The sequence below is a fragment of the Exilibacterium tricleocarpae genome (assembly GCF_007004655.1).
Lineage (GTDB): Bacteria > Pseudomonadota > Gammaproteobacteria > Pseudomonadales > Cellvibrionaceae > Exilibacterium > Exilibacterium tricleocarpae.
On record NZ_ML660094.1, the window covers coordinates 230686 to 287493 of the forward strand.

Below are 56808 nucleotides of genomic sequence, written 5' to 3' on the forward strand. Positions count from 1 at the left end.
GAATTTGCACCCGCACGCCGGGAATAGCGGCTGTCAATGCGCGCACATCGGCGAGGATTTGCGCCGCTTTGCGCCGTTGCTCCCAGTGACCGAACTCCAGGGTTATCTGTCCGATCACATCTTCGGCCACGTCGGTACCGGCGCCCACCACGCCGGCGCCGCTGCGGGTGTAAACACCCTTCATTTCGTCACTGAGCGTCAGAATCTGCCTTTCCACTTTACCCACCAGGGCGTCCTGCTCGTCCACAGCCAGATTGCCCCGGGCGTGCACCAGCACCGCGGCAAAATCCGGTTCCACCGTGGGAAAATACTCGACGCCGCGGCCGTAGTGACCGTAGGCGCTCCACGCCAAAATCAAGATCAGCAGCGCGCCCAGCAGTAATTTACCCGGATGTGCCAGCGCCGCCCGCAGCCCTTTCAGGTAAAGGCCGGCGAAACCGGTGATCACCTCGAGCCGGCCGTCTTCGGCCGCCGCCAGGGTGCGCATCTGAGCCTGAGAGACGGCGCCGGTCTTGCCGATAAACGCACCCAGTGTAGGCACAAACAACAATGCCATAAACAGCGAGGCGGTCATCGCCGCCAGCACGGTAATGGGAAAATACCGCATAAATTCACCCACCACACCAGGCCAGAACAGCATCGGGAGAAATGCCGCCAGGGTGGTGGCGGTGGCGGCGATAACCGGCCAGGCCATGCGCTTGGCCGCCTCGATATAGGCCGCGCGGCTATCGCGTCCCTCCGCCATGCGCCGATCGGCGTACTCCACGACGATGATCGCCGCATCCACCAGCACGCCGATAGCGAGGATCAAGGCGAACAACACCACCATGTTGACGGTCAGATCGAGCAGCGACAACACCAGAATCGCGGTGAGAAACGAACCGGGAATGGAGATACCCACCAATACCGCCGAGCGCAAACCCAGTACCCCGACGATCACCATCATAACCAGCAACACGGCGGCGAGAACATGGTTCTCCAGGTCTTTGAGCATGTCTTTGACAAACGTCGAGCTGTCCTGGTGATAGGAAACGCGAATCGGCCCGCGCCACTCGGCGCTGGCGGCATCCACCACTGCGCGCACCCGATCCACCGTATCGATAATATTCTCGCCGGTGCGTTTCGACACTTCCAGCACCACCGCCGGTTCGCCGTCGAGGCGCGCATAGCCGTCGCGGTCTTTGAAGGTGCGGTACACGCGGGCGATATCGCGAAAGCGCACCGCCGCATCGCCGCGCACCTGCACCGGCATATTCAGGATATCCTCGAGATTTTCAAACACACCCGGCACTTTTACCGAAAAACGCCCGAGCCCGGTATCGATATTACCGGCGGCCACCAGCCGGTTGGAGCGGCCCAGCAGCGTCGCCACCTCGCCGCCGTTGAGTCCGTAGCTTTCCACCAGCAGCGGATCGATAATGATTTCCACGGTTTCTTCCCGGTCGCCGCCGATATCCACGTTCAACACACTGGGAATCGCTTCAATATCGTCCTGCAGCTCGCGGGCCAGGCGCACCAGGGTGCGCTCCGGCACCGGGCCGGACAGGGTTACGGCGAGAATGGGAAACAGGCTGGTGTTGATTTCGTGAACGGTGGGCTTGTCCACCGCCGGCGGTAAATCCGGCTCCACTTTATCCACCGCCTCGCGCACATCCTCGAGCGCCTGGTCGGCGTCGAAGCCGGCGTCAAACTCCAGCACCACATGGCCGCCGCCCTCGTAAGCGGCCGCGGTCATTTCCTTTACGCCCTCGACCCGCTGTAATTCTTCTTCCATCGGGCGCACCAGCAGGCGCTCGGCATCCTCCGGGGAAATACCGTCCAACCGCATCAGCACGTAGTTAATCGGTATATCTACATCCGGCGCCGCCTCCTTGGGAATAGTGATGTAGGACAGCGTGCCGGTAACCAGTAATAACAACAGGACGGCCAATACCGTGCGCGAGCGAATCAGTGCGTTTTCGATCAGCCGCATCAGTTCAGGTCCGCCGCAGCCACAGTCACCGGCTGGCCGTTGCGCACAAACGCCTGCCCGGCGGTAATCACCTGCAAACGCGCGGGCAGACCCGCCAGCCAGACGCCACTATTGCTGTTGCCGACGATCTCCACAGGGTGAAAGCGCACGGCGCCGTCGCTGACCGCCTTGATCCCCAACACGCCATCGTCGGCCAGGGTCAGCACCGACGGCGGCAGGTAATGGGCGTAAACCTGCTCCACCGGTAACAGCAGTTCCGCAGTGATGCCCTGAATCAGTCGTCCGTCATCGTTGGCAACCTCCAACTCCACCGGAAAGGTGCGGGTCACTTCATCGGCAATACGCCCGACGTAGCGCACCTCGCCGCTGCGCTGCTCGCCGTCCAGCAAGCGTGCCTCACCGGCAATGCCGACGGCAATTTGTCCCAGATAGCGCTCCGATACCTGCCCCACTACCCGCATCGGGTCCAGGTCCACAATCACCGCCAGCGGGTCGCCGCGCTCGACAAAATCCCCCACTTCCACCAATCGCTCATTCACCACCCCGGCAATGGGCGCACTGACTTCGGCGCGCGCCAGCTCCAGTTCCGCCGCCCGCACCGCCGCCTTGGCGGCATCCAGCGCGGCGAGTTGGCGGGCCAGTGCCGTCTCTGCCTCATAACCCTGCTGCTTTAACGCTTTGGCTGCACTGTGATTGGCTTCGGCCTCCGCCAGCCCGGAGCGCGCCTGCAACAACCGCACCTGCCGGTCTTCAATCGCAAAGCGCACCAGCGCATCGCCGGCCGCCACCGCCACACCCCGCTCCACCAACAGTGCCTGCACGGGCCCGGCCGTTTCCGCTCTGACAGTCACCGTGCGGTCGGCCAGGGTTCTGCCGGCCAACGACAGTTGGTTGGTCATCGGTTGCGCCACCGATTCGCGGACCTCCACTAACGGCGCGGTGGCTGCAGCAGGCAGAGACTCGGCCGCATCCGACCCGGACTGATCGCTGTGGTCGGCCGGACCCGACACCATCCACAACACCACTGCCAACAGGATACCGATGGCAATCAACCAACCTTTGGATAGGGAAAACTTCGAAGACAATGGGGCAACCTCTTGCAAGATGCGGCTATTATTACAGCATTCACCGGTTGAGGTTTGACATGGATCAACGCTACAGCAACGCTCGTATTGCGCCTGTGCTCGCCTTTCGACGTGTTTTTACCGACAATTTTTTCGCAGTACTTTTTGACAAAATCACCGCCGGCATGCAGCGCACAAATTGAAGCGGCCGGCGAACACTCGGCGCCTGCCTCGGACGCAGCAACAGCCGAGTTCTTGAGCCGGGCTCTTCTCGCGTGTGCCTTGTTGCGGGGTCTGAGCCCCCAGTCAGCACAGCCGCCGTTAGAGACAGCACTCCGTGCAATCTGACTGCCCTCCGCCGGGCACGGCGGCGGCAGAAAACGGTTGGTGTGTAATGCGAAGGCGAAAACCAGCCAACGAATGTGACCAAACTAGGCTCAACGGTCGTTTTGTCCTCGGCAAACCATCGATTTTCCACCGCCCAGACGCGCCAGCAGAGGCCGATATCAACGCCTGCCGAAATGTAGCAATTTTATTTTATTTGCAATTATAATTTTTTTTGTTATATATTCTACATCAAAACTACGACCTGCCCTGCACAGTCATTCAGACGACCTGGAGAGATCATGCCACTAGTAAGCCTAGAGCCGGTCCTCAAAACGGCGTTACGGGAGAAGTTTGCCGTCGCCGCGTTTAACCCCGTTGACTACGGCTCGATGAAGGCCATGGTCAGGGCCGCCGAGGAAATCGACGCGCCGGTGATTATCCAGTCATCGGCCAAAACCATTCGCTATTACGGCCATACCGCTCTGGCGGGCTGGATGCGGGAGCTGGCCGCCGATTCGCCGGTGCCGGTGGTACTGCACCTGGACCACGGTAAGGATATGGATATGATCCGCCGCTGTATCGACAGCGGCTGGACCTCGGTGATGATTGACGCCTCAGACAAACCTTTCGAGGAAAACCTGGCGCTGACCCGCCAGGTGGTCGCCTGGGCCGAACAGGCCGGCATCGGCGTGGAGGCCGAGATCGGCGAGATCGGCGGCGTCGAGGAGGATTTGGTGGTGGATGAAGCGAGCGTCATGCTGACCGACCCCGAGGAGGCACAACGGTTTTGCCAGGCGCTGAATCTCTCCGCCTTCGCCGCCCAAATCGGTACCGCCCACGGCAATTACAAACGCGAACCCAAAGTCGCTTTCGAACTGATCGCAGAAATCAATCGCCGCACCCAGACACCCATGGCGCTACACGGCGGCACCGGCCTCAGCGAGGCCACCTTTAAACGCTGTATCGACCTCGGTTGCGCCAAGATTAATATCTCGACCCATTTGAAACACGTCTTTATCGACAGTTTTGTCGCCCACCAGGCTGCCCATCCCGGCAACTATGAACCGCTCAGTTACCTCACCGCTCAGTTCGAGGCGCTGAAAGAACTGTTCAAAGCGAAAATGACCTTGTTTGGCGGTGCCGGCAAAGGCGCGGCCCTGGTCGCGTCCATCAACTGACCCGGCCTTATCGGAGGCGAAACAACCCCTATGCTCAAGGCGCTGATCTTCGATTGCGACGGTGTACTGGTAGATACCGAACGGGACGGCCATCGGCCGGCGTTCAATCGGGCCTTCAAGCGCCTCGGTATAAACGCCGCCTGGAGCCCGGCGCTGTACGGCGACCTGCTCGGGGTCGCCGGCGGCAAGGAGCGCATGCAAAACTACTTTGAACAGGTTGGCTGGCCGGACCACATTGGCGATAAAACGGACTTTATAAAGACCCTGCACGCAGAGAAGACCCAACAGTTCATGCAGATCATCAACAGCGGCGAACTGGCGCTGCGGCCCGGTATCGCGCGCATCGTCGATGAGGCAATTGCGGCGGGCGTCAAACTCGGTGTCTGTTCCACCTCCAATCTCAAGGCGGTCGGCGGCTGTGTCAACCTGCTCGGCGCCGAGCGGCGCGCCAGGTTTGAATTTATTCTGGCCGGTGATGTGGTGACCCGCAAAAAACCCGATCCGGAAATTTATCGATTGGCTCGACAAAAACTGAATCTGGCCGCTGCCGAGTGCGTGGTGATCGAAGACAGTCGCAACGGCCTGCTCGCCGCCGCGGGCGCCGGCATGCACTGCCTGGTGACCACCAGCAGCTACACCCAAAACGAAGACTTTTCCGAAGCCGCACTCATCGTCCCCGAGTTGGGCGACGGCGACGATATCCGTATCGGCCTGGCGGATATACAGCGGCTTGCCGCCGGGCCCTCGGCCTCCCACCCCGCTTCCAACCAGACGGGTAGAAAAAACACATGAACACAACAACACTCGACGATGTCGCCCTCGTAGTAAAAACCATGGCAGTCACCGCCCTGGAGAACGAAAAGTACTTCAGCGAACTCGACGCCGCTGCCGGCGATGCCGATTTTGGCGTATCACTGGCCGCCGGCTTTCAAGTCGTCAACGATGACTGGGAGCAACTCGACCGCAGTTCCATTGGCAACTTCCTGCTTAAAATCAGCATGATTATCACCGGCAAGGTCGGTGGCTGCTCGGGGCCGATCTGGGGTACGGGCTTTATGAAAGCCGGTCTCTTGTCGAAGGACAAGGAGACGCTGCAAATCGCCGATCTGGTCGCTATGTTACGGGCCGGCATCGACGGCATTATGGCCCGCGGCGGCGCCAAAGCCGGCGACAAAACACTGCTCGACGCGCTGATTCCCATGACCGATAAACTGGAAGAGTTTGTCGATACACCGACTGCAGCCGCACAGATTCGACAGACACTAACCGCGGTTGCCGAACAGGCAATCGAGACCACCAGCGCCTGGGAGGCCAAACGCGGTCGCCAATCGTTTACCGGCGCGCGCAGCATCGGCACGCCCGACCCGGGCATCGTTGCCATCGCCACCATGATGCGCGCTATCAACAACACCTTCGATGGCGCCGCCAGACGCTGATTCACGCAGTACAAACAGCCTGTTGCGGCTGTCAACCAACACTGAGCAGCATCTTATTTTCCACTGCCGGGAGGAGAGGTAAATGAAAAAGTTTGTCAACGACCCCCACGATTTCGTTCCGCAAATGCTCGAAGGTCTGGTGCTGGCCAATGCCGGCAAGCTCGAATATGTGCCGCAATACAACCTGATTTGTCGCAGCGATATGCCCAGTGACGACAAAGTATCGATTATCCAGGGCTCCGGCAGCGGGCATGAGCCGGCCCACGTGATGGCCGTCGGCCGGGGCATGCTCGATGCCGCCGTGCCCGGCGGTGTCTTCTCCGCACCGCCGGTCGAATACTGCCTGGAGTGTATCAAGCTGATGAACTCGGCCAGAGGCGTTTTGTACCTGGTCAACAACTACCAGGGCGACCGCATGAACTGGGATATGGCCCGGGAGCTGGCCGAAGCCGAGGGTATCAACGTCGGCGTCGTGGTCATCGACGACGACGTGGCCGTCAAGGACAGTACTCACACAGTCGGCCGCCGTGGTGTGGCTGGTAATTTCTTCGTGATCAAGGCCTGCGCGGCGGCGGCCGAACAGGGCAAAAGCCTGGAGGAACTCGTGGCCCTCGGCGAAAAAGTCAACGCCGCGGTGCGCAGCATGGGTGTGGCCCTCAGCTCCTGCACGCCGCCGGCCAAAGGCGAACCTATTTTCGCCATCGGCGCGGACGAGATTGAAATGGGTGTCGGCATTCACGGCGAACCGGGCCGCAGCCGCGAAAAGCTCCAACCCGCCGATGCCATCATCGAACAACTTTTTCAGGCGGTGCATGACGACTTACCGTTTAACAGCGGCGATCGGGTTGCCCTGATGATCAATGGCCTCGGCGGCACCCCGGTCAGTGAACTTTATCTCTTGTACCGCAAAGCGGCCCTGTTATGCGAGGAACACGGCCTCACAGTGGTCAACAACTATGTCGGCGAATACTGTACCTCCCTGGAAATGGCCGGCGCGTCGCTGACGCTGTTAAAACTCGATCAGGAGCTGGAAGCACTGCTGGCGGCACCGGCGGAAGTGCCGATTCGGGTCTTTTAGGCAATGGCAAACCACCCGTACGAGCAGTCCGCCGGCACTCATCCCGACGGCGAAATCCGGCAGATTTCATCACCCCTGGTCCATCCGGGTTGGGCGTGCCGGACATCGGCGGCGTAAGACACCATGCGGTCGCTGTGGACAAACAGGCGCTCACCGCGGTTATTGAAAAGCGGATGAAAATCCCGTACTTTGCGCAGTCCTGCGAACCTGATGGGATAACACCGGCGCGGCTTAACCAGTGCGCGCCGCCGGTGGCCGCTGTCACCGGGTTTTCAGCCGCGACCCGCAGCATGTTGGGCTGCGTCGCCTGTCAGTTTGAACACATGAATTACTAAAAAGCCGGTTGGCAGCGCGACCGCTTTTTTAAGGTTGATTAAATGGCGGCAAGCACACTCAGGTTGGCGGCGATCGATCTGGACGGCACTCTGGCCGACACCGTTGCGGATATCGCCGACAGTGTCGATATGACCATGACGGCGCTGCAACTGCGGCCCCACGGTATCGACAAGGTGAAAAGCTGGATCGGCAACGGCATTCCCACCCTGTTGCGGCGCGCCCTGGCGGACAGCACCGGCGCCGCACCGGATGACGATTTATACCTGCCGGCACTGAGTGCCTTTAACCGCATCTACGCTGAAAATCTGGCGCGCCACAGTCGCCTGTATCCCGGCGTTGCCGGGGCCCTGGACAAGCTGCGCGGGATGGGCCTGCAGTTGAGCTGCGTCACTAACAAACACAGTCGTTTCACTTTGCCGTTACTGAAAAGTCTGGGCATCTACAGTGCGTTTGACCTGGTTGTCAGCGGCGGCGATCTGCCCAAATCCAAGCCCCATCCGATGCCGTTGCTACATGCGGCCAATACGCTTCATATCGACGCCGGGCACGCTGTGATGATCGGCGATTCCAACAATGATATCGCCGCCGGGCGCGCCGCCGGTTTTTATACCATAGGTGTCACCTATGGCTATAGTGGCGGCACCGACATTAAAGACACCGGTGCGGACCGGGTAGTTGAATCTTTCGCCGATATTCCCGCCATTCTCTCGCAGCTTTGAGCTGGGATTGTTCCAAAAGCAAGCGGGGTGTTTTTGCCATCACTTGCGGTAGCGCAGTGTGGGGTCAGAGCAGAATGACACTTATTTGAGGAAGTCTTTGCGAACCGATTCGGTCCTTGCCGGGAAGGGAGGCACGCCACCATCAGCTGGCACCCCCTCCGGTAGCACGGTGCGGGGACGTAACTTCAGTTGCGTCCCCTTCGAGGGGAGCCACTCCCAGTGAACGACAGCACCTCTATCCGTATACTGCGATTCCGTATAGTTTATCCGGCATCCATGAACGTTTTAGCGGTGCCTTAAAAAAAGGGGAGTGGCACGAATGGCACTTCCTTAAGCAAATATGTGCCAATTGACCGGTCTGGCTCTGGCTGAAGCCTTCAGAAACACGTCGTGAACCCATCCCTGGGGACTTCCCGACAGCATCCCTGCTGTCGAGAGTTTCTGAAGGCTTCAGCCAGAGCCAGACCTTCCTTCAGTACGCTGAATCGAGGTCGAGGCGACTGGGGCGGCGGATCGATAAACTGATGCAAATACGCTTAAGGAAGTGCCATTCGGGAGTGGCACCATTCTAGGGGGACGCAACTGAAGTTACGTCCCCGCACCCTGCCACCGGAAGATCGACTCTGAACAACAGCGCCGACACCGATAGTAAAGACACCGGCCCACAGCGGTGAAACAGTCTCTGATCAATAAGGCGTCACCCGCTTCTGCCGCTCGAGCGCCTCTTGCTTCAACTGTTGCAGGTCCACCTCCCCCAACCACGGATAGAGCCCCCAACGTTGACCGCGGGCAGCCATGGGCATGATATACACCCAACCCACAAACGAACCTCGAGTCTTGACAATCAAATGCCCATTGACGAACAACAGCCCGAGCACCGCGCTTTCATAGCCGGCACCGGCCTGGCCGCTGTGCCAGCCACCGCTATCAAACAACAGCCATCCGTTGCGACACTGCGGCGCGCCGGAGCCGCCGGCGTCAAAGCGGCGCTGCCCGATGATTTCACCATAGCGTATGGCCGCTACTGTCAATGCGCCCTCGCCGTCCGTTCTCAGCTCTACCAGGTCAGCCCTGTCGTCAAGCCCAAACTGGGTACTCAACGAGATAGACCGATACTTCTCGCCCGCGGCGGTGGCCGCGGCGTAAAAGCCGTCCCTGATCACACACTGCTCGGGCGCGCGCTCCGGCAGCGGCGGCCAGTGCGCCGGATAGGGATCGACGCTGCTGGTACAGGCACCGAGGACACTCACCAGTATTAACAAACCCTGCCGTATTACGCACTTTGCATACATGGACTTATTCCCCCGCCACCCGCCGCGCAGCAAGCGCTTTGACAATCCGCAATTGCTCGCCGCGATAGGCAAGATCATAAGCGGTTTCCCCCCGGCTATTGGCTTTGGTGACATCGGCACCGCGGCGCAACAACTCCGCGACTATCTCCGGGTGGCCGTATTTTGCCGCCAGTATCAATGCGGTTTCCCCGGCCCGGTTTAACGCGGCATCGATCGGCATACCGCGCGTCAGAAGGTAGTCAATGGTTTCGACCGAACCACTGCCAATGGCGCCATGAAACACTTTCGGGTCATCGGGTGTGACACTGTCCGGCCCCGCCATCGCAACGATTTTACGCAAGTAATCCACCCGCCCCGCAGCGGCCGCCGCCCGGTACAACAGACCCAGGTTGTGACGGCTCAGGCGGCCGGGCTCCAGCAGATACTCGACCAGCGCCGCGTGACCGGAATCCTGGCCGGCTTTGGGAATAACGATTTTCCGGACCAGCCGCCCGTGATCGCTATCGGCGCCTGCTCGCACCAACGCCATCGCTACCGCGGCGTTTCTCTCCATCTGATCGCGGCGGGTGTTGGCACGCACTTTCAGGTTCAACGACAGCGGACTGCCCACGCCAATATCGGCGTTGGGGTCGGCACCCGCTTCCAACAACAGCTCGACTGTCTCCAGGTGATTTTCCGCCACTGCCAGCAACAACGGCGTATAGGTTCGCGAAACCGCCGGCGTGTAGCGGGTGTCGATATCGGCCCCGCGTGCCAGCAGGATCGCCACCGCCTCGGTATTATTGGCCCGCACAGCCACATAGAGCGCCGGTCTTAAAATATCAGCGGGCGGTTGCGCGCCAAAGCGCTGCAGCAGTGGTGCAACCAGGTGGTTGTGGCCGGCGGCCAGGGCGTGGGCCAGTACATCTTTGCCCTCTTTGTCTTTGCGGGCAAGATCCGCCCCCCGGGCCATCAGTGCCTGCAACACTTCGCGATGGCCGTATTTCGCCGCCGCCATGGCGGCGGTCAAATCCATAAAGTTGAGACTCTGGTCATCGATATCGGCGCCGGCATCGAGCAGCACATTGACCGCCTCGGTGTGTCCGTAACGGGCCGCCAGGTACAGCGGCGTGACACCGTGGCGATTGCGCGGCGCCACCGGCATGCCACTTTGCAACAACAGGCTGATGACCTCGGCGCGCCCGGCCACCGCCGTATAATGCAGCACCGTATTGCCGGCGGCACCGGCGTCTGCCGTGAGTTCCCCGGCCGCCAGTTGCCGTTTCACCCCGTCTATATCGCCGAACCAGGCCGCCGCCAGCATCGGCGGCAGCTTCTTCGGCACATCGAGGTTGTCGCGACGGTCGCGCTTTGAAAGTTTGACCTTGGCTGTTGCCGCCGGCGCCTGCTGCGCCTCTTCATAACCAAAACCAACCGCGCGCCGGTAGCTGCGCTTGTGGGTCTGTCGAAAGAGTTTATCGAGTTGTTTGACGGCTTCTTTAGTGTTATCCCAACCGTCGTCGGACCGACTGTGATGCCAGGCTATCCCCCGCGCCTCCACAAACAGTGTGCGACTCAGATAGTCCGCCTCGACAACACACTCAACCACCTCGGCTGTCTGTCCGGGTTTCATCGGGGTGCGTTCATCGCGTTTGCGGGTACAGTTTTTTGGCGCCCTCAACTTGGCCAGTCCGGTGGGGGACCGGCTGCGCACAAAATCCCGGTTGTCCGACCACAACGTGACGACATCGGCTCCGTATTGCGCAGCTTTCTCCCGCGCCAGACGCGTCGCATCAAAGGTACCGGACAGGGCTTCACACTGGTCCTTTTTTTTGCAGTGGTACTCCCGCAACACCACCGAAACCACACCGATAGGCTGGTAGCCCGCAGCCAGCAACTGTCTCTCCTCCAGCACGGAGACATCCGCTAACGCCGTCTTGGGGGCAAAGACTAACTTTTTGCTGATCGGCACATACTTGAGGTGTTCGAGTTTTTTAGCAAAACCGACCGGACTGCTGACCAGGCCGATGGCAACTAGGGTTACCCGCAACAGGTGTCGCTTGAACATAAGCTTTTTCCCCTGGCCCGCGTGTATCGTCGGAGTGCGGGTAGTTTTTATTGGTTGTACTGCCAATCGCGACGATCAAAAGCAAGTATCCCCTGTTTTTCGAACTCGCGCCAGCCTCGCCTGCCCGACTCGATTTGTCTTTATCCCGTGTCAGCTCGCTAACGTCAACCAGCGATGCCATCCCGACAGCGGCTGCCAAGCCGTTGCTTCATCGGCGACCGTACATCGGGCACTGCCCTCGACAAGTTGGCGAAAACAGCCCGACTCTATTGCAATCGAGAGAATTTTCATGCTATTACTTCGCTCGCTCCGCGAGCGTTGCACGTTCGCACCACACACTCGTTTTACAACAAGACCCGATTGGCGCCACCTGCGCAGCAGCCTTGCCAGCGCCTGGAGATTTATCAAAGGTACTCGGGCTATGCAACCCTGTAAACTGCCAGATACCGGGAATTTACTGTTGCGCCATGCGCGCGTCCCCGCTGGAACACTGGCTGATGTCAAAGACGCGCCAGCGCCGGGCAGCGATGGGCTGGTCGAGACAGATATTGCCATTGACGACGGCCGCGTTGTCGGCCTCGGTCTGCCACTGCAACGCAGCAGCGCCGCCATGCCGGTGATCGATCTGGACGGTGCCCAGGTCTGGCCCTGCTATGTCGACATCCATACGCATCTGGACAAAACCCACAGCGCCGAGCGCACCCCCAACACCGACTACAGTCTGCTCGGCGCAATCCGGGCGGATCAACGCGACCAGGCCAACCACTGGAACGACGTCGATCTGCGCAAACGCATGAACTTCGCCTTGCAGTGCGCCTACGCACACGGCACAGCGGCAATGCGTACCCACCTGGTGTCGACGGCGTCGTTACGGCGCCTCACCTGGGACGTGTTTACCCACTTGCAGGAAACCTGGGCCGATCGCATAACGCTGCAGGCGGTCTCGCAAGTGGCGATGGAAGACTTGATCGGTACCGGCGGTAGAGAGTTGGCAGATTTTGTCGCCGAACGCGGCGGTGTATTGGGATGCACGATTAGCGGCAGCCCCGGCCCGGATATCGCTCCCCACCTGGATACGGTGTTTGCGCTGGCGGCGCAAAGAGAGCTCGACCTGGACTTCCATGCGGACGAGAACCTCGACCCCGACTCCCACGCCCTGCGTTATATCGCCGAGACCGCACTGCGCACGGAGTTTTCCGGCAAGGTTGCCATCGGCCACTGCTGCAGCCTCTCGGTACAACATGTCAGTGAGGTCAAAAAAACGTTGGACCTGGTGGCTAAAAGCGGCGTTGCCATTATCGGTTTGCCCGGCACCGACCTCTATCAACAGGATCGCCACCCCGGCCACACCCCTCGCTACCGCGGCATCACCCGCCTCCACGAAATGCAGCAACGGGATATTGCCATCGCCCTTGGCAGTGACGCCTGTCGCGATCTGTTTCACCCGTTTGGCGACTGCGACCTGCACGCGGTTTTCGCCCAGGCGGCCCTGTTGGGACATCTGGATTCCGATCTCAGCAACTGGCCGCTCGCCGTCAACCGCACGGCGGCCGAATTGATGGGCTTGGCCGACACCGGCACCATCGCCGTGGGCAGCCCGGCCGATCTGATTATCTTCTCAGCGCGCTCCTACGGCGAGCTGTTATCCCGTCCCCAGGCAGACCGCCTGGTATTGCGCCAGGGTAAGCCCATCGATACGACCCTACCGGACTATCGCCTGCTCGATTAAGTGTTAACGCCCTCTATCCTCGGGCGGTGCAGTGAATTGTCGATAACCAGCAGATAACCTTTGCTGCGGGTGCGTCCACCCAACTCACGCGGGCACAGGATGCAGGAAAAGTTGCGCTTGCAGTAATCGGCCAATTGCATAAAAGTCGGCCGCCCCGGATCGGCAAAAATAATTTGCTTCACCCCCGCCCGCAGAGCTGTTGTGACGAGCAGTTTGAGTTGCGTGAGCAACTCCGGCCAGAAACAGATATCCGCCCCGAGCACGATGTCCTGGCGACGAAAATCATCGTCGCCCAGTTGGTCGAAGCTGGCGTGGGCGGTTTCTACGCTGACGTTGTTAAGCTGCTCGTGGGAACTGACATAAGGGAATACGCGGCTGTCCGCATCCACCAGTAACGCCCGGCCGGCAAAGTGTTTGGCGCAATAAATACCGATCAGGCCCCAGCCGCAACCGATATCCATAATCCGCTGTCCGGGTGGCAGGGGGTGTTCCTGCAGGTAGTCCATGATCATATAACTGGATTGCCAGACCTGATGGCCGTGTAGTGTCGGCACCCGGTCTTCGCGTTTCAACTTCTTCAAAGTTGCATGCCTGTTTTTCAGGACTTTTACACCATAGACTGAGCGTACGTGGGTCGACAGCATTCAGTGCACACTCCGGGAATATAGAAAGCGGCGTTGGGTAGAGAACGATTTCGCCGGCCACGGCGACAGAACCGCACGGCTGACTTGGAAAAAACAAAACGAGAAATTGCGCAAGGTTTTGCACAAGAAACTGCCTGAAAACTCGACAGAAAACGTCGAGAGGATTTGTATCAGCGGCAGGCTTAACCTCAGACCCGGGGATTGTAAACGTTTGGGTAGTGAAGTCAACGAGTATCTGTCAGCCGGCCCGCTGCCGAAGCGACACTACACTGTGCGGATAGGCGGCAACAGTCCAAAGGACCTCTCTCGAAGGACCCCGCAAAGGACCTCGCAAAGGACCTCGCAAAGGACCCCGCAAAGAACCTCTCAATCACCTCTCAACGGACCTTCCAGTCGTTGGTCTGCGGGTCACCCGCGGCCTGCCGCACGAACACCGGCGCCGGGCGGGATTGTGACTGTCGTTGCGTTAATAAAAACTAACCCGGCATTATACGCGCAATTCGTGTAGAATAGCGGCTTGCCAAACAACAATGAAAGGTCGAGGAATGGTTGCCAAAACCCAGAAAAGCACTGCCAAAAAACAGCCAGCAGCAGTCGAAACATCATTATCCATAGCAGAGCAGACCAAAATATTTCTGCAAACCGGCGGAGAGATTCAACAGATTAAATCCGGTGTCAGCGGCAAGCAAAGTATGGGGGCCGCCAAACCCTCCGGCGCCGGTGCCAACACCGCCAAAGCCTAGACCCCGACGCGTCTTACCCGATCCTGTCGCCCCGACACCAGCCCGCGCACCGCTTCCGGGACACCACGCCGGCTCCGCTCGGGTAAAGTCCCCGCCCCGCGTTTCGAAGCGCCGCCCAGTCGGCCGCCCGCCATGCTGATGTTGCGTCATCATCCACGGCATTCGTCTTTTTATCATGTCCTGCGCAGGGAGCCCTGCCCAGAAGCCTTACAAAGGCCCGGGCCCCCGCGCAGGGGCTCCACTTGTTTCAGCGTCCCGTGTTTATCACTAAAGAGGTTGATATGAGCGATAACAACACCCCGTTCTCCCTGATTGCCTTAACGCTTGCTGCCGCATTGTTCCTCAGCGGACTCGACAGCGCCCCTGCGGCGGCGGCTGACCGTATCACCGGCAGCACCGACGCCACCCGCTCGGCGGTGATCGCCGCCCGCGGCATGGTGGCCACCAGTCAGCCTCTCGCCACCCAGGTCGGCCTGCAGGTATTGCGCGAAGGCGGCAATGCCATTGACGCAGCTATCGCCGCCAATGCCGCACTCGGGTTGATGGAACCCACCGGCTGCGGGATCGGCGGCGACCTGTATGCCATCGTCTGGAGCGCTGCCGACAAGCGGCTGTTCGGCCTCAATGCCAGCGGCCGCTCGCCGTTGGGGCTGAGTTTCAGGGCCTTGAAAAAAGAATTACGGGCTCTGCAACGGGAGGATTTACCGCCCTTCGGTCTGCTGCCCATCTCGGTGCCGGGGACGGTGGACGGCTGGTTTATGCTCCACGAGCGCTTCGGCAAACTGCCCATGTCGCGCCTGCTGGCGCCCTCCATCGATTACGCCGAGCAGGGTTTTCCGGTCACGGAGCTGATCGCCTACTACTGGGGCCGGCGCCTGGACATCTACAGCCGCCAGCCCGGTGCCTTCGTCGACACCTTTACTATTGACGGGCGGGCGCCCGCCACTGGCGAGCTGTTTCGCAACCCCGACCTCGCCAACACCTACCGCCTGCTTGCCAGCGGCGGCCGGGACGCCTTTTACCGCGGTGAAATCGCCACCAAAATCGACGCCTTCATGCGCCGCGAAGGCGGCTATATCCGCAAGCGGGACCTGGAACAACACACCTCGGAATGGGTCGAACCTATGTCGGTCAATTACCGCGGCTACGATGTGTGGGAGTTGCCGCCCAACGGCCAGGGCATCGCCGCGCTGCAGATGCTGAATATTCTGGAGGCCTATGACCTGCGGGCCATGGGCCACAACAGCCCGGAACTGCTGCACACGCTGATCGAGGCGAAGAAACTGGTATTTGAAGATCGCGCCAAGTTCTATTACGACGCCGCCTTTGCCAGCCAGCCGCTGGCGGGCCTGCTGTCCAAGGACTATGCGGCGCAGCGGCGCAAGCTGATCGGCCCCCGGGCCGCCGAACGGGTCGACGCCGGCAACCCTAATCTGTACCAGGGCGACACGATTTATCTCACCACCGCCGATGCGGCGGGTAATATGGTGTCACTGATTCAAAGCAACTACCGGGGCATGGGCTCCGGCGTGGTGGTGCCGGGACTCGGGTTCGGCTTGCAGGACCGGGGGCAGATGTTCTCCATGGACCCCAAGCACAACAATGTCTATGCCCCGGGCAAACGGCCGTTTCACACCATCATTCCGGCATTTGTCACCAAAGACGGTGAACCGGTGATGAGCTTCGGCTTGATGGGCGGCGCCATGCAGCCCCAGGGCCATGTGCAGATTCTGGTCAATATCATCGATTTCGGCATGAATCTGCAGGCCGCCGGCGACGCTCCACGCTGGCAACACTTCGGCTCGAGCGAGCCGACCCAGAGCGCCGCCGCCTATCTGAGTGACGGCGGCCGGGTGGCGCTGGAGTCCGGTATTCCCTATGACACCGTGCGCGGGCTGCTGCAGCGCGGGCATCGGGTCGAGTACGATCACGGCGGCTACGGCGGTTACCAGGCCATCTGGTACGACCGCCGGCAGCGGGTCTATTACGGCGCCTCCGAATCGCGCAAGGACGGCCAGGCGGCGGGGTTTTAACGGCAGTGCGATTGCAGGTAAAGCAATGGGGACTAAACTCTTTTTCAGCATCAGTATCGTCCTCAGCTTTGCGCTGGGATGGGTGGCCGGCAACTACTCGCCGCAACCGGGCCCCGGCGGCGGCCCGGTCGCCGGGGCGGAGCCGGTCTCCCCTGCCCTGGCGGATGGCACCCCACGCCCCCGGACCGCAGTGAACGACGGCGGCGCCGAAATCGCGGTCACCGGTTGCGATTGTTATGTCGAGGCGGAACAGCCCGCCACCACCGCCCCGTCCTTTACCGCGCTGTTGCAACAGCGCCGCTTCGGTGAAGCCCTGCAGCTCTATCGACGCGCCATGGACTACGGCGACCCGCAAAGACACGAACTGAGAAAACAACTGCTGGCGTTTATGCGCCTGAAACTGCAGCAACTCAACTACCGGGACTTTATCGATCTGGCCGGCCTGTTTCTGGAAGAGTACTACGACGATATCGATGTGCTGCTGATCGCGGCGACCTTCAACCAGCGTATGGGCTATCTGGAAGAGGCCATCGGCCTGTTCCAGCAGGCTGTGCTCTACGCTTACCAGCCGGGGCAAAAACGCCAGGTAGCGGCGGCTTACGACGATTTTGTGCGCGCCGTCGACGCCCTGCTCGCCAAACAGAGCCGCTGGCAGGACTTGTGGCGGTTTTACGCCCACACCGATACCGTAGGTTTGATTCGACCGGCCGATAAAATTCGCCTGGCGCAATTGTACTATCGCGCCGGCAACCAGGCGCTCGGGCGGGAGGTGCTGGCGAGCCTGGACGACGATCCCCACTGGCGCGAGGAGGCGGCGCAGGCCCTGCGCCAGTGGGATGCCGGGCAGGCGACGGCGCTGGCCCAGGAGCGCCCTGAACCCGACCCGGCGACAGAGACCATCGCCCTGCAAACGCGCGGGGAACACTATCTGGTACCCGTGTATTTCGACGACCAGGCTGCGCATTTGATCCTCGATACCGGCGCCTCTATGCTCACCCTTACGCGCGAGCACTTCGACACCCTCTCGCGCGGTCTCGATATCCTGCCGTTGGGCTCGCGTATGTTCCATACCGCCAACGGCGTCTCCAACGGCGAGGTGTATCGCGTAGAGGCGCTCAGTATCGGCAATTATGAATTGCGCGGGGTGAATGTCGCCGTGCTGAATATGTCCATGGGCGATGACGCCGACGGTCTGCTCGGCATGAATGTGCTCAAGCATTTCAAATTCGAGATCGACCAGGACCGCAACCGCCTCAACCTCCGCGCCCGTTGACGGCGGCCGTTGTGGCAGCTATTTGTCGCAATTCGTGCGCTGACCAATATTTTTTTCACCCAAGAACAGCTTTTGGTGTCCTTAACCGGCCCGGATCGAGACCTAAGTGCCACCGAAGTGAAAGTATTTTCTGGTCGAAGCACTAACGAGAGTTGCGGCAACCGGATGCGGCAACTATTCCGGCAACTATTCCGGCAACTATTCCGGCAACACCAGCAGCGCCCGAAAGTCATTGACGTTGGTGCGGGTCGGCCCCGTCACCAGCAGTTCGTCGAGCGCCGAGAAAAAACCATAGCCGTCGTTGTTGGCCAGCAGCCCCTCCACATCCAGCCCCGCTGCCAGCGCCCGTTCATAGGTGTGCGGCGTCAGGGTGGCGCCGGCATTGGATTCCGAGCCGTCGATACCGTCGGTATCGGCGGCAATGGCGTAGATACCGGCGCTGCCGCGCAACTCCAGCGCCAGCGCCAGCAGAAATTCCGCATTGCGCCCGCCGCGGCCGCCGCCCCTCACCGTCACCGTGGTTTCACCGCCGGAGATGATCACACAGGGCGGCGCCAGCGGCTGCCGGTAGCGACGCACCTGGCGGGCAATGGCGGCGTGCACCTTGGCAACCTCCCGCGACTCGCCTTCTATCCGATCGCTGAGAATCAGCGCTTCGAACCCCTGTTGCCTGGCGTGCTCGGCGGCGGCAACCAGCGACTGTTGCGGCGTGGCAATCAGTGTATAGCGGCTGTTTGCCAGAGCCGGATGGTCCGGCTTTAACGTTTCCGAGGCCGGACTCTGCAACCAGTCGAGCACCGCCGGCGGTCCGTCGATACCGTATTTTTGCAGCACTGCCAGCGCCTCGGCGGAGGTGGACGGATCGGCGACAGTCGGTCCCGAGGCGATCACGCTGGGATCGTCACCGGGCACATCGGAGATGGCGAAAGTGTGCAACGATGCCGGCCAGCAGGCCTGCGCCAGCCGCCCGCCCTTGATCGCCGACAGGTGCTTGCGCACGCAATTCATTGCCGCAATATCGGCGCCGGATTGCAACAGTGCACGGTTGACGGCCTGCTTGTCGGCCAGTGAAATACCCGGCGCCGGCAGCGACCAGAGCGCGGAACCACCACCGGACAGCAGGCAGAACACCCGATCACCGGCATCGAGACTGTCCACCAGTGCCAGCGTGCGCCGCGCCACCGCCTGGCCGGCATCATCCGGAACCGGGTGGGCCGCCTCGATCACTTCGATATGCCGGCATGGTGCGCCGTGGCCGTAGCGTGTCACCACCAGCCCCGACAGCGGCCCCTGCCAGTGTCGTTCCAGCGCCGCGGCCATGGCAGCGGCGGCTTTGCCGGCGCCGATAACCACCGCGCGCCCGGTGCGGTCATCGGGCAGGTGCTCGGCCAGCACCTGGTCGGGATGGGCCGCCGCCACGGCGACGGAAAACAGATTGCGCAGCAACGCTTTAGGGTTATCGTCCACGATCAGGCCTCGCATCCAAAGCGGTTTATTATAGAGAACTCCCTCAAAATCAACAGCTTGAAGAGGCTATCGGGGCTCGGTTGTTAAACCTTGGGGAAGGAGACCAGCGGAGCATAAGCGCCAGCATAGCGGGGCTTACCAGCGGGGTGAGACATTGGGGTTTAATGAACCATTGGGGTTATTGAGGCTTGAAGAGCACCTTGAAAAGAATCAGGTCGGGGTCCGCCAGATCGATGTTTTCACCCAGCTTGATATAGCCCTGGCCCGCCAGCGGGTAAAAGTTGTCCCGGATAAAGAGCCCGTCGGTGCGCCCCACCTGCACGCAGGTACCATTGGTACTGCGGTCCAACAGGCCGATCTGCCGGCCCCGGAATTCAATGGTGCAGTGGTTGCGCGAGACCAGATCATTGTTGATCACCAGATCACAGGACTGGGGGTCGCGGCCTATCTTAAAAGGCAGGTCCTGCCTTTCGATGGCGTACTGCCTGCCGCGGAAAAACAGTTCGATATGAGTGGCCTGGGCGCTCATATCGTGCTGCGAGTCGGTGTTGAGAACCGTCGTGGTGGACGAGCTTTCTGTGCTCATGGCACGGCCCCCTCTATAACCTAATGGCACTAAAAAAACCGGATTCTAGCACGAAGCCCCGGTGGGAATGTAAACCTGTTGAACGAGATGCCAATTCAACTGATCGCCGCCGACAGATTCCGCATTTTCTTTCAGCGCAACGGCCGCTCCCCGCAGAATCTGCGGTATTTGCAGCGGATAAAAAATCCCCTGCCTGCACTTTTTGCTAGGCTAACGCTTATTCAACGCCCAGACAAATCGCCCACAGGTGCTCCGATGACAACGACAACTTCGCTGGCCGGCGTAGACGCTCCGCCACACCCTTTCGCCATCAGCGCGCAGGCCAAACGCCTGCATCTGGACTCGGCCAGCGCCTGGCAGGTACACGAGCGGGCCCAGGCGCTCAAACAGCAGGGCGAAGATGTGGTGTTGCTCTCGATCGGCGACCCGGATTTTCGCACCCCGGAGCCGATTATCGACAACGCCGTCAGCCATATGCGCGTCGGCCGCACCCACTACTCCCCCGCACTGGGCGAACTCAATTTGCGCCGCGCCGTGGCCGACCAGGAAACCCGCACCTCGCCCCACCCCTGCAGCGCCGCCGAAGTGGCGGTGTTCCCCGGCGGTACCGCGGCCATATTCGGCGTGATGAGCTGCCTGCTGGACCCCGGCGACGATATCGTCATCCCCGATCCGCTCTATGTCGGCTACAGCCCCATTATGCAGGCGCTGGGCGTCAATATCGTCGCGGTGCCCACCGCACCCGAGCGGGATTTCGAACCGCAGTTCGACGCCATCGTTGCCGCCATCACGCCGCGCACCCGGGTGGTGTTTATCAATACCCCCGGCAACCCCACCGGCGCCATTATCGGTAAATCGACGTTAACCCGCCTCGCCGCTTACTGTTACGAGCAGGGCCTGTGGCTGGTCTGCGACGAAGTCTACTCGATGTTTACCTTTGAGAAGCCCCATGTATCGCTGCGGGCAGCGGCGGCCCGGCTGGACAATATCGTGATGATCGACGGTCTGTCCAAAAGCCACGCCATGAGCGGCTGGCGCATGGGTTGGGCGGTAGCACCGCCGGCACTGATCGCCCATCTGGAAAAATTTATGACCATGTCGCTGTTCGGCAGCCCGCAGTTTCTCCAGGACGCCGCGGCCTTTGCCCTCAGCAATGACGAATACTACGTGCAGGAGATGAAAAGGGAGTATCGGAAGCGCCGCGACCTGGTTTGCGATCTGCTCGAACAGGTGCCCGGTATCAGCCCCCATCGCCCGCAATCCGGAATGTTTGTTATGCTGGACGTCTCAAAGGTGCTCGAAGACGACCAGGCATTCGCCGATCAACTGCTGGACGAACAACGCGTCTCGGTAATTCCCGGCAGCGCCTTCGGCACCAGCACCCGCGGCCACGTGCGCCTGTCACTGGTACAACCGGGTCACGTGCTCAAACAGGGCTGCGAACGCATCGGCGAGTTTGTCAGCCGCCGCTGACACCTCAACCTCTATCGAGTAACTATCGGGCGACACACATGCAAACCTGTGGTGAACAACTCGTCAAACTCCTGCAAGACTACGGCATCGATACTATCTTCGGTATTCCCGGTGTGCACACCGTGGAGCTGTACCGCGGGCTCGAGCAGACCGACATCCGCCATATCACCCCGCGCCACGAACAGGGCGCCGGTTTTATGGCCGACGGCTATGCCCGCGCCACCGGTCGGGTGGCCGCCTGCTTCATCATTACCGGCCCCGGCATGACCAATATTGCCACCGCCATGGGGCAGGCCTATGCCGACTCCATTCCGATGCTGGTGATATCCAGCACCAACCGGATACGGGAGTTGGGCGCCGCCGAGGGTCGCCTGCACGAACTCAAAAACCAGCGGGAGCTGGTACAGGGCGTGGCGGCGAGCAGCCATACACTGCTGCATCCCGGTGATCTGTCCAGGGTTATGGCCCGGGCTTTTACCCTGTTTGCCAGCGCGCGGCCGCGGCCGGTGCATATCGAGATACCCATCGATATCATTGCCGGGCCCGGCGCCGTTCTCCCGCCGCGCCCCGTAGCAACCGGCTTTAAGCCGGGCCCCTGCCCCGCGGCGATAAAAAAGGCGGCGACCCTGCTGGCCGCCGCCGAGCGCCCGGTGATCTTATTCGGTGGCGGCGCCGCCGGCGCCGGCGCGGCGGCCCGCCGTTTAGTGGAACACCTCGACGCGCCCTTCACCCTGACCAGCAACGCCAAGGGTTTGCTGCCCCCGGGCCACCCGCTGTCACTGGGCAGCAATCAGTCGCTGGGACCGGTGCGGGAACTGATTGGCGGCGCCGATCTGGTATTGGCAGTGGGCACGGAACTCGGGGAAACGGACTACGACTTTTTCTTCGACGGCGGTTTCAAGATTGACGGCAAGTTGATTCGGGTGGATATCGACAGCGAGCAACTGAGTAAAAATTTTCTCGCCGATGTAGCCATCCCCGCCGATGCCAATCTGTTCCTGACCGGCGTGTGTGCGGCACTGGAGATCGACGCCACCGACTCGCAACCGCAGTCGCCCGCCGCGCTGCAGGTGGCCGCCGTCAGAGGCGAACTGCAAGCGCTTAAAGACCGGGCGCATCTGGCCCACGACCGCCTGTTTGGCGTTATTCAGCAAACCCTGCCCAATGCCATTGTGGTCGGCGACTCCACCCAACCGGTTTACTCCGGACAACTGAGCTTCGAGGCCCGCCAGACCCGCTCCTGGTTCCACTCCGCCACCGGCTTCGGCACCCTGGGCTATGGCCTGCCCGCCGCCATCGGTGCGCAACTGGGCCAACCGCACTGTCCGGTGGTGGCGCTGGTCGGCGACGGCGGCGCCCAGTTTTCGCTGGGCGAGTTGGCCTGTGCAGTGGAAAACCACCTGCCGGTCATTCTGTTGCTGTGGAACAACCGCGGCTACCGCGAGATTAAGCAGTATATGCAACACAACGCCATACCCACCATCGGGGTGGATATTCACACGCCGGATTTCGCCCAGTTGGCCCGCGGTTTTGGCGCCGCCACCGACAAGGCCTACAGTTATGAGCACCTGGCGGAATTGCTCGGCCAGGCAGCGGCCCGCAAAGGCCCCACACTGGTTGAAATCGACGAGTCGGACGTCTTGGATAATTGGCAGTAACTGAGCGGAAACCGGGGGCGGCGCTTTTTGAAACGTTTGTTGAGACAGAGTATCGATCACTTGGACCTGCGTATTCTGCAACACCTGCAGACCAACGCTAAAACCACTAACCAGGACCTGGCGGATACCGTGGGCCTGTCGCCCAGCTCCTGCCTGCAACGGGTGCGCCGCCTGGAGGACAAGGGGTATATCGATCGCTACCTGGCCAGGGTGAACCTGTCCAAGCTGTGTCGCTCGATCACCTGCATCACCACGGTGACCCTGAAGCAGCACGCCAAGGAGGACTTCGACCAGTTCGAGCAGGCGGTGGCGGCGATTCCCGAAGTGGTGGAGTGCTTTACCGTCTCCGGCGGCTTTGACTTCGTGCTGAAAGTGGTGTGCCCGGATATGGACCGCTACCTGGCCCTCAACAATGAGCTGGTGGCCGGCGGCGCCAATATCGAAAACGTCAGCACCCACGTGGTGATGAACGAAAACAAACCGTTTACAGGCTATCCGCTGGATACCCTGATCGACAAACCCGACTAGCGAAGCCCCCCATGCCCGAACTGCAACTGCCCCAAACCGACCGACTCTACCTGAACGGCGCCTGGCAAACTGCCGGCGGCGACCGCTCGATCGAAGTCGTCAATCCGGCCACCGCGACGGTTATCGCCACGGTGCGCGAAGCGTCGACAGCGGACGTCAACCGGGCCGTCGACGCCGCCGCCGCGGCGCTGCCGGCCTGGTCCGCCACCCCCGCCCGGGTGCGCGCCGACTATATCAATGCGATCGCCGAGCGCATACTCGCCCGCAAGCAGGAACTGGCCGCGTTGATCACCGCAGAGATGGGTATGCCGGCACAGTTTTGCCTGCCCGTTCAGGTCGAGGGACCGGCCGCGGGTATGGCCAGCTACGCCGACCGTGCCGCGGGTATGGAAACCCGTAGTCGCGCCGGTACCTCACTGGTACTGAGGGAGCCGGTCGGTGTGTGCGGCTTTATCACGCCCTGGAATTATCCGCTGCACCAGATTGTCGGCAAGTGCGCACCGGCCCTGGCGGCAGGCTGCACCATGGTATTGAAGCCCTCGGAGTTGACCCCGCTCGATGCCATTGTGTTTGCGGAAATTATCGCCGCCGTGGGCCTGCCGGCCGGCGTATTCAACCTGGTGCAGGGGACCGGTGTCCCGGTGGGCGAGGCGCTGGTGGCGCACCCGCGCGTGGATATGGTTTCTTTCACCGGTTCCACCCGCGCCGGCACCCGTATTGCGGCTCTGGCGGCCCCCTCGGTAAAACGGGTGTGCCTGGAGCTGGGCGGCAAATCTCCCTATATCATTACCGAAGACGCCGATTTCGCCGCCGCCATTGATTTCGGCGTGCGCCAGGTGATGATCAACAGCGGCCAGAGCTGCGATGCCCTCACCCGCATGTTATTGCCGGCCAGCCGCTACGAGGAGGGGGTGGCGCTGGCCCGCGAGGTTACCGAGTCGCTGGTCGTCGGCGACCCGACCCGCGCCGATACCGATATCGGTCCGGTCAGTTCCCGGGCCCAGCAACAGCGGGTGCAGGAATATCTGCGCAGCGGCCTGACGGCAGGTGCGCGCCTTGTTTGCGGCGGCCCGGATGCGGTCGACGGCCAGCCCGGCGGCGCCTTTGTACGGCCCACCCTGTTTGCCGATGTCAGCAACGATATGACCATTGCGCGGGAGGAAATTTTCGGCCCGGTTATCGCGATGATTCCCTACACCGATATCGACCAGGCGGTGGCGCTTGCCAATGACACGCCCTACGGTTTGTCCGGCGGCGTCTGGGCCGCCGACAACGACGCCGCGGTGGCTATCGCCCGGCGCCTGCGCGCCGGTCAGGTCTATATCAACGGCGGTGACTTCAACTACGAAGCGCCCTTCGGCGGTTACAAGCAATCGGGCAACGGCCGCGAATGGGGCGATGCGGGGCTGGAAGAATTTATTGAAATCAAAGCGCTGCAGTTCGCCGCCGGTCAGGACGACAACGCGGCGCCATAAACCAGTTGCTATAAACCAATTGCTATAAACCAATGGGCCGAAGGGTAGCGTGATACCCTGCCGACCCAGTGACAAACGGGGTATCTGCACATCATGAGCGATCAGTTTAACCAACCCCTCGGCGGCAACAGCATGCCGCGTTTTGCCGGGCCTGCCACGATGTTTCGGTTGCCGTCGCAAAGCGACGCCACGGGCCTTGACATCGCCATTGTCGGCGTCCCCCTGGATATCGGCACCAGCAACCGCGCCGGCACCCGTTTCGGGCCGCGGCAAATCCGCAGTGAATCGGTACTGGTCCGGCCCTACGGTATGGCCACCCGGGCGGCACCGTTTGACAGTTTCCAGGTGGCGGATATCGGCGATGTCCCGCTTAATACCTTTAACCTGGAAAAGTCGATTGCCATTATCGAGCAGTTTTACGACGCCGTGGTCGCCACCGGCGCCAAGCCCCTCAGCCTCGGTGGCGACCACACCATCGCGCTGCCGATCCTGCGCGCGCTGGCCAAACGCCACGGCAAGATGGCCCTGGTACACGTCGATGCCCACGCCGACATCAACGACACCATGTTCGGCGAGAAAGTCGCCCACGGCACCATCTTTCGCCGCGCCCTGGAGGAAGGTCTGGTGGACGGCCACAAAATGACCCAGATCGGTCTGCGCGCCACCGGTTACAGTGCCGGGGACTTCGACTGGTCCCGCGAACAGGGTGCGACGGTGATACAAGCTGAGGACTGCTGGTACCGTTCCCTGGCACCGGTGATGGATGAAGTGCGCCAACGTATAGGTCCGGATACACCTACCTATCTGAGTTTCGATATCGACGGGCTCGATCCGTCGGTGGCTCCCGGCACCGGCACGCCGGAACCGGCCGGGCTGACGGCAGCCCAGGGATTGGAAATCATTCGCGGAGTTTTCGGCACCGATTTGATCGGCGCCGATCTGGTGGAGGTGTCGCCCCCTTATGATACGACCGGCAACACCTCGCTGCTGGCCGCCAACCTGGCCTTCGAAATGCTGTGCAGCTTTCCCGGTTGCAAGCGGCGCGACTGAGGCGCGCGGCGCTATTTTTTGTTGTCCGCCTCGGGCTTGTCCTCACGCATATGCCGCAAGGCATAACGCCCGACCCAGGCAACGATCACGCAGGTCAGGATGACGACAACCAGTCCGGATACAACTACTGTGTCTAGGTACATATGGGTTCCTTCGATGGCGTGCTGATGACACGCTCACCATAGGAAATTCCCCTGCCCGCGACCATGATCCTGATCAAAAGGGATGCATATTGCTCCGCTACATCACCGCTGATAGAGACTTTTTCTCGGGTTGGCTTTGAAGTACTTCTCAGCCGCCAAGGCTTTCTTGCAAACCGGTTCATCCCAGAGCAAACCGGGGGAATAGTCGCCATTGGTGTTTCTCGCCTGCCCCAGTGTTGCATAGTATCGTTCGCAATAGTCTGCCGCCCTGCCGTTTTCAATACATCTTTGTATCTCTTGTTCTTTCAAGCGCGCAATTTTCTCCGGCCTAATCGCTTGACAATTGTCCATCAGGTGCAGCGCCTGCTCTCTGGTTATAGCTTCGGCAAAGGCAAATAACGGCGCGCTGAGCACGACTATCAGCAGCGGTGTTGCGGCTATTTTCGTCATAGGCAAATCCTGATTTTAACGGCAAAGCACACCGGTCCTGGCAAATCAGCGCGCTAAAGCGCCGCGGTGGCAAAAGATGTGAGTGCAAAACACAGGTCTCAGCAAAACTGAGACCTGTTATTTCGGTGTTAGAGCGTTTCAAGGTAGCGGGTGAGTTGGTCGAGCCCGGCACCCCAGCCGTTACCGTGTTGAGAGCGGGAGGCTTCAAAGGCTGCGGCTTCTGCTTGGGTCGGAGCTATCGGTTGCCAGATCAACCGCAGCCGGGTTTTATCGCCGAGTGCTTCGAGTTCAATGGTTGCCCGCATTTCTTTCGGCCAGTCGGGCATCTGCGGGTTGGGGAGAATATCGCCGGCCTCGTTCGACATATACTGCCTGAAAACGAGGCTGACAGGCGGGTTCACGGCTTCGTACTTGGTCAGCAACCACATCTGGTGTCCGCCGGGCGCCGTCAACTTATGCAGTGAGGAGCCTCCGGGTGTTATATCGGCGGAGACATACTCGCAGGTAAACCCCTTTTGCGGGAACATCCAGTTTTGCAGATGCTCCACTTGGGTCCAGGCGTCAAAAACCAACTGGCGCGGCGCGTTGAGTTCTCGCGTTATTATCGAGGGTTCCACCTCAAGTTTATTGTCACTGCTCATCCTTCACCTCGTCGGATTGAATTGCGTTTAAATACTCTTCCAGGTGATCCAGGCTGTTGGTCCAATACTGTTCGAACTGGATTACCCATTCCTGTATCAGTTTCAACTGCACGGCATTGACTTTGTAAACGCGATAGCGGCCTTCTTTTCGGTCAGTCACCAAACCCACTTGCTTCAACACACCGAGGTGCTTGGACACCATGGGTTGATTCCACCCCATGCGTTGGGCAATCTCGTTCACGCTCAGCTCCCGGCCGGCAAGCGCCTCAATCAGCGCGCGTCGCTTTGGTTCTGCAATCGCATTAAAGGGGTCGAAAGTTGTTCGTGTCCGTGCCATCGGCATAATATATTCCTATAAAGGAATATGTCAATAAAAATATCCCCTCGTGTTGTCTATGAGGCTCCGCTGCTGCAGCCTTGGCGGCAGATAAGGGCCACCCACTGTCAACGGCGGTTAAAATTGCTCAACAGGACCCTGGCGGCCATCTGACACATTCCCTCCATGGCTTCACTGTCCACATAGATCCCATCGATCAACAGCCGGCTCAAACCGTGCAGCATGCTCCAGCTCACCTGGGCGAAGCGCACGGCGTCCATATCGTCCGGCAGCAGCCCGTCGCGCTGCCAGTCACCGATCAGCCCCGCATAGCGGCGAAAGGAACCATAAGCCTCGCGCTTGAGCGACTCGGTGGGTTGGCCGGCCTTCCAGATATCGCGGCCGAACATCAGGTCGTAGTACTGCGGGTTTTCCATGGCGAAGCGGATATAACCGCTGACGAAGCGACTGAAACGCTCCTCGAAAGCCAGCGAGTCATCGGTAAACATCCGCTGTCGGGCCTGGCGTTGAAACCCTTCCTCCGCCAGCGCGCAAAGCAGGCTGTGTTTGTCGGCAAAGTGGTGGTAAGGCGCCGTGCGCGACACCCCCACCCGATCGGCGAGCCTGCGCATGCTGAGGCCATCGATACCTGCTTCGCGGATCATGGCCATGGCCGCGTCCAGTAGGCTGCGGCGCAGGTCACCGTGGTGGTAGTGTCTGCGGCCCCCGGTGGTGGCACGGGTTTTGGCGGTGGCTTTGGTGGCGGTCACCGCAGGTCTGCCCTGTCGGGGCCGATCCTATCGGACGGCTGCACATCGGCGTTACTTGTTGCGGGGTGCTTCATATCGAGGCTCCTTACGTGGTGGAAACTTACCCTCTCGAAGGGGACCAAGTTACCCTCAACCGGCACCGCCTCCAACGGCACAGTGCGGAAACATAACTTTAATTGTGTCCCCTAGTATGGTGCCACTCCCGTTCCTAAAGGCACCGCCTCCGGCGGCACGGTGCGGGGTCCACGGTGCAAGCACCCCGACCCCTTCGAGGGGAACCACGCCACTGCCAATGTGCGCTACTTGCGGGTTACCCGACACCGACAGCAATCTAGCACCCGATCTTGACGCCGTCAAAATTAGCCGCTATCTTCACTGCATCTTGACACCGTCCAGTTAGCCGGCGACCCGCAGGGATTTCACCATGACCTACCAGACACTCTCAGTCAGCATCGACAACCAGATAGCCCACGTCCAGCTCAGCCGCCCGGATGAGTACAACACCATGAATACAGCCTTCTGGCAGGAGCTGCCGGCGGCGATACGCGAGATCGACGCAGCGGCCTTGGCCCGGGTCATAGTCCTCTCTTCCACCGGCAAGCACTTTACGGCAGGCATGGACCTATCGGTGTTCACCAGCCCCGATGAAGATATGTTTACCGGTGAGGCCGGCCGCCGCCAGGAGATCATGCGCCATCGGGTCAAGGTTTTGCAGGAGACGTTTAACAGACTGGAGCAGGTGCGCATGCCGGTGCTCGCCGCCATTCAGGGCGGCTGTATCGGCGGCGGCGTGGATATGGTCACCGCTTGTGACAGCCGCTATTGCACGGCCGATGCGTTTTTCTGCGTCAAGGAAACCGATATCGGCATGACCGCCGACCTCGGTACCCTGCAGCGCCTGCCGCGGGTGATCCCCCAGGGCCTGGCCCGCGAGCTGTGCTATACCGCCCGCCGCTGCCCCGCCCCGGAGGCGCTGGCGGCAGGCCTGGTGAACCGGGTATTCGACACCCATGAGGCCATGCTGGAGGGCGTCTTCGATATCGCCAAACAGATCGCGCGGCAATCGCCACTGGCGGTGGCCGGCACCAAGGAAATGTTGAACTACAGCCGCGACCACACGCTCGCCGACAGCCTCAACTATATGGCGGTGTGGCAGACCGGCATGTTCCAGCCCACCGATATGGCGGAAGTCTTTACTGCCAAAGCTGAGGGCCGGGACACCGAGTTTGAAGAACTGCGGCCGCTACCCGGCGGCTTTTGATAACACAAACTTCGACGTTTGTTGTTGGCGTCTAAGCGTCGCTTTTTGACCGCTGGCGTTTAACTGCTAACTTTTCACCACTAACAACAAAATTTTGACCTGAGCGCGCGAGCGCCGGCTGGAGAGAGCACCTGTTATGACGAGCAACCAATCACCCTACCCGCAGTTGATGGCACCTCTGGACCTGGGTTTTACCACCCTGCGCAACCGCAGCATCATGGGTTCGATGCACACCGGCCTGGAAGAGGCCGAGAACGGCCACGCGCGCATGGCCGCTTTTTTTGCCGAGCGCGCCCGCGGCGGTGTGGCCCTGATCGTCACCGGCGGCTTCGGGCCCAACAAACGGGCCGCCACCCATGAACATACGAAAAGCCTGAAGACAGAGGCCGATGCCAAAGACCATCAGGTGATCACCAAGGCTGTGCACGAAGCCGGCGGCAAGATTTGTATGCAGATTCTACACACCGGCCGCTACGCGTTTAACGAAAACCCCATTGCCCCGTCGGCGATCCAGGCACCGATCAATCCGTTCAAGCCCTCTGCCGCCACTGAAGAGGAAATCGAACAACAGATCCAGGATTTCGTCGACACCTCGGTGTTGGCCCAGAAAGCGGGTTATGACGGCGTGGAAATCATGGGCTCGGAAGGCTACTTTCTCAACCAGTTTCTGGCCGCACGTACCAACCAGCGCGACGACGCCTGGGGCGGCAGCTACGAAAACCGCATGCGCCTGCCGGTGGAGGTCGTGCGGCGGGTGCGCGAAGCGGTGGGCGAGCATTTCATTATTATCTACCGCCTGTCGATGCTGGACCTGGTGGAAGGCGGCAGCAGCTACGACGAGATAGTGGCCCTCGGCAAGGCCATCGAGACCGCCGGCGCCACCATTATCAACACCGGTATCGGCTGGCACGAAGCCCGCATTCCCACCATTGCCACCAAGGTTCCCCGCGCCGCCTTTACCTGGGTAACGGCAAAGTTTCGCCGCGAGTTGTCGATCCCGGTGGTAACTTCCAACCGCATCAACACACCGGAGGTGGCGGAGGAAGTGTTGCAGCGCGGCGATGCCGACCTGGTCTCCATGGCGCGCCCGTTCCTGGCCGACGCCGACTTCGTCAACAAGGCCGCCGCCGGCCGGGCCGATGAAATCAATACCTGTATCGGCTGCAACCAGGCCTGTCTCGACCACGTTTTCAACGGCAAAATGACCAGCTGCCTGGTCAACCCGCGCGCCTGCCACGAAACCGAATTAAATATTTTGCCGGCTACAGAGATAAAAAAAGTGGCGGTCATCGGCGCCGGACCGGCGGGACTGGCCGCCGCCACCACGGCTGCCGAGCGGGGCCACCGGGTCACCCTGTTCGACGCCGCCGATGAAATCGGCGGACAGTTCAATATCGCCAAGCTGGTGCCGGGCAAAGAGGAATTTTATGAGACGCTGCGCTATTTCAGGAAAAAGATCGAACTGACCGGCGTCGATTTGCAGTTGCATAAAAAGGTCACGGTAGCCGAGCTCAACGCCAGTGATTTCGACGAGGTCATCATCGCCACCGGCATCCTGCCGCGCACACCGCCGATCGACGGCATCGAGCATCCCAAGGTGTTGAGTTATCTCGACGTGCTGCGCCACAAAAAGCCGGTCGGTAAAAAGGTGGCGGTGATCGGCGCCGGCGGTATCGGTTTCGATGTCTCTGAGTACTTGAGTCATGATGGTGAGTCGACCAGCCAGAACATCGAGGCGTTTATGCAAGAGTGGGGAGTGGATATGAGCCTCGAGGCCCGCGGCGGTATCGAGGGCATAGAACCTGCGGTGTCTGCTTCGCCGCGGGAAATCTATCTGCTGCAGCGCAAAACCTCCAAGGTCGGCGCCGGTCTCGGCAAGACCACCGGCTGGATTCACCGCACCGGCCTGGCCAACAAGGGCGTAAAGATGGTGCCCGGTTGCGAATACCACAAGATAGATGATGCCGGTTTGCACCTGAGCGTGGCCGGCGAATCGCGAGTGCTGGACGTGGACACTGTGGTGGTCTGCGCGGGCCAGGAGCCGCTGCGGGCATTGAGCGAAGGGCTGAACAAACCTCACCACCTGATCGGTGGCGCCGATGTTGCCGCAGAGTTGGACGCCAAGCGCGCTATCGACCAGGGTACACGCCTGGCGGCACAGCTCTAGGCGTTAACCTGTTGGCACGTTGTGGGGACATAACTTCAGTTATGTCCCCCTCGAGGGGAACCACGCCACCCTCAAACGGCACCACCTCCGGTGGCACGGTGCGGGGACGTAACTTCAGTTGCGTCCCCCTCGAGCGGGACCACCCCACTCTCAAGCGGCACCTCTTCCAGCACCACAGTATCGCAAAAGGCATCATCACTCGCCCAGAGAGCCAAAAGGAAACTGCAGTACATGGACAGGTGGATTTAAGAAACGGAAGTGGCACCATTCTAAGGGGACGCAACTGAAGTTACGTCCCCACACCGTGCCACCGGAAGTGGTGCCCTAAGAAACGGGAGTGGCACCATTTAAACTGTTACAAATTCACTCTTTGAATCGATTCGTTTAATTACTCACCAACCAAAAACCTACAGACAGATGATGACTCAGTATCTGAAGGGTCAAACTGTACCTCTGGGTATAAGGTCACTCCCCTCCTTTCAGGCACCATTGACAATCGTATGAAACTTATTCAAGGAAATACCACCAACTGCCGCCCTTTTGCTTTTGTACCAAAACCCGAGTAAATTGTGCGGCACATTTACCGGGGCCATCGACTATGCCGGATCAACAGCCGCAGCGCCGCCAGGCGTACGAAGCACTCCTCCCGCGCCTGCGGGCCCTGCTCGAAGGGGAGACGGATGTGATCGCGGTGATGTCGACGCTGAGCTGTGAACTGATACAGGCCATGGACTCTTTTCACTGGGTCGGCTTCTATCGCAATGTCGGCAATGACATGCTGAAAGTGGGTCCTTACCAGGGCGGCCACGGTTGCCTGAGTATCACCTTCGATCGCGGTATCTGCGGCCGCTGCGCCACCACCCGGGAAGTGCAGTTGGTGGCCGACGTCAATGCCGAGCCGGACCATATCGCCTGTGCCCACACCACCCGCTCTGAAATTGTCCTGCCGGTGTTCAATCGCAGCGGGGAACTGATTGCCGTGTTCGATATCGACTCCGATATGCCGGATAACTTTAGCGAACTGGACGCCCGCTATCTGAGCAGCATACTGGATGTATTCAAAACCCTGCCCTGAGCAGTGGCCGGCACCGGTGTCGGCGGGTGGTAACGTGCTGAGTCTGTAGCGTTGATAACGGACCCTTTACAGCTGCCTGACTCTTTTACAAGATCGAGGATACGTTTATGAAAAAAATGATCGGGGTTGCGCTGTGGTTACTCGCGCATGCCGCTGTTGCCGACAACAATAACAACAGGTTTTTACAGCTCGAGGATATTTTCAATCTCGAATACGCCGCCGATATGGAGATCACAGCAAAAGGCGACCGCGTTTATTTCGTGCGCCATTTTATGGATATTCAAAAAGACCGCAAAAGCGGCAATATCTGGTCGGTCGATACCGCCACCGGCGAACTCAACCCCGTCACCTCCGGCAACCAACTGGACTATGCGCCGGTGCTGTCCCCCCAGGGCGATAAACTCGCCTATATCTCCACCCTCAGCGGCAGCCCGCAGATTCATATGCGCTGGTTGAAAACCGGCGCCAGCGCTCAGCTGACCAACCTGACGGCAGCCCCCGGCTCTCTTAGCTGGTCTCCCGACGGCCGCCGACTGGCCTTTGAAATGTTTGTGAAGGGTAAACCCCATACGCCGGTCAAGCTGCCGGGAAAACCTGAAAATGCCGAGTGGGCGCAACCGGCCATGGTGATTGAGGACACCCTTTACCGTGCCGACGGTGCCGGGTTCACGCAGCCGGGCTACACCCAGCTGTTTGTTATGTCGGCCGAGGGCGGCACGCCCCGCCAGCTCACCAGCGGCGATTACCACCACCGCGGCCCGTTCAGTTGGAGTCCGGACGGCAAGAGCGTGTACCTGTCCGCCAATCGCCGTGAAAACGCCGAGATGGAGCCGCTCAATTCCGATATCTATCGCGTCGATATCGGCTCCGGTGATATCACCCAACTGACCGATCGCAACGGCCCCGACGACCAACCCCAGGTCTCGCCCAATGGTCGCCTGATCGCCTACACCGGCTTTAACGATCAGCTCAAAAACTACGAGAACAACACCCTCTATGTAATGGACATCGACGGCGGCAACGTGCGGGCCCTGAGCGGCCATCTCGATCGCGGCGTCGACACTATCCGCTGGGCCGCCAACAGCAAGGGCCTCTACTTCAACTACAACGACCAGGGCGAGGCCCACGTGGTCTACCAGCCGCTAAAGGGCAAACACAAAATCGTGGCGCGCAACCTGGGCGGTAAAAGTCTGGGCCGGCCTTATATCGGCGCCGATTTCGATGTGGCCAACAACGGCACCGTGGCCTTTACCTATTCGAAACCGCAGCGCCCGGCCGATGTCGCCATCGCGCGCAAGGGTAAAACCACGCAGCTGACCGACCTCAACGCCGATGCCTTAAACCACAAGGTGCTCGGCAGGGTGGAGGAAATCTGGTACAAGTCCTCCGCCGATCAGATGGATATTCACGGCTGGATCGTCTACCCGCCGAACTTCGATCCCCGGCAAAAATACCCGCTGGTGCTGGAAATTCACGGCGGCCCGGTGGCAGCCTACGGCCCCCATTTTTCGGCCGAGGTGCAGCTGTTTGCCGCCGCCGGTTATGTGGTGCTCTACACCAACCCCCGGGGCAGTGAGAGTTATGGCCGGGACTTCGCCCACACCATCCACCACAACTATCCGAGCCAGGACTACGACGACTTGATGTCCGGCGTGGCACTGATGATTGCCAAAGGCTTTATCGATGAAAAACAACTGTTCGTCACCGGCGGCTCCGGCGGCGGCACCCTGACCAGTTGGATGATCGGTCACACCGATCTGTTTGCGGCCGCCGTGGTGGCCAAACCGGTGATCAACTGGTACAGCTTCGTGCTGACCGCCGATGCCTACCCCTACTTTTACAAATACTGGTTCGGCAAAAAGCCCTGGGAGGCGGTGGAGCACTATATGAGTCGCTCACCGATCAGTTACGTGGGCAATGTCACCACCCCGACCCTGTTGATGACCGGCGAGGCGGACTTTCGCACGCCGATGTCGGAAACCGAGCAGTACTACCAGGCGCTGCGACTGCAGGGGGTGAAGTCGGCGCTGGTGAGAATTCCCGATGCCTCCCACAGTATCCACAAGCGCCCCAGTAACCTGATGGCTAAAGTGGCCCATATTCTCTGGTGGTTCGAACAGCACAAACCGACCCCGGCTCCTGTGGCGCGTCCTTAAAATAAATATGTGCTAATTGATCGGCCTGGCTCTGGCTGGAGCCAGGCCTCCCCTCAGCACACTTATATCGAAAATGAGGTCGACAAACTGGTGCAAATACGCTTTGAGGGAGTGCTATCAGGCGCCGGCCCAAAATACCCCGACCCAGCAGCGCCGCTGCAAGCTGCCATATAGGGTCTCCACTTTGCCCGATGGGTGCCTTATGATGGGGCGTTGAGAACCTCAGGCTAAGCGACGAGAGTGAACATGCGAGTAACGACCGGAATCGCCATCACCATCAGCGTCACCATCGGCTTCGGACTCGGCCACTACCTGGCCGGCAGGGGCAGCTCCGATAAACAGTTTTTCACCGAGCCGCCGGCAGTTGCCGACACTTGGTCCCAGGCCCCCATTGACACCCCAAAGGCGGCGGCGCTAAGTGCCGATGAAGTGGAGGCCAGCCGCGAGCAGCACTTTACCGATATCGACAGCATCCGCGAAGTCCTCCTGATTCCCACGGATTTCGGGCAGACCGAAGCCCTCTACGCGCTGGCAGGCCGTGCGGATATCGGGCGTTTGCAGGAACTGATCGGCGAGGCCGGCCGTATCGATATCCCCGGCGAGCGCGAGGCGGCTCTACATATACTGTTTTCCCGCTATGCCGATATCGACGCCCGGGCGGCACTGGTGTATCTGGATAGTTTGAACCTCGATATCGCCACCGGGATTATCCGCAGTATTTTCCGTTCCTGGGCCAAGGTGGATGTGGACACCGCCATCGCCACGGCCAATCAAATCAGCAACGCCCGGCACCGGCGCACCGCCGCCGAGGCCATAGTGCGCACCTTCTCTGACCACTGGCCGGAGTTGCTCGACCAGGTGACCGGGCGGCTGTTGGACCCGATCGATACCAATCGCTTTGAAATCGAGCGTATGATCCGCCTGGCGGCGACCAACCCGAGTGGCGCTCTGGCCGAGGCACTGGCGCTGGGCGACGATCAGGCCAGACAACAGGCGGTCTACGGCATCGCCCTGAATATGGCCAAGCACAACCCGCAGCAGGCGCTGGCGGCGGTGGGACAAATGGTCGACCAAACGATGCAGAAACAGTTGAACCAGGCCATCATGCAGGAGTGGGCGCGCAACGACGCGGAGGCCGCCATGGCCTATATCACCAACCAGGGCCTCACGGACCAGACCAATCTGGTGACCGTGGCGCTGCAAAATATGGCCCACAAAGACCCCCTGGCAGCACTCAACCAGGCCAGTCAACTGGACCCGCGCACCCGGCAGGTAGTCTACTCCGGTATCTACGCCACCTGGGGACAACAGGATGTGCGCGCCGCCATCGCCCACGCCGAGGCGCTCGGCGACCCGCAACTGACACGGCAGGTCTATGCCAACCTGGGTAGAATCTATGCCGGCCAGTACCCGGATGAGGCACTGCTCTGGGCCGAGCAGCTCGAGGGACCCGCCAAGGCATCGGTGGTGAGTTCGGTGCTGCAGGAGATGGCCAACAGCGATCCCAGGCTCGCCCTCGATGCGGCACTGACGACCGACGCCACACCCAGTCGCAACAACACTATCAGCCACATCTTACAGACCATAGCCAGAGACGATCCCCAGAGTGCCGTCGCTTACCTGGACCAACTGCCCGCAGGCAACCTGCGCGACCGCAGCGTCCAGAATATCCTGCAGTCCTGGGCCGGCAGTGACCCCGAAGCCGCCTACACCTGGGTGGAGCAACAGGAGGGACAGGCCTACACCAAAACCGTGCTCAATCTGGCCAACCAACTGGCGGCCACAGACCCGGAAAAAGCCGCCCAGCTCACCGACCGCATTCGCCAGGAAGCGCGGCCGCAATGGTTGCAAACCGTCGCCGGCGGCATGGCACGCCGGGATCAACAGGGCGCGGTCGAGTGGCTGCAGCAGTACCAGCAGGAGCCGGGTTACTCCCAGGCACTGGCCTCGATTACCCAGGTAACGGCGCAGACCGATCCGTTGGCGGCCCTGCGTATGGCGGAGAACATCACCTCGTCCTCTGATAAAAGAAACGCTATCGACAGCATTACCCATAGCTGGTCCAGCCGCGATCCCACCGAGGCGGCCCGGTGGGCCAGCAATATCAAGGACAGCGCCCAGCGCGCCTCTGCCATTCAGATCGCGGCGGGCCAGTGGGCGCGCTACGATCCGGACGCTGCCAGCAGTTGGGTACTGGGCCTCAACGACACCGAGGCCAGGGACAGGGCTCTTGTTAATCTGGTTAACCGACACGGCAGCTCAGCGGATTTTGCCCTGCCGCTGGCTAACGCTATCAAATCCGACCAGCAGCGGGTGCAGGCGGTCACCTCCATGGCGTTGAACCTGGCCCGCTACGACAGGGCAAAGGCAGAGCGTATGGTGGACCAGGCCAATATCGATGCCGAGGCCCGCGCGCAGATCAAACAGCACCTGGCTCGGAACAGAAGGTAGTGCGGCCGGCAGCTTCAGACTGCCGGTAATATTCTCGCAACCAACAGCCGTTGGGCAATTTGGCAAGAGGGCCGGCTAAAGCACCTGCTCCGGTACATCAATGCGCCTGAACATGTAATTGGCCGGGTTAAAATTGATGGCGTCGTGATAAACCAACCCCTGGTAATCGACAGCAGTCAGTTGGAATGCCTTGGTCCGATTATCGTCTTCCCCGAAACTCATCAGGTAATCAGCGCCAACCGGCGTCAGGTTGGATGCGAACTGAAGAAAATGCGGATTGGCCGCGTCATAGACGAGAAAAGCGTTGGAAAAGCGGTGCAACTGGTAAGTCCCGGCTTCCAGTTCGAAAAAAAAGCTCAAGTAAAAGCAGGTGGGGTGAAAAATGGCCTGGCCGCCGGGCGCGGGGTTGGGCAGTAGATTCCCGGCCCATGGATTGGTATGGGGAATTTGCATAGCGCGGACGACTAATCTGCACAAACTACCCCTGACAAGTTGATGCCGCAGTGCCGCGATAAATTTATCCCGATCCGCCATAGTGACATTGCCTAGAGGAATCCCCAGGTAGGCTGCAACCTGCGGCCGGACATCATTCGGGTTTCCTGTGAGGTAATTGTTGACGGCGTCTACAAAGGCATCGTCATTGATCAGTGCATCGTAGGCTGCATTTCGATCGGCTGGAACAGGGCCCGCAAAGGCCGGTTGTTGCGCCACATCGAGTGCCGCATCTGCAAGCTGAAAGTTAAAGTCGAAGATCCGCTGATATAAAATCTTAACGTGACCTACACCCTGCCATCGGTTTAATCCGCCGTTCCATATTAAAGGACCGCTGGATGAAAATACCGTGTTTATCGGCCCCGGAATATGGTCGCTATAGTATTGCAGGATACGTACAAAGCAGTCGCGCTGGTTATTGGTCGCCGGATCAGTATTGGGTTGAAACTCTTCCACCAAAAAGCGCCGCCCGCGTGGAAACTGATGCACCGCCTGACCGCCAAGCCCGCGAACGGCGCGCAACACTGTAAAAGGTCGGCTGTTTGGAGCGACGCCATAAACAGCGCACAATGTATCGCCGTCCATAAAAAAACCGTAGTTTTTCTCGATCCGGTCGGAAACGTTACTGCCGTAATAGAATTCGGCACCGAGGTGTGGCAGGTTATTTCGGAATTCCAACTCGGTAATCTTTACAAATAATGCTCTGTTGGGCGTTGTGATATCGCCCGGGGTAAACGGTAGTCTTGCAGGTGTATAGCCACCATAGATACGGTGGTGGGGACCGGGCACATTTCGAAAACTATCGGGCTGGTAGCGGTGGGAGTGAATAAAAAACCTGCCATCGGCACTGAAAATACGCGGATCTTCATAGCCGTCACTGTCGGGCAGGATATAATCATTGACAACGTTGAATGCCACCGCCAGGTTGCCAAGATTGGCAATGTCCAAGGTAACCTCAGCCACGCCGATACCGTCGAAATAGCGCCCGCCACGGCCATCGGGCACCTGTCCCTCCAGGGTCGCCTGACCGTCGGGAAACCCCCAACCGGAACCCCAAGGCGTACCGGCTTGTCCGGGGTGAGTAGGCGGCGGATTTGCAAAAGCCCAAACGGGACCGCCGACTTTATGAACCATTGCCCGGTAGACTACCAGGTACCGGGCAATGGTGCCTGCTAAGCCTATCTGCAACCAGCTGTTGTTGAACTTGACAACTTGATTTCTCGGCACGCCTGGAAGCGTCGCCAATAACCGTGCGGTAAAATCAAAATTCAGCATAGCTGACTACTCCATACTGTGGTCAGAGTGATACCTCTTTGTGTGGTCACTTTCATTTCTTCTTATCCTCCACATAAATCGTGGCCTCTGTTTCGTCTGGTTCTGCATAGGGGTCCAGCGGGCCTAATTCGACGGTTTGTTTTTTAAAATCTGCAAAATCAAGAGTTACCGTTTCTTCGTCGTTTTCCGGGGGTAATGGTGGGTCAGACGGCACGCCGGGTATAGCGGGCGAAGGAACCGGGGAATCTTCCTGGTCAAATGTAAATGCTTTGACTTCAAGGTATCGATTATCGATAACTAAATGCAATTGCTCGAGCGCCTTGTTATAGACAATCGCCTGCTGCTTTTTCTCGCCGAAATCCCAATTATTAACTTCTTTTTCCGGGTCCGGCGCGTAAATTAGAAGTTGGGACAACGTGTATTTCGTATCGGTTTCAGTTCGAAGAAAGTCACCGGCAACCGACTTGGCATTTGCATTATTCTCTTCCGTTTTATCAATACGATAAGTTTCGTAGTTGGAAACTGCCGAGAGGTAAAGCTTATTGCCGTTATTAAACAGGGATTTTTGATCTTCGCTAAGAGAACCATACTCAATGACATCGCCGTAAGCTTGCTCATAGCTCATTTCGGGCTGAACCACCTCATCTCCACCTTTCGTATTGGCCATGCGTGTGTACTCTTTGTTAGGTCAGCGTTTATCCGATTACAGCTGATACCTAACACGAGCATAATGTATGCCAATCGCCTTATAAGGCGGCTTCACCGGAAAATTGAAAGGCCGTCAGTTAAAACGTATTGGTTGTGGCCAAATTCGTCCAGCGGCTTAACTTCGGTGGGGACTTTCGTCCAATGCCACCAATCTACTCCCTTATATTGCCAGCCGTTGATACTAGAGCAGGTTTCTCTACCTTTCCTGGCATCAAACTTGCGACGGCACCAAACTTGCGACGGCACCAAACTTGCGTATATAGGCAGAAAAACATAGGACCCGATAAATGAGTGAGACTATTATTTCTAACTTCGAGTACGAACGTATGTTAAAAATTCTTCTACCTTCTCTTAAGGAAAACCAGATTGCCGTGCTGCAGTCGTGGAAAGCCAAACAGCGCGCTTACTACGCGTCCTGGGAGAGTTTTAGTCTGTGCAAGATAAAAGCAACGGCACTCAAGGTCAAGGAACACTCGGCTGTTCTCGCCGGGTTTGAAGATACGATAAGAGGCAGCATCTCAAGCATATTCCTCGAAATACCTGACCCGGAGACGATTACCGGTCGCTGGGACGCCGGCCGGGAAAAAGCTGAGACGGTCGAACGCGAAAAAGCCATTATCGCTATCAATAAAATCGTATGCCAAAGCTACGAAGACTTATGGAAGAACCTTGACCAGGTGCACGAATTTTTAGAGTCCGTGGGTGAGTGCGATTGCTCTATTGTAGCCACTGAAGAGAATCACGCAGTAGAGAGCCAGACCACAAGTAGCCCCGAGATAAAAACCACAGATAAAGCCATTGACACAAGGTCAGAAACGCTTTTAAAAACAAGCCCGGAATGGCAATCCGAAAAGTCACACAATATTGAACCGAAAAAGTCTGTAAAGCCAGGGGATAAACTCCAACCAGTTGACACGGCTGGAACGGGCTCTGTGAATCAAACACCCAGTACCTATCGCACAAACGACGCTACACCTGGTGATCAAAAACAACGTCCGTCGAACACCGCCTTTTTATGGACTGACGACGATATCTAATGCTGAAATCAAAACTTCATTGATCAGAGAAAAACAATGAACTTAAACTCAGGCAATAACTGGGATACAAGCAGCCCCGTTGATCCGACGGCCGTGATAAAGTTGAGTTTGAACAGCTTACTTGCCACAGCCACACCTTACAACTTGCTCCAACCCCTTTCTGCACAATACGAAAAGTTTGTAGCAACGCCTAGCAAGACCGCTTTGGGTAAGCTAGGAATTGCTGCGGAAAAAACCTAAAATCAAGAGAGGCTTGTGACTCGGACAGGCTGGTAGCCTATTGACGACAAGATAGACCGGAAATTTCCAGCAAAAATAGGGCTCCGAATCCACCTTAGCTAACCACTATGATCAGACCCGCTGTAATGTTGGGCATCTTTTAACTTATGAAGCAGCTCCAGCGTTTCTGTCAATTGTGTCAACTTACTCGTGGGTGGCTCTGTGGTGGCTGTTTCGATGAGCTGTTGATAGTCTGTGCCCATAGCCGGGTTTGCCAACCATTTGGCATAGGCACTGCCTACGGCGGTGGTATTTATGGTGGCCCGGTTTTTAAGGGTATCTACAACATCCTGAACGGCCAGCGATATTGATTGAATCGGCATTAAATCACTGAGGTCTAATACCTTCAGTGTCATTTGATCCGTATCGGCGGACGAACCCTCACGACCGGCTGCATAGTATTCTAAATTATCCACGATTGATTCCCACTCTGTGACTTAGCCGGGCATATTCGCTATGGAGTTTTTCACCCCATATAGCCAGGCGATGAGGTCCTGCAGGCCATCGGCATTAATGGACATACTGACTTCACCGGTTTGCGGCATTTTCAGAAATGACGCCCCGTTTACCTGCACAGTCATTGCCAGTGTTTTTTCTCCCGGCCGATATTCAAAAGACCAGTCGCCTGCAGGCAGCGGGGGTTGACTGCCATCCGTGTCCGCTGGAGGCGTTAACTTGCCGCCAATCTTTACCAGTGGGCGAACCCCGGAATCACTTGTAGAGCTGGAAGCCCCTTCTGCTGGTGAACTAGTTGAACCAGGGTCTTTCACTTCGTTAGCCATGATATTTCCCCTTAAATCGTATTACCCGGTTAGGATGCAAGAATCTTCGCGCAGGTGGCAGCCATTGCCGATGATCCCATGGATTGTGACGCGTAATGATTGGCACTGTTGTTTAACATACTTAAAGATATCGATTCAGCCAAAGCACCAAAAGCAATGCCTCTGGAAGTAGAGAAAGAAAAACGAAAGACTTCATCATTAACTTTTGATTCGTCCATTTTTTGATTGTCAGCCATAGTAGTCGCTCAAATTGGTTGTCTAGTTTAAGGGGTGTTTACAGCACGGAGAACATTTTCTTGATTCCCAAGGTAGTCGCCGCCTGAAACTGTATATTGGTCTGCTGCTGAGCATAGACAGCGTTAATCGACATCATGGAAGCTGAATTGCTGAGCGTTTGGTATAAATTCGCCATCGCCACTGCCGGCGATTGTGCGATAATGCCAGCATTAACTGTAGCAATTGCATCTACAGCTTGTTTATTCACCTCATCCATTAACAGTCCTCAATGCTCGCGTATACTCTTATCCACAAGGGTGGAGAGATAGCGGTTAAGACAAGCATAACCGCTATTTCGGTTACTTGTTTTGCTCAAAAAGTTTGGTGATGCCCAAAGTGCTGGCAGCTTGGTAAGTCACATTTGCCTGCTGCTGGGCATAAACTGCGTTAGCGGCTGCCATAGCAACGGAGTTGCCTATCGTTTGGTATAGGCTACCCATTGCCATAGCCGGAGCTTCAGCCAGTACTTTGGTGTTGGTGATAGTGATCGCGTCGGTTACTTGGTTGTTTACGGAATCAGCCATTGTATTTTCTCTTGTTAAGGTTAATGAATTTTCATAGTTATCTTTCGTCGATAACTATATCGGTTGATAGAGCAATGGCCGTGCCAGAAAAAAACTGCAGCAACCGGGAAAGGCAACTAGGTACCGCGTGCTGCCTGGCCTACAGAATCACTTTGATAAACGGAATTTCAGAAAAAAACGTCGGTGGTCGTTTCTGACCATATCGAGACTATTGTTGGATAAAAGGCTCCAGCAAATAATTGCGAAACCAAAGCGAAAGTCTGTAAATTTAGGTATAGATATCTGCCCAGCATACCCATTGCACCCTTAACCCGCTCTGTCAACCTGCATGAAACGCGATGTAATTTTGGGGCCCGTGGCTCCGGCCGGCTTTTCGGAATGCACCGTAAAACAGACTCAGGCCGGTTTGGCTGGAAGGGAATCGTCTTGCTGGGCTGAACTTTTCTTCTTCATCTAAATTTTTAGAACAAAAGTCACGGGAAGTCCGGTATCGGCCTGAATTTCTCTTTCAAAGCCAAAGGCCGTAAATATGTCATAGTAATCGGGGTTGGGAATAACCACTGCCAGCCCGCTGAGAGACTGGGCAAGCGCAAATTGGGTACATAGCTCTATTTGTCGGGAGAGTATGGGGTTCGCGTCAAAATTTTTTAAAGCGACGGCATTCTCTACCCTGACAATGACCAGATAATTATAGGCCGCCGCCAGTATTAGCTCGCTTAAAAAGCTGTCCTCCGCTTTTATGGAACAATAACCAAGCCGAGTCACGACGTTATTTTCAATCCAGTATTCCAAGGCAAGCTTATCATCGAGAGCCGTCGGATCAAATTTTCCTTGCTGTTTTTGCAACCAACGATTCAGGCAGAAAGACGACAATAGGCACATCGCCTGCGGGCGTATAGCCTGAATCAGGGAAAAATCGCGAATTCCAAGTTTCTTTACCTGATAGAAGGCCGGTGGTGAGGGGTGTACCAGCAGGCCTTCACAGAAATCAACAAATTCGGAGTCCGGGCCGATAAACTGGGCTGATCTGCCTGTATAGGGTCTGTTATTTTTCTTCATTATAAGTGCCAACAAATTAGACGGGGTTGCCTACTCCTGACCACTGTCCTGGATATCCTTCCAGACATTTTCGGCGTAGTTAAAGTAGTTCTCTATTGCCGGAGGCTCCACGGCTTTGATTTTAGCCGGGTCTATCATCTGCGGAATAACCAACTCCACCGGGGTAAAAGCGGGGATGTCGCAACTTGAGGCCGCAAATCGAATAAGATCATTGGAATCAGCTATCAGTTTATCGGCCTGCTGTTTGGTATGTTCTGGGGATGCAAGCTTGCTGGTAATACCATCGATCATAACAACTCCTTTAAATATTTGAGGTAAAGATGCAACAAGCAACATCGACATCCGACAATGCTTGTTGCATACAACTTAGGCAGGTGTAGCCGCAGTACTATTCGATGAGAATAGCTTGGTAACGCCCAGGGTGGTGGAAGCTTGGTATGCCACATTGGCCTGCTGTTGCGCGTAGACGGCGTTAGCCGCCGCCATTGCCACAGAGTTACCAATTGTTTGATACAAACTGCCCATCGCCACAGCGGGAGCTTCGCCAAGTACAGACGTATTCGTTATCGTTACAGCATCGACAACCTGACCATTAACGGTGTCAGCCATTGTTATTCCTCTTTCAGTGATTAGTAGTGATGTGCATATTTTCCAATAGTCCAGAAACCTCGCACTATGTATGGGGAGCAATTAGCGGGCCATTAACGATGACAGGTCGAATCGGGGCGCGGTAATCCCACATTCACCCACAAAAAGAAGATCAACAGTCAAATAGCGGCTTGACAGGCAGGCAGCGGAATCCGGCGGAGAGATAGTGTCGGGAAAAAAAATCAAACTGCCCAAAAACAGCCATACAAACAGTTTGTTTTGGTCAATTTGCTCCAAAACAGGCTATCAGCTATCGACTCCGTTTACCGCTATTTTGCGATTTTCTACTTCGATAAGCTGCTCAGAACCTTACCGGCATTCTCTCCCACCTTGGTGAGGTTCTCTACGGAAAAAGTGATAGTTTCTTTTGCGCTGTCAATGATGTTCTTATATTCCACATTTGCCGGTTCAGCCAGCCATTTTGCCGACGCGATACCGATCACAGTAGTTTCAATTGAGGCAATATTTCGCATCAGATCCGTAGCATCTTGGACGGCAAGCGCTATAGACTGATTGACAGACGCCAACATCATATCTTTTGCTGCTGCGGCGTTTGGCACGTTTCCAGAATCTGACGGTGGCTCTGACATAGCTTATTCCGAAAGTTTTACCGAGTTTTTCTCAATATAGGTGTTAGCCAGCTTATTTCTATCTTGCTGGTCCTGGATTTGATATTGCAGTCTTTGATTGCGCGCTTCGATACCAAAATCGAGCTGGACGCGCTGCATAATATTCTGGTACCGACCGTTGCTCTCTAGCACCATGTCGAGGGAGTCAGTGCCAATTTTGGTTTGTTTAAACCGCATAATTTCAGCGTCTAATGTAGCATAAATTTCCTTGTTTTCTTTCTCGATACTACCCAATCCTTTTACGATATCGACACTGACATCAATAAACTCGGTAAAAACCTCCAGGTCTTTTTTCTGGTTTTCTCGAATCGCCTCGGCTATGGTCAAATATACAGACATAGTTTTTATAACCACGGTTTGTAAAGCTTAGTTTGTAGAAATTTAGTTTGTAGAAACTTAGTTTGTAGAAATTTAGCTTATAAAAATCTAGTATCGAATGTTTTGTATACTGGTCATCGCCGCCATCCGATCCATGGTTTCCTGCCGAAACTGGGAAAATCGCTTATGCATCTCGGCAAGATAGAGTTCATTGGCTGCCCGCAGTTGATCGGCAAGGTGGGCCTGGCCTTCGGTTACCCCACTGCCGGGCTCAGGACAAGGAGGTGCTTCGGGGGCCTCATTCTCCGGACTGTAGTCGACGATTCGTCCACTGGGTTCGTAGGTGCCGGTGCCGGTTCTCACCATATCAATCGTGTGAAGTCGTTGGCCTTGGTCACTCATGTCGCTAACCCCCTTTTTGTTTGTCAATCGACGTTATGATATTTTTCATCAGCTCTTCCGGATTGCCGCTCAACGGCGTTGCCGGGCCCGTCGTCGCCTGAATATTTGCAGTGGATGAAAACGTTTTACCCGCTAAGGCCTGTACTTTGTTATTGAACGCCTGGATTGCCTGCTCGCTCGCCTGTTGATACTTTTCCAGGCTCTTACTGCCTTCGCCGCGCAGGCGCTTCCAGGTCAGACCGGGCAGGGCCTCCAGGTCATCCAGATTACCGGCGGACATGTCCTCTCCACCTTGCACCACCTCCTGTTGCTGTTGTGGTGAAATACTTTCCAAGAATACCTCGGGACGTGCCGGCGGCTGTGATACCGGGGTTTGTCGCTCGGAGGGGTTATGGTCGGGCCCTACCGGGGTCTCAAACAAATCCCCGGTTAGAAATTGATTATCAGCCAAACTCGCCAGCAGGTCATTCTTCGCGCGAATCAACACTTGTTTCATATGCTCGCGATTTTCCCGCATGGCTTTTTCAGCCATCAAAGATGCAGACTCCTCCATGTCAATATGAGTGTCGCGGACACTTTCTGCGTCGTCTTTAGTGGACATATAACCTCCAAATTATCGCCCTGGGGTATGGGACCCAGTCACATAGTCCGATATCGACACTCAAGTTCTATGCCATATCTGCCTGGGGATCATCAAATTCTTCCAGATAAGCGAAGTAACGTCTTTCTACGACCTTTCTATGCACACCGAGCAGTTTGGCGGCCTCACTTTTATTGCCGCCCGACTCTTTTAACGCCCTCAGCAACAAAGCGTCAAAAATGGCTTTCTTTTTGTTTACCACATCGCTGTTAAGAATCATTTTTGCAATTCGGTCGAGATACTCGAGTTGATTCATGGATTTTTTTTGTAGTATCGCCTCTACGCACTGCGGCGTTACTTCTTCGCGATCGGACAATAGACATAGACGCTCGACGGCATTGCGCAACTCGCGGATATTGCCGGGCCACTCCATTTGTTGTATTTTGCCTATGGCTTTTTCCGTGAATACCATAGGGTTCTCGGACCTTTCACTAAAGAACGTTATCAGCGCGGGGATATCCTCTAAACGTTCAGACAAGCCCGCGGTTTCAATGGTCAATACATTGAGGCGAAAATACAGGTCCTCGCGAAACTCGCGTTGCTGAATTGCCTGCTTGAGATCCACATGTGTCGCGGCAATTATGCGCCCGCGGAAACCCTGTTCAGTGCTGCCGCCAACCCGGGTATAGCGCCCCGTCTCCAGGATGCGAAGCAATTTTGCCTGCGCCATAAGCGGCATTTCGCCAATCTCGTCGAGAAACAGCGTGCCATTCTCCGCTTGACTGAAATACCCGTTATGTTTTTTGTCAGCCCCGGTAAAAGCGCCCTTTTCGTGACCAAACAGCAAAGATTCGATAAGTGATTCGGGGAAGGTACTGCAGTTGACACTGACAAGGGGTCCACTTGCGTACGGACTTTTTTCGTGCAGGCTCCTCGCCACAAGTTCTTTGCCACTGCCCGTAGGCCCGGTGATCAGTACCGCTTTGCGCGACGGAGCGATGCGGGCAATCATCAGTTTCAGCTTTTGCATGGCGAGGCTTTCGCCAATCATATTCTCGCAAAAGTCGGATACCACAGCGCTCGAATGTATATTATTGGAATTCATCCTGGCCTTTTCTCCCTATACGAAACGGTCGGTGTCTGCTACTCCTGCCTCATAAAGCAACTAATATGCCTGTTAAAGTATTTATTATCTGATTCTGGTGCCAATACGAAACACGTCCCCGCAATGGATGCGTGGAAATCACGCGCCCGGTAAGGGCGGGCAAAGTAGATTGCTGAAGTGGTTTAACTATACCCAGTTATCGTTCACTTTTTCTATAACACTCCATAACACGATAAACTTACCGAGCCTGTGCTCCCGGTGCGAAATTCGTTTAGTCAGCCCTCTATTATTCTCCGACCGCAAACCCTGCTGGTGTCGCTGGAGAGAAAGGATGTTGCATAGAGCGTGCCGAAAGTCCTTTCGTCACTGCCATTTCTGTTGTTGGAAAGAACAGTCCGCTCAATTCATGCAAAACAAGTAGCCCAGCGAGAGTGACGATCTCAGGGCTGACGCCGAAGACAATGGAATGCCCGGTGTCACTATGCCACCGCCGATGTCATGACCAATAGACTGTGGAACGTATTGATGCTGCTGGTGCGCCCCGATCGGCTCGGGCGGGGATATGGCGGCGCGCTGGTACGCCTTATTGAACGGGAGCTGGCAGGACGCGGTGCGCGCCTGGCACATACCTGACACATACCGCTTCCATCAGGTCGAGAGCAGGCAAACTACAACTGCCGGATCGTGTAGCCCCGAGCTGCCAGTTGCGCCAACAGACCGTGCTCTCCCACCAGATGCAGGGCTCCCACCAAGACCAACTCCACTTCCGCTGTCTTTAACATCGCTTCGAGCTGCGGCATCCAGGCGTTGTTGCGCTGCACTAACAAGGTGTCGTAAACCTCCGGAAACTCCTTTTCCCAGGGCGCCAGCCCGACTTTCTGCAGTGCGCCGTTGTCACCGCTGCGCCAGGCCGCTTTCATGGACTTCATCAACGCCGGCAGACGCTCTATATCGCGCAGGGTATAGACCACTACCTCGTCTTCCTGACCGACTCCCAACTGCGTTAAAAACCGCAACTGCTGCTCGGCGGTCTCCAGGTGACCGAGGGCTTTGCCGTCTGCGGCGGCGCGATTGCTGTAAAACTCATCCACTCCCGTGCCCGCCAGACCGAGGCGCTGCAGTTCTATCAGGGTCAGGGTCATCGCCAGCATACCCGGTTTCAAACTCAAGACCGTAAAGGCGGGAATCCCGCGGCTGGACAGGTGTTGCTCCAGGGCGCGATAGGTCTCCGGTTTCAACACCGAACGCAGGTCGCGCCCGTCGCTGTAACGCAACTGTGCCAGCATGGATTGCTGGAACGCCGGGCTTTTGACCGCCTCGATATCCACCTCGAATACCACCCGGGCGGCCTGCTTATAAGCCTGGTCAAACGCTGCCGGCAAGGGGTAGTCGGCCTGGCTCAGCAGGTGAATGGTGCCGCCGACAAACAGGTGCCGCTCGCCTTTGCTCACCTGCCAGACCGGCCCGGCGGCGCCGGCCGGTAAAGCCGCTACCGCCAGTGTCACCACCAGCACGCGCAGCCACACTATATACCGCATCTTAGTTATCCTCGCCTTGACGGCTACTGAGTTTGTCGGAGCGCAGCGATGCCATCAGCGGCGCGATTTTCTGGCGCCAGACCCGCTCATCCACTACGCCCACATGCTTGTAGCGAATGATGCCCTCGGCATCCACCACGTAGGTTTCCGGCGCACCGAATACACCCAGGTCAATACCGAGGCGGCCGTCACTGTCTACAACGCTGAGGATATAAGGATCGTGCAGCGTCTTCAGCCACTCCCGCGCCGCCTCTACATCGTCTTTGTAATTGACACCGTAAATGGGTACGCCCTGCTCCGCCAGCTGCACCAGGAATGGGTGCTCCACCCGGCAGGCCACGCACCAGGTGGCCCACACATTCAGCAGCGACACCTTACCTCGGAATTGCGTCTCATCGACCCGGCGCTCGGGATCCCGCACCGTGGCCAGTGAAAACGGCGGCACCGGCTGATCGAGCAGCGCCGAGGGCATATGGGCGGGATCGATACTCAGGCCGCGCCAAAACAGAACGGCCAGGGGAATAAACACCAACAGCGGAATAAAGAGCTTGAACCGCCCCATCGATCCCTACCCCCCTTCGGCGGCGGCTTTGGCTCCGCCGGGCGCCGGTGTCGGCGCAGCGGCGGCCCGGCTGCGCTTGATCCGGTAGCGTTTATCACTGATCGCCAGGGTACCGCCGAGCGACATAAAAATCGCGCCGAGCCAAATCCAGCGCACAAAAGGTTTATCGTGTACCCTTATGGCCCAGGCATCACCGTCCAGCGGCTCCCCCATGGCGACGTAGATATCGCGCCAGAAACCCGCGTCGATGGCCGCCTCGGTCATAATATTGCCACCGGCCAGGTAGCGGCGCTTCTGCGGGCGCAACGTGGTGATCAGCTTGTCCCCCTGGTACACCAGCAGATTGGCCTGGTCGGCTATATAGTTGGGACCGCGGACCTGCTCCAGCGAATCGAGTTCGAAGCGGTAGGCACCCACCTCGACGGCCTGCTTTGGCACCATGCGAAGATCGCGCTGGTCACTGTAAACGGTGTTCAGCACCACCCCCATCAACGTCACGGCGACACCGACGTGGGCGCTGACCATGCCGTAATACCCCGGCGTCAATTTTTTCAGACCGCGCCAGCCGCTCTTATCGTTGCGCAGCTTGTGGCGCATATCGGCGACCATGGCCAGTATCACCCAGGTGCCGATGGCAACGGCCAAAGCCGCGCCGAAGCTGTAGTCGAAGTCTGAGCCGAGCGCGTAGAGCCAGGGAAACACCGCCCCCACCACCAGCGCCAGCACCGCCGGCGCGGTGAGCCAGCGAAGCAACTGCTCGGGTCGGGTGCGTTTCCAGTTCAGCATCACACCGACACCGATCAGTACGCTCAAAACACCCATAAACGGCACAAAAAACAAATTGAAAAACGGCGGCCCCACCGACACCTTGCCCCACTCGAGCGCGTCGGCCAGCAGCGGGTACAGCGTTCCCAACAGCACCGTCGCGGTGACCACCACCAACACAATGTTGTTGATCAGCAAAAACGCCTCGCGCGACAGCGGCGTAAAACTCACCACACTTTTTACCACCGGCGCCCGCCGCGCATACAGCGTCAGCGAGGAGACCATCACCACGCCCAAAAACCCTAGAATAAAGACGCCGCGCTCCGGATCGTTGGCGAAAGCATGCACCGAGGTCAGCACCCCGGAGCGAACCAGGAAGGTACCCAGCAGGCTGAGGGAAAACGCCAGCAGCGCCAGCAGGATGGTCCAACTTTTAAAAACGCCGCGCTTTTCGGTCGCTGCCAGGGAATGAATCAACGCCGTGCCCACCAGCCAGGGCATAAACGAGGCGTTTTCCACCGGGTCCCAAAACCACCAGCCGCCCCAGCCGAGTTCGTAGTAGGCCCACCAACTGCCGAGTGCGATACCGAGGGTCAGAAACGCCCAGGCAATCGTGGTCCAGGGCCGCGACCAGCGCGCCCAGGCGGTGTCGAGACGGCCCGACAACAGCGCGGCGACGGCAAATGCAAAGGCCACCGAAAACCCCACATAACCCATATAGAGCATGGGGGGATGGACAATCAGCCCGAAGTCCTGCAGCAGCGGATTCAGATCGCTGCCCTCGGCCGGGGCGTGGGGCAGATAGCGGTCGAACGGATTGGAGGTGAGCAACATAAACAACATGAAACCGACCCCGATCATCCCCATCACCGACAGCACCCGCGCCAGCATTTCCAGCGGCAGGTTCTTGCTGAACAGGGCGACGGCGAAAGTCCACACGGCCAGGATCAACATCCACAGCAACAGCGAGCCCTCATGGCCGCCCCACACGGCGCTGATTTTGTAATGCATCGGCAGCAACGTGTTGGAATGGTTGGCCACGTATTGCACGGAAAAATCGTCGTGGGCAAAAGCCCAGCACAGGCAGAGAAACGCAATCCCTACAAACACAAACAAACCGGCGGACAGCGAGCGGCCGCTGGCCATCCACACCGGGTTGCCGAGCGCTGTGCCGGCGATCGGCAAGACCGCCAGCGCCAGGGTCAGAAACAGCGCCAGGATCAGCGCAAAATGACCTAATTCAGGTACCATAATCCAACCCCTCGCAAACGGCCTGATGTTCGTTGGTGTTCTGTACCGTATCGGCAACTTCGGACGGGGTGTAAGTCTCGTCGTGCTTGGCCAGCACCTGGCTGGCCTGAAATACGCCGTCGCCGTCGAGACGACCGTGGACCACCGCCGCTTCACCCTCGGCAAAGAGGTCCGGCAGAATACCCTCGTACTGCACCTGTAACTGGGCGGCGCCGTCGGTTACCAGAAAACTGACCGCCAGGCTGTCACCGGCGCGCTCGACGCTGCCCGGCAGTACGCAACCGCCGGCGCGAATCAGGGTATCGACCGGCGCCTCACCCGACACAATTTTCGACGGCGGATAAAACAAATTGATATTTTCCCGCAGCGCGTAGGCCATCAGACCGACTGCCAGACTGGAAAAACACACGATAAAAATCACGAACATTAAACGCTGTTTTCGAATCGGGTGCATAGACGTCACATCATCAGTAAGGTTATTGCCGCGCGGTCTCGAGACGCGTTTGATTAGCGGCCTGGATTTGCTGTTGGCGGCGCTGTTGCGCGATGAAGCGGCGGCGTTTGCGCAGCGGTGCCACCACCAGGTACAACAGGCCCAACGCCGTGACCGCATAACAACTCCAGACGTAGGGCCCGTGCCCCGACATCATCATAAAATCGGCCAGCGATGTAAACTGAAATTCCATCAGCGCGCCTCCCCGGCACCGGTGACCAGTTGCTGTACCCATTTCGTGCGCTTCTCCCGCTGCAAAACTTCGGCGCGCGTGTACAGAATCAACGCCACCGTATACAGGCAGTAAACGCCGGCAATCATGGTCAGCAACGGATAAAGCATCGAGGGATGGATAGTCGACTCAGAGGTAAACTTGATCGTCGCCGGCTGGTGCAGGGTATACCACCAGTCCACCGATTTATAAATAATCGGAATGTTTACCGTGCCCACCAGCGCCAGGATGGCGCTCGCTTTCGTGGCGGTGTCGTGGCTCTGGTAAGCTTCCTGCAACGCGATGACACCCAGATACAGAAACAGCATCAACACCATAAACGCGGTGCGCGCGTCCCACACCCACCAGGTGCCCCAGGTGGGCTTGCCCCAGACCGCTCCGGTAAACAGCGCCAGAAACGTCAACATGGCTCCGACAATGGCGGCCGACTTCATCATCATGTAAGCCAGCTTCATACGCCAAATCAGCCCCACCGCGCCGCTGATCGCCATCACGTAATAACCTGCCAGCGATACAACCGCAGTGGGCATATGAATATAAATAATACGGTAACTGTTTCCCTGCTTGGCATCCGCCGGTGCAAACGCCAGGCCCCAGATGCTCCCCACCACCAGCAGCAGCGCGGTTACCGCTGTCAGCCAGGGCAGCCAGTTGCCCGACTTTTCATAAAACCAGCGCGGGGAACCCAGCCGGTGAAACCATTGCCATGTCACAGTGCTATCTCTCCACCGTTTTTTCTACCCAATCATTTGTCCTCGTTAAGTGGTCGACGCATTATCGACGGGTCGCCTGCTGCCGGGGGGACTTCCTTACCCGCCCGCTCATTATCCGGTTAACCGCTACCCGCTTGCACTGCGCCCGATCAACTGAATCTCACACCTGCGCCATTTCCAGACAGCTCGGATAGCAGGCCGGCCGCCGCTGCTGTGGTTATCGCCTGCCAGTCACTCCATGGTCGCAGGCATGTGTCGCCGGTGAGGCTCCGGCATCCGGCAGCGTTTCCGGCATTGTGCCCGATACCACCGCGCAGTGGCGTGATTTATCACCCGTTAACGCCGATTCGCAGGGCACCGGCCGCTGCCAGAGGACCCATTATAATAGCCAATGCCAACATTGCCCCAAGGATTGCCAGTTGCGGCCCCACCAAAAACCCATCAATGGCGTTGCGCACGGCACCGGCACCGAAAATCAGCACCGGCGTATACAGGGGCATAATGATCAGCGACAGCAATAACCCGCCCTTGCGCAAGGCCACGGTGAGCGCGGCACCGACCGCGCCGATCAGACTCAGACTGCCGGTGCCGAGCAACAGGCTCAGGCACAGGGGCCAGTAGCCGGCTTCCGGTAGCGACAGCAATACCCCCAGCAGCGGCGCCATCAAGGTCAGTGGCAGACCGGTCACCAGCCAGTGCGCCAGCACCTTGGCAAACACCATCAGATACAGCGGCTGCGGACTGATCAGCAGTTGCTCCAGGGAACCGTCATCGAAATCGCTGCGAAACAGGCTGTCCAGTGACAACAGCGTCGACAACAGCGCCACCACCCAGATCAGACCCGGTGCCAGGGTCGCCAGTACCGCCGGCTCCGGGGTGATACTCAGGGGCACCATGGTGATGACGATAAGGAAAAATACCAGCGGATTGGCGATCTCACCCCGGTGGCGATAGGCGAGAGTCAGGTCGCGCCGCAACACCGCGGCAAATGCGGCGCCGACACTCGGGGACGGCAGTGGTGCCGGCGCGTTCACGAAAAATCCCCCGCAGCGGCCATCATCGCGTCGCTGTCGGCCTGGAAATCCAGCAAATCCAGCCGCCTGACGCCCGCCAGCCCCAGCTCCTGGTGAGTGGTGAGAACCACCGAGCCGCCGCCCGAGGCATGTTCCAGCAGCAACCGCTCGAGCGCGGCGACGCCCTGTTTATCGATGGCGGTAAACGGCTCGTCAAGCACCCAGATACGGGCCGGCGTCTGGTAGAGTCGCGCCAGGGCCACCCGGCGCAACTGGCCCGCCGACAGCGCATAACAGGGCACATCCTCGTAGCCGTGCAGACCCACCTCGCGCAGCGCCTGCTCGATCGGCATCTGTACATGGCCGCTGCTCAAACCGCTGAACCAGCGCAGGTTTTCCCGCGGACTCAGGGCTTTTTTCACACTGGGCTGGTGGCCCAGGTAGAGCAGGTGGTTGAGATAATCCAGGCGCCGGCGGCGCAGGTCGTCTTCACCCCAGTAGAGTCGGCCGGAAAAATCGTGGGATACCGTGGTGAGAATACGCAGCAAGGTGGTCTTGCCGCTGCCGTTAGGCCCCGCAATCTGCACGATATCGCCGGCGCAGACCCGCAGGTTCAAGTTGTAAAAGAGGATTCGCTCATCCCGTTCACAGCAAAGGTTACGCGCTTCGATAACAGGTGTGGTCAATTTCAACTCTATTCGGGTTTGACTCGCCTTCCGGTTTCGTTCGCCTTCCGGTCCAGTTCGCCGTTCGGTTTAATCCGCCTTCGGACTCGGGCGGTTTCATTCGTCTTTCGCTTTGAATCGCCTTCAGGCGCGGGGCTAGACCGGCATTCAGGTGTCAGCCGCTGGGGATTATAACGAGCCACAGCTTTTTTGCACTAGGAAGCCGCACCCCGCCCGACAGGGCCGCCGTACGGCCGCTACTGCGACCCAGGCCACAAAACCGGCGTGCAGTCGTCGCGCCGCAGCGTTTGCATGGGCACATTATTGAACTTAGCGACCTCGCGACAGCGCTATCGGGACAAATACTGTTGTAACATATGTTCCCCATGACAGACGCTCTCTTACTATCGGCCGCCGAACTGAGGCGGCGACTCGGTCCCGACACCGTCGTCATCGACTGTCGTTTCTCCCTGGCTGACCCGCGGCTCGGCTACCGGCAGTACCGCGAGGGGCATGTGCCGGGCGCCCACTACTTCTCCCTCGATATGGATATGTCCGGCCCGGTGGCGCCCCATGGCGGCCGCCACCCGCTGCCGGACACCAAGGATTTTGTCGCCAAACTGCGCGCAACAGGCGTTAACAACGACTCGCTGGTGGTGGCCTACGACGATAGCGGGTTGGCTTTTGCGGCGCGCCTGTGGTGGTTGCTGCGCTATTGCGGCCACACCCGTGTGGCGCTGTTGCAGGGCGGCTTCAGCGCCTGGTCAAACGCCGGTTACCCGCGCGACCGGCGCACCCCCGACAGCGACAACGGCACCTTTGACCCGCGCTTGCAGCTCGATTGGGTGGTGGATGTGGAACAGGTGCAGAGACTGGTGAAACGAGGCTCGGCAGTGCTGATCGACTCCCGCGAGGCGCATCGCTATCGGGGCGAAGAGGAGCCTGTAGACCCGGTGGCCGGTCATATTCCGGGCGCGCTGAACTTTCCCTGGCAGGACGCCATCGACGGCGGCGGCTGCGCCCTGCCCGCCGCGGGGCAACAGGCGCGTTGGCAAGCGCTGCCGGACGATCGCAATCTGGTGGTCTACTGCGGCTCGGGCGTGACCGCCTGCGTCAACCTGCTGTCGCTGCATATGGCCGGCAAACAAGCCAGGCTTTATCCGGGCAGTTGGAGCGACTGGTGTTCCTACCCGCAGTTGCCGGTTGCCACCCAGGTCTCTCAACCGGGTTAACCCATCAACCTCAGTAATTCGCAAGTCTGCACAGCCGCCAGCCAAATAGCCGCCTTGCCTGAACGGCCCTTCAGTTCGAGTAACAGACCCCGGTGCCGCCCAGGCCGCAGTATCCGCCGGGGTTTTTGGCCAGGTACTGCTGGTGGTAATCCTCCGCGTAGTAAAACGGCGGCGCCGGCTGGATTTCGGTGGCGATGGTGCCGTAGTCGGCCGCTTCCAGCGCCTGTTGGAACGTCGCTCGGGACTGCTCCGCCAGCGCCTGCTGAGCGTCGGAGAAGGTATAGATACCGGAGCGGTACTGGGTGCCTATATCGTTACCCTGACGCATGCCCTGGGTGGGATCGTGGGCCTCCCAAAACGTTTTCAGCAGTTCCTCGTAACTGACGGCTGCGGGGTCAAACACTACCAGCACAACCTCGTTGTGTCCGGTCAGCCCGCTACAGACCTCCTCATAGCTCGGGTTGGGCGTAAAGCCGCCGGCATAGCCCACCGCGGTGGTGTAAACACCCTCGCGCTCCCAGAAGCGCCGCTCGGCACCCCAAAAGCAACCCAGCCCAAACAGGGCCGACTGCAGATGCGCCGCAAACGGCGGCTGTACCGGGTTGTTATTGACGAAATGGCGGTTCACCACCGGCATGGGGTCACTGCGCCCGGGCAGGGCCGCGCCCGGCTCCGGCATTTGGGTTTTGTAC

The 56808-nt window shown here is 58.4% G+C and carries 59 protein-coding genes (2 of these 59 cut by a window edge); 23 read left to right on the forward strand and 36 right to left on the reverse strand.

What is annotated here, in order from left to right; genetic code table 11:
* Together FKG94_RS14070 and FKG94_RS14075 are read right to left on the reverse strand one after the other, a co-directional pair.
* Positions 1-1972, reverse strand: partial view of an efflux RND transporter permease subunit gene (locus tag FKG94_RS14070; protein ID WP_246125148.1) — the 5' portion only. The gene continues 1190 nt to the left of window position 1, outside the view; the window shows 1972 of its 3162 coding nt (coding positions 1-1972); it begins with the start codon at positions 1970-1972; its stop codon lies off the left edge, out of view.
* Complete coding sequence (locus tag FKG94_RS14075) at positions 1972-3057, reverse strand: efflux RND transporter periplasmic adaptor subunit (protein WP_142904974.1); 1086 nt, start codon at positions 3055-3057, stop codon at positions 1972-1974. The genes FKG94_RS14070 and FKG94_RS14075 overlap by 1 nt, the downstream gene beginning before the upstream one ends.
* A gap of 605 nt (positions 3058-3662) precedes the next feature.
* On the opposite strand from FKG94_RS14075, the gene FKG94_RS14080 reads away from it, so the two are divergent.
* The 6 genes from FKG94_RS14080 (at position 3663) to FKG94_RS14105 (ending at position 8110) form a co-directional block, all read left to right on the forward strand.
* Positions 3663-4541, forward strand: a complete 879-nt coding sequence (locus FKG94_RS14080) for a class II fructose-bisphosphate aldolase (protein WP_142904975.1) — start codon at positions 3663-3665, stop codon at positions 4539-4541.
* 30 nt (positions 4542-4571) lie between these two features.
* Positions 4572-5333, forward strand: coding sequence for an HAD-IA family hydrolase (locus FKG94_RS14085; protein WP_142904976.1), 762 nt, complete (start codon positions 4572-4574; stop codon positions 5331-5333).
* Positions 5330-5977 carry a dihydroxyacetone kinase subunit DhaL gene (gene dhaL, locus FKG94_RS14090; protein WP_142904977.1) on the forward strand — a complete coding sequence of 216 codons (648 nt, stop codon included), beginning with the start codon at positions 5330-5332 and terminating at the stop codon, positions 5975-5977. Before FKG94_RS14085 ends, dhaL begins: the two co-directional genes overlap by 4 nt.
* A gap of 82 nt (positions 5978-6059) precedes the next feature.
* The gene (gene dhaK / locus FKG94_RS14095) at positions 6060-7055 is read left to right on the forward strand and encodes a dihydroxyacetone kinase subunit DhaK (RefSeq protein WP_142904978.1); all 996 of its coding nucleotides are present in this window, start codon (positions 6060-6062) and stop codon (positions 7053-7055) included.
* A gap of 95 nt (positions 7056-7150) precedes the next feature.
* Positions 7151-7390, forward strand: a complete 240-nt coding sequence (locus FKG94_RS14100; RefSeq protein WP_142904979.1) for a hypothetical protein — start codon at positions 7151-7153, stop codon at positions 7388-7390.
* Positions 7391-7432: 42 nt separating this feature from the next.
* The gene (locus tag FKG94_RS14105; RefSeq protein ID WP_142904980.1) at positions 7433-8110 is read left to right on the forward strand and encodes a phosphoglycolate phosphatase; all 678 of its coding nucleotides are present in this window, start codon (positions 7433-7435) and stop codon (positions 8108-8110) included.
* A gap of 686 nt (positions 8111-8796) precedes the next feature.
* On the opposite strand, the gene FKG94_RS14110 is transcribed toward FKG94_RS14105, so the two are convergent.
* Together FKG94_RS14110 and FKG94_RS14115 are read right to left on the reverse strand one after the other, a co-directional pair.
* On the reverse strand, positions 8797-9402 hold the full coding sequence (locus FKG94_RS14110; RefSeq protein ID WP_142904981.1) for a hypothetical protein: 606 nt from the start codon (positions 9400-9402) through the stop codon (positions 8797-8799).
* A gap of 4 nt (positions 9403-9406) precedes the next feature.
* Positions 9407-11449, reverse strand: a complete 2043-nt coding sequence (locus FKG94_RS14115) for an ankyrin repeat domain-containing protein (RefSeq protein WP_142904982.1) — start codon at positions 11447-11449, stop codon at positions 9407-9409.
* 421 nt (positions 11450-11870) lie between these two features.
* On the opposite strand from FKG94_RS14115, the gene FKG94_RS14120 reads away from it, so the two are divergent.
* Positions 11871-13178: a cytosine deaminase gene (locus tag FKG94_RS14120; RefSeq protein ID WP_179957651.1), complete on the forward strand. Its 1308-nt coding sequence runs from the start codon at positions 11871-11873 to the stop codon at positions 13176-13178.
* Here FKG94_RS14120 and FKG94_RS14125 read toward each other — a convergent pair.
* Positions 13175-13759, reverse strand: coding sequence for a class I SAM-dependent methyltransferase (locus tag FKG94_RS14125; RefSeq protein WP_179957652.1), 585 nt, complete (start codon positions 13757-13759; stop codon positions 13175-13177). The genes FKG94_RS14120 and FKG94_RS14125 overlap by 4 nt on opposite strands.
* Before the next feature lie 608 nt (positions 13760-14367).
* Between FKG94_RS14125 and FKG94_RS14130 the strand changes: the two genes are divergently transcribed.
* The 3 genes from FKG94_RS14130 to FKG94_RS14140 all read left to right on the forward strand — a co-directional run bounded on the left by FKG94_RS14130 (position 14368) and on the right by FKG94_RS14140 (position 17871).
* Positions 14368-14565 (forward strand): hypothetical protein, encoded by a 198-nt coding sequence (locus tag FKG94_RS14130; RefSeq protein WP_142904985.1) that lies wholly within the window; start codon positions 14368-14370, stop codon positions 14563-14565.
* Positions 14566-14846: 281 nt separating this feature from the next.
* Positions 14847-16598 carry a gamma-glutamyltransferase gene (gene ggt, locus FKG94_RS14135; RefSeq protein WP_142904986.1) on the forward strand — a complete coding sequence of 584 codons (1752 nt, stop codon included), beginning with the start codon at positions 14847-14849 and terminating at the stop codon, positions 16596-16598.
* Between the two features lie 25 nt (positions 16599-16623).
* Positions 16624-17871 (forward strand): retropepsin-like aspartic protease, encoded by a 1248-nt coding sequence (locus tag FKG94_RS14140; RefSeq protein WP_142904987.1) that lies wholly within the window; start codon positions 16624-16626, stop codon positions 17869-17871.
* Between the two features lie 198 nt (positions 17872-18069).
* Here FKG94_RS14140 and FKG94_RS14145 read toward each other — a convergent pair whose 3' ends face one another.
* A complete protein-coding gene (locus FKG94_RS14145) occupies positions 18070-19338 on the reverse strand; it encodes a glycerate kinase type-2 family protein (RefSeq protein WP_142904988.1) in 1269 nt (422 codons plus the stop codon).
* A gap of 178 nt (positions 19339-19516) precedes the next feature.
* Complete coding sequence (locus tag FKG94_RS14150) at positions 19517-19924, reverse strand: FHA domain-containing protein (RefSeq protein WP_142904989.1); 408 nt, start codon at positions 19922-19924, stop codon at positions 19517-19519.
* Between the two features lie 255 nt (positions 19925-20179).
* Here FKG94_RS14150 and FKG94_RS14155 point away from each other — a divergent pair, with 255 nt between their 5' ends.
* The 5 genes from FKG94_RS14155 to speB all read left to right on the forward strand — a co-directional run bounded on the left by FKG94_RS14155 (position 20180) and on the right by speB (position 26108).
* The gene (locus FKG94_RS14155) at positions 20180-21397 is read left to right on the forward strand and encodes a pyridoxal phosphate-dependent aminotransferase (protein ID WP_142904990.1); all 1218 of its coding nucleotides are present in this window, start codon (positions 20180-20182) and stop codon (positions 21395-21397) included.
* 38 nt (positions 21398-21435) lie between these two features.
* Positions 21436-23055: a 5-guanidino-2-oxopentanoate decarboxylase gene (locus FKG94_RS14160; RefSeq protein ID WP_142904991.1), complete on the forward strand. Its 1620-nt coding sequence runs from the start codon at positions 21436-21438 to the stop codon at positions 23053-23055.
* Positions 23056-23082: 27 nt separating this feature from the next.
* Entirely contained in the window at positions 23083-23583 is a 501-nt protein-coding gene (locus FKG94_RS14165) for an Lrp/AsnC family transcriptional regulator (protein WP_246125149.1), read from the forward strand.
* A gap of 11 nt (positions 23584-23594) precedes the next feature.
* The gene (locus tag FKG94_RS14170) at positions 23595-25058 is read left to right on the forward strand and encodes an aldehyde dehydrogenase family protein (RefSeq protein WP_142904992.1); all 1464 of its coding nucleotides are present in this window, start codon (positions 23595-23597) and stop codon (positions 25056-25058) included.
* Positions 25059-25151: 93 nt separating this feature from the next.
* Positions 25152-26108: an agmatinase gene (gene speB, locus FKG94_RS14175; RefSeq protein WP_142904993.1), complete on the forward strand. Its 957-nt coding sequence runs from the start codon at positions 25152-25154 to the stop codon at positions 26106-26108.
* Between the two features lie 11 nt (positions 26109-26119).
* Here speB and FKG94_RS14180 read toward each other — a convergent pair whose 3' ends face one another.
* The 5 genes from FKG94_RS14180 to FKG94_RS14200 form a co-directional block, all read right to left on the reverse strand.
* Entirely contained in the window at positions 26120-26251 is a 132-nt protein-coding gene (locus FKG94_RS14180; RefSeq protein WP_142904994.1) for a DUF3149 domain-containing protein, read from the reverse strand.
* Positions 26252-26353: 102 nt separating this feature from the next.
* Positions 26354-26701 (reverse strand): hypothetical protein, encoded by a 348-nt coding sequence (locus tag FKG94_RS14185; RefSeq protein ID WP_142904995.1) that lies wholly within the window; start codon positions 26699-26701, stop codon positions 26354-26356.
* 128 nt (positions 26702-26829) lie between these two features.
* On the reverse strand, positions 26830-27342 hold the full coding sequence (locus FKG94_RS14190; protein WP_142904996.1) for an SRPBCC family protein: 513 nt from the start codon (positions 27340-27342) through the stop codon (positions 26830-26832).
* On the reverse strand, positions 27332-27685 hold the full coding sequence (locus FKG94_RS14195) for an ArsR/SmtB family transcription factor (protein WP_218943530.1): 354 nt from the start codon (positions 27683-27685) through the stop codon (positions 27332-27334). The genes FKG94_RS14190 and FKG94_RS14195 overlap by 11 nt, the downstream gene beginning before the upstream one ends.
* A gap of 101 nt (positions 27686-27786) precedes the next feature.
* Complete coding sequence (locus FKG94_RS14200; RefSeq protein WP_246125152.1) at positions 27787-28428, reverse strand: TetR/AcrR family transcriptional regulator; 642 nt, start codon at positions 28426-28428, stop codon at positions 27787-27789.
* A 424-nt stretch (positions 28429-28852) separates the two neighbouring features.
* Here FKG94_RS14200 and FKG94_RS14205 point away from each other — a divergent pair, with 424 nt between their 5' ends.
* The 5 genes from FKG94_RS14205 (at position 28853) to FKG94_RS14225 (ending at position 37538) form a co-directional block, all read left to right on the forward strand.
* Positions 28853-29689, forward strand: a complete 837-nt coding sequence (locus FKG94_RS14205) for a crotonase/enoyl-CoA hydratase family protein (protein ID WP_142904997.1) — start codon at positions 28853-28855, stop codon at positions 29687-29689.
* A gap of 136 nt (positions 29690-29825) precedes the next feature.
* Complete coding sequence (locus FKG94_RS14210; protein WP_142904998.1) at positions 29826-31856, forward strand: FAD-dependent oxidoreductase; 2031 nt, start codon at positions 29826-29828, stop codon at positions 31854-31856.
* Positions 31857-32454: 598 nt separating this feature from the next.
* Positions 32455-32931 (forward strand): GAF domain-containing protein, encoded by a 477-nt coding sequence (locus tag FKG94_RS14215; protein WP_142904999.1) that lies wholly within the window; start codon positions 32455-32457, stop codon positions 32929-32931.
* 107 nt (positions 32932-33038) lie between these two features.
* Positions 33039-35087 (forward strand): S9 family peptidase, encoded by a 2049-nt coding sequence (locus FKG94_RS14220; RefSeq protein ID WP_142905000.1) that lies wholly within the window; start codon positions 33039-33041, stop codon positions 35085-35087.
* Between the two features lie 246 nt (positions 35088-35333).
* Complete coding sequence (locus tag FKG94_RS14225; RefSeq protein ID WP_142905001.1) at positions 35334-37538, forward strand: hypothetical protein; 2205 nt, start codon at positions 35334-35336, stop codon at positions 37536-37538.
* A gap of 75 nt (positions 37539-37613) precedes the next feature.
* Here FKG94_RS14225 and FKG94_RS14230 read toward each other — a convergent pair whose 3' ends face one another.
* Both FKG94_RS14230 and FKG94_RS14235 read right to left on the reverse strand, forming a co-directional pair.
* Entirely contained in the window at positions 37614-39305 is a 1692-nt protein-coding gene (locus FKG94_RS14230) for a hypothetical protein (protein WP_142905002.1), read from the reverse strand.
* 52 nt (positions 39306-39357) lie between these two features.
* Positions 39358-39972, reverse strand: coding sequence for a hypothetical protein (locus tag FKG94_RS14235; protein WP_142905003.1), 615 nt, complete (start codon positions 39970-39972; stop codon positions 39358-39360).
* A 328-nt stretch (positions 39973-40300) separates the two neighbouring features.
* Here FKG94_RS14235 and FKG94_RS14240 point away from each other — a divergent pair, with 328 nt between their 5' ends.
* On the forward strand, positions 40301-41050 hold the full coding sequence (locus tag FKG94_RS14240) for a hypothetical protein (protein ID WP_142905004.1): 750 nt from the start codon (positions 40301-40303) through the stop codon (positions 41048-41050).
* A gap of 338 nt (positions 41051-41388) precedes the next feature.
* Here the strand turns inward: FKG94_RS14240 and FKG94_RS14245 are convergent, their stop codons facing one another.
* The 13 genes from FKG94_RS14245 to FKG94_RS14305 form a co-directional block, all read right to left on the reverse strand.
* Positions 41389-41745 (reverse strand): hypothetical protein, encoded by a 357-nt coding sequence (locus FKG94_RS14245; protein WP_142905005.1) that lies wholly within the window; start codon positions 41743-41745, stop codon positions 41389-41391.
* Positions 41746-41766: 21 nt separating this feature from the next.
* The gene (locus FKG94_RS14250; protein ID WP_142905006.1) at positions 41767-42111 is read right to left on the reverse strand and encodes a hypothetical protein; all 345 of its coding nucleotides are present in this window, start codon (positions 42109-42111) and stop codon (positions 41767-41769) included.
* 29 nt (positions 42112-42140) lie between these two features.
* The gene (locus tag FKG94_RS14255; RefSeq protein ID WP_142905007.1) at positions 42141-42347 is read right to left on the reverse strand and encodes a hypothetical protein; all 207 of its coding nucleotides are present in this window, start codon (positions 42345-42347) and stop codon (positions 42141-42143) included.
* 38 nt (positions 42348-42385) lie between these two features.
* Positions 42386-42604 carry a RebB family R body protein gene (locus FKG94_RS14260; protein WP_142905008.1) on the reverse strand — a complete coding sequence of 73 codons (219 nt, stop codon included), beginning with the start codon at positions 42602-42604 and terminating at the stop codon, positions 42386-42388.
* Positions 42605-42686: 82 nt separating this feature from the next.
* A complete protein-coding gene (locus tag FKG94_RS14265) occupies positions 42687-42911 on the reverse strand; it encodes a RebB family R body protein (RefSeq protein ID WP_142905009.1) in 225 nt (74 codons plus the stop codon).
* 453 nt (positions 42912-43364) lie between these two features.
* On the reverse strand, positions 43365-43970 hold the full coding sequence (locus tag FKG94_RS14270; protein WP_142905010.1) for a hypothetical protein: 606 nt from the start codon (positions 43968-43970) through the stop codon (positions 43365-43367).
* 30 nt (positions 43971-44000) lie between these two features.
* Complete coding sequence (locus FKG94_RS14275; protein ID WP_142905011.1) at positions 44001-44261, reverse strand: hypothetical protein; 261 nt, start codon at positions 44259-44261, stop codon at positions 44001-44003.
* Positions 44262-44336: 75 nt separating this feature from the next.
* Positions 44337-44579: a RebB family R body protein gene (locus FKG94_RS14280; RefSeq protein ID WP_142905012.1), complete on the reverse strand. Its 243-nt coding sequence runs from the start codon at positions 44577-44579 to the stop codon at positions 44337-44339.
* Between the two features lie 323 nt (positions 44580-44902).
* The gene (locus FKG94_RS14285; RefSeq protein WP_142905013.1) at positions 44903-45208 is read right to left on the reverse strand and encodes a hypothetical protein; all 306 of its coding nucleotides are present in this window, start codon (positions 45206-45208) and stop codon (positions 44903-44905) included.
* Between the two features lie 3 nt (positions 45209-45211).
* Positions 45212-45586, reverse strand: a complete 375-nt coding sequence (locus tag FKG94_RS14290; protein WP_142905014.1) for a hypothetical protein — start codon at positions 45584-45586, stop codon at positions 45212-45214.
* 87 nt (positions 45587-45673) lie between these two features.
* Positions 45674-45967, reverse strand: coding sequence for a hypothetical protein (locus tag FKG94_RS14295; protein ID WP_142905015.1), 294 nt, complete (start codon positions 45965-45967; stop codon positions 45674-45676).
* A 4-nt stretch (positions 45968-45971) separates the two neighbouring features.
* Positions 45972-46568, reverse strand: a complete 597-nt coding sequence (locus tag FKG94_RS14300; protein WP_142905016.1) for a hypothetical protein — start codon at positions 46566-46568, stop codon at positions 45972-45974.
* Between the two features lie 67 nt (positions 46569-46635).
* Positions 46636-47652, reverse strand: a complete 1017-nt coding sequence (locus tag FKG94_RS14305) for a sigma 54-interacting transcriptional regulator (protein ID WP_142905017.1) — start codon at positions 47650-47652, stop codon at positions 46636-46638.
* A 498-nt stretch (positions 47653-48150) separates the two neighbouring features.
* Between FKG94_RS14305 and FKG94_RS29370 the strand changes: the two genes are divergently transcribed.
* Positions 48151-48285 (forward strand): hypothetical protein, encoded by a 135-nt coding sequence (locus FKG94_RS29370; protein WP_281284243.1) that lies wholly within the window; start codon positions 48151-48153, stop codon positions 48283-48285.
* 35 nt (positions 48286-48320) lie between these two features.
* Here the strand turns inward: FKG94_RS29370 and FKG94_RS14310 are convergent, their stop codons facing one another.
* From FKG94_RS14310 to ccmA, 8 genes are all read right to left on the reverse strand, one after another.
* Positions 48321-49190, reverse strand: coding sequence for a TraB/GumN family protein (locus tag FKG94_RS14310; protein ID WP_142905018.1), 870 nt, complete (start codon positions 49188-49190; stop codon positions 48321-48323).
* A 1-nt stretch (position 49191) separates the two neighbouring features.
* Positions 49192-49752, reverse strand: coding sequence for a DsbE family thiol:disulfide interchange protein (locus FKG94_RS14315; RefSeq protein WP_142905019.1), 561 nt, complete (start codon positions 49750-49752; stop codon positions 49192-49194).
* A 6-nt stretch (positions 49753-49758) separates the two neighbouring features.
* On the reverse strand, positions 49759-51768 hold the full coding sequence (locus FKG94_RS14320; protein WP_142905020.1) for a heme lyase CcmF/NrfE family subunit: 2010 nt from the start codon (positions 51766-51768) through the stop codon (positions 49759-49761).
* The gene (gene ccmE / locus FKG94_RS14325; RefSeq protein ID WP_142905021.1) at positions 51758-52222 is read right to left on the reverse strand and encodes a cytochrome c maturation protein CcmE; all 465 of its coding nucleotides are present in this window, start codon (positions 52220-52222) and stop codon (positions 51758-51760) included. Before ccmE ends, FKG94_RS14320 begins: the two co-directional genes overlap by 11 nt.
* Before the next feature lie 22 nt (positions 52223-52244).
* Positions 52245-52454, reverse strand: coding sequence for a heme exporter protein CcmD (gene ccmD / locus FKG94_RS14330; RefSeq protein ID WP_142905022.1), 210 nt, complete (start codon positions 52452-52454; stop codon positions 52245-52247).
* Positions 52454-53206, reverse strand: coding sequence for a heme ABC transporter permease CcmC (gene ccmC, locus FKG94_RS14335; RefSeq protein ID WP_142905023.1), 753 nt, complete (start codon positions 53204-53206; stop codon positions 52454-52456). The genes ccmD and ccmC overlap by 1 nt, the downstream gene beginning before the upstream one ends.
* A 329-nt stretch (positions 53207-53535) precedes the next feature.
* The gene (gene ccmB, locus FKG94_RS14340) at positions 53536-54240 is read right to left on the reverse strand and encodes a heme exporter protein CcmB (RefSeq protein WP_246125157.1); all 705 of its coding nucleotides are present in this window, start codon (positions 54238-54240) and stop codon (positions 53536-53538) included.
* Complete coding sequence (gene ccmA, locus FKG94_RS14345) at positions 54237-54905, reverse strand: cytochrome c biogenesis heme-transporting ATPase CcmA (RefSeq protein ID WP_142905024.1); 669 nt, start codon at positions 54903-54905, stop codon at positions 54237-54239. Before ccmA ends, ccmB begins: the two co-directional genes overlap by 4 nt.
* Positions 54906-55270: 365 nt before the next feature.
* Between ccmA and FKG94_RS14350 the strand changes: the two genes are divergently transcribed.
* Positions 55271-56116: a sulfurtransferase gene (locus FKG94_RS14350; protein WP_142905025.1), complete on the forward strand. Its 846-nt coding sequence runs from the start codon at positions 55271-55273 to the stop codon at positions 56114-56116.
* A 70-nt stretch (positions 56117-56186) separates the two neighbouring features.
* Here FKG94_RS14350 and msrA read toward each other — a convergent pair whose 3' ends face one another.
* Positions 56187-56808 carry the 3' portion of a peptide-methionine (S)-S-oxide reductase MsrA gene (gene msrA, locus FKG94_RS14355; RefSeq protein ID WP_142905026.1) on the reverse strand. 11 nt of this gene lie beyond the right edge of the window, so only the last 622 of its 633 coding nucleotides appear in the window; the start codon falls outside the window, past its right edge; the stop codon is at positions 56187-56189.

Excerpts from the sequence above, each read along its gene's own strand:
- FKG94_RS14080 (WP_142904975.1), top strand. The coding sequence starts at position 3,663 with ATGCCACTAGTAAGCCTAGAGCCGGTCCTCAAAACGGCGTTACGGGAG.
- FKG94_RS14085 (WP_142904976.1), top strand. The coding sequence starts at position 4,572 with ATGCTCAAGGCGCTGATCTTCGATTGCGACGGTGTACTGGTAGATACC.
- dhaL (WP_142904977.1), top strand. The coding sequence starts at position 5,330 with ATGAACACAACAACACTCGACGATGTCGCCCTCGTAGTAAAAACCATG.
- dhaK (WP_142904978.1), top strand. The coding sequence starts at position 6,060 with ATGAAAAAGTTTGTCAACGACCCCCACGATTTCGTTCCGCAAATGCTC.
- FKG94_RS14105 (WP_142904980.1), top strand. The coding sequence starts at position 7,433 with ATGGCGGCAAGCACACTCAGGTTGGCGGCGATCGATCTGGACGGCACT.
- FKG94_RS14110 (WP_142904981.1), bottom strand. The coding sequence starts at position 9,402 with ATGTATGCAAAGTGCGTAATACGGCAGGGTTTGTTAATACTGGTGAGT.
- FKG94_RS14115 (WP_142904982.1), bottom strand. The coding sequence starts at position 11,449 with ATGTTCAAGCGACACCTGTTGCGGGTAACCCTAGTTGCCATCGGCCTG.
- FKG94_RS14120 (WP_179957651.1), top strand. The coding sequence starts at position 11,871 with ATGCAACCCTGTAAACTGCCAGATACCGGGAATTTACTGTTGCGCCAT.
- FKG94_RS14130 (WP_142904985.1), top strand. The coding sequence starts at position 14,368 with ATGGTTGCCAAAACCCAGAAAAGCACTGCCAAAAAACAGCCAGCAGCA.
- ggt (WP_142904986.1), top strand. The coding sequence starts at position 14,847 with ATGAGCGATAACAACACCCCGTTCTCCCTGATTGCCTTAACGCTTGCT.
- FKG94_RS14140 (WP_142904987.1), top strand. The coding sequence starts at position 16,624 with ATGGGGACTAAACTCTTTTTCAGCATCAGTATCGTCCTCAGCTTTGCG.
- FKG94_RS14150 (WP_142904989.1), bottom strand. The coding sequence starts at position 19,924 with ATGAGCACAGAAAGCTCGTCCACCACGACGGTTCTCAACACCGACTCG.
- FKG94_RS14155 (WP_142904990.1), top strand. The coding sequence starts at position 20,180 with ATGACAACGACAACTTCGCTGGCCGGCGTAGACGCTCCGCCACACCCT.
- FKG94_RS14160 (WP_142904991.1), top strand. The coding sequence starts at position 21,436 with ATGCAAACCTGTGGTGAACAACTCGTCAAACTCCTGCAAGACTACGGC.
- FKG94_RS14170 (WP_142904992.1), top strand. The coding sequence starts at position 23,595 with ATGCCCGAACTGCAACTGCCCCAAACCGACCGACTCTACCTGAACGGC.
- speB (WP_142904993.1), top strand. The coding sequence starts at position 25,152 with ATGAGCGATCAGTTTAACCAACCCCTCGGCGGCAACAGCATGCCGCGT.
- FKG94_RS14180 (WP_142904994.1), bottom strand. The coding sequence starts at position 26,251 with ATGTACCTAGACACAGTAGTTGTATCCGGACTGGTTGTCGTCATCCTG.
- FKG94_RS14185 (WP_142904995.1), bottom strand. The coding sequence starts at position 26,701 with ATGACGAAAATAGCCGCAACACCGCTGCTGATAGTCGTGCTCAGCGCG.
- FKG94_RS14190 (WP_142904996.1), bottom strand. The coding sequence starts at position 27,342 with ATGAGCAGTGACAATAAACTTGAGGTGGAACCCTCGATAATAACGCGA.
- FKG94_RS14195 (WP_218943530.1), bottom strand. The coding sequence starts at position 27,685 with ATGCCGATGGCACGGACACGAACAACTTTCGACCCCTTTAATGCGATT.
- FKG94_RS14205 (WP_142904997.1), top strand. The coding sequence starts at position 28,853 with ATGACCTACCAGACACTCTCAGTCAGCATCGACAACCAGATAGCCCAC.
- FKG94_RS14210 (WP_142904998.1), top strand. The coding sequence starts at position 29,826 with ATGACGAGCAACCAATCACCCTACCCGCAGTTGATGGCACCTCTGGAC.
- FKG94_RS14215 (WP_142904999.1), top strand. The coding sequence starts at position 32,455 with ATGCCGGATCAACAGCCGCAGCGCCGCCAGGCGTACGAAGCACTCCTC.
- FKG94_RS14220 (WP_142905000.1), top strand. The coding sequence starts at position 33,039 with ATGAAAAAAATGATCGGGGTTGCGCTGTGGTTACTCGCGCATGCCGCT.
- FKG94_RS14225 (WP_142905001.1), top strand. The coding sequence starts at position 35,334 with ATGCGAGTAACGACCGGAATCGCCATCACCATCAGCGTCACCATCGGC.
- FKG94_RS14230 (WP_142905002.1), bottom strand. The coding sequence starts at position 39,305 with ATGCTGAATTTTGATTTTACCGCACGGTTATTGGCGACGCTTCCAGGC.
- FKG94_RS14235 (WP_142905003.1), bottom strand. The coding sequence starts at position 39,972 with ATGGCCAATACGAAAGGTGGAGATGAGGTGGTTCAGCCCGAAATGAGC.
- FKG94_RS14240 (WP_142905004.1), top strand. The coding sequence starts at position 40,301 with ATGAGTGAGACTATTATTTCTAACTTCGAGTACGAACGTATGTTAAAA.
- FKG94_RS14250 (WP_142905006.1), bottom strand. The coding sequence starts at position 42,111 with ATGGCTAACGAAGTGAAAGACCCTGGTTCAACTAGTTCACCAGCAGAA.
- FKG94_RS14255 (WP_142905007.1), bottom strand. The coding sequence starts at position 42,347 with ATGGCTGACAATCAAAAAATGGACGAATCAAAAGTTAATGATGAAGTC.
- FKG94_RS14260 (WP_142905008.1), bottom strand. The coding sequence starts at position 42,604 with ATGGATGAGGTGAATAAACAAGCTGTAGATGCAATTGCTACAGTTAAT.
- FKG94_RS14265 (WP_142905009.1), bottom strand. The coding sequence starts at position 42,911 with ATGGCTGATTCCGTAAACAACCAAGTAACCGACGCGATCACTATCACC.
- FKG94_RS14270 (WP_142905010.1), bottom strand. The coding sequence starts at position 43,970 with ATGAAGAAAAATAACAGACCCTATACAGGCAGATCAGCCCAGTTTATC.
- FKG94_RS14275 (WP_142905011.1), bottom strand. The coding sequence starts at position 44,261 with ATGATCGATGGTATTACCAGCAAGCTTGCATCCCCAGAACATACCAAA.
- FKG94_RS14280 (WP_142905012.1), bottom strand. The coding sequence starts at position 44,579 with ATGGCTGACACCGTTAATGGTCAGGTTGTCGATGCTGTAACGATAACG.
- FKG94_RS14285 (WP_142905013.1), bottom strand. The coding sequence starts at position 45,208 with ATGTCAGAGCCACCGTCAGATTCTGGAAACGTGCCAAACGCCGCAGCA.
- FKG94_RS14290 (WP_142905014.1), bottom strand. The coding sequence starts at position 45,586 with ATGTCTGTATATTTGACCATAGCCGAGGCGATTCGAGAAAACCAGAAA.
- FKG94_RS14295 (WP_142905015.1), bottom strand. The coding sequence starts at position 45,967 with ATGAGTGACCAAGGCCAACGACTTCACACGATTGATATGGTGAGAACC.
- FKG94_RS14300 (WP_142905016.1), bottom strand. The coding sequence starts at position 46,568 with ATGTCCACTAAAGACGACGCAGAAAGTGTCCGCGACACTCATATTGAC.
- FKG94_RS14305 (WP_142905017.1), bottom strand. The coding sequence starts at position 47,652 with ATGAATTCCAATAATATACATTCGAGCGCTGTGGTATCCGACTTTTGC.
- FKG94_RS29370 (WP_281284243.1), top strand. The coding sequence starts at position 48,151 with ATGACCAATAGACTGTGGAACGTATTGATGCTGCTGGTGCGCCCCGAT.
- FKG94_RS14310 (WP_142905018.1), bottom strand. The coding sequence starts at position 49,190 with ATGCGGTATATAGTGTGGCTGCGCGTGCTGGTGGTGACACTGGCGGTA.
- FKG94_RS14315 (WP_142905019.1), bottom strand. The coding sequence starts at position 49,752 with ATGGGGCGGTTCAAGCTCTTTATTCCGCTGTTGGTGTTTATTCCCCTG.
- FKG94_RS14320 (WP_142905020.1), bottom strand. The coding sequence starts at position 51,768 with ATGGTACCTGAATTAGGTCATTTTGCGCTGATCCTGGCGCTGTTTCTG.
- ccmE (WP_142905021.1), bottom strand. The coding sequence starts at position 52,222 with ATGCACCCGATTCGAAAACAGCGTTTAATGTTCGTGATTTTTATCGTG.
- ccmD (WP_142905022.1), bottom strand. The coding sequence starts at position 52,454 with ATGGAATTTCAGTTTACATCGCTGGCCGATTTTATGATGATGTCGGGG.
- FKG94_RS14350 (WP_142905025.1), top strand. The coding sequence starts at position 55,271 with ATGACAGACGCTCTCTTACTATCGGCCGCCGAACTGAGGCGGCGACTC.